Genomic DNA, 55,524 nt, shown 5'->3' with positions numbered 1-55,524 from the left:
CGACCAGCTCGGCCAGCGTCAGCCCGAACCCGGCGGCGGCCGCGAGGACCACCACCAGCACCGGGATCGACAGCGGCTTCATGAGGGCTCGGCCCCGTCCGCCGGGATCGGCGCGGCGTAGCCGGGGACCGCCGGACCCGGCCGGATGCCCGGTCGGTCGGGCGCGCGCTCGGCGAGCGGGCCGATGGGGCCGTGGCCGGGCAGGACGTCCTCGGGGCGGGCGCTCGCCCACGGCACCAGCACGAAGGCGCGCTCGGCCGCCCGCGGATGCGGCAGGATCAGCTCCTCGTCGTCCTGCACCAGGTCCCCGTAGGTGATCACGTCGACGTCCAGGGTGCGCGGGCCCCAGCGGACCGTCCGCTCGCGCTGCGCGTCCGCCTCGAGCTCCTGCGCGAGCTCGAGAAGCTGCCAGGGGGTGCATCGCGTCCGCACGCCGACGGCGGAGTTGAGGAACGGATCCTGATCGACGCCGCCCACGGGATCGGTCTCGATGACCGGGCCGGTCCAGAGGATCTCGACGTCCTCGGCCTGCTCGAGCAGATCCAGGGCGCGGCGCAGCCGGGCGGCCCGGTCCCCGAGGTTGGTGCCCACGGCGAGGACGGCGTCCACCGGGGCGGCGTCGCGGACGATGTGCAGGCGGACGTCGGCGAAAGGATGCGGGATCGGGGCGGAGGGCTTGTGCAGCGTCAGCTCGATCCGGCGCACCAGCACCTGCTCGGCGAGGATCCGTGCGGCGAGGGTCTCGGCGACGGTCTCGAGGAGATCCACCGGGGCGGACTCGATCTGCGCGACGATGCTCGCGGCGACCTCCGCATAGTTGACCGTCCGGCCCAGCGCGTCGGCCCGCGCCGCGGCGCGGGTGTCCACGTGCAGGCGGGCGTCGACGAGGAACTCCTGGCCGGTCCGCTTCTCGTGCTCGAGCACGCCGTGGTGGCCCCAGGCGCGCACGCCGACCAGCTCGATGACGTCCCGGCTCATCGGGCGGCCCTCCGCAGCCGATCGCCCACGGCGACGGCGGCCACCGAGGTGGGGACCTCGTGCACGCGCACGGCCCAGGCGCCCTCGCGGGCGCTCACCGCGCTCACCGCGGCGGTCGCCGCGTCGCGGTCCACGCCGAGGGCCGCGATGAAGCGCTTGCGGGAGGCTCCGATGAGGATCGGCAGCCCGGCGGCGCGCAGGCTCGTCCAGTCCGCGAGGACCTCCCAGTTCTGGTCCCCGGTCTTGGAGAACCCCAGGCCCGGGTCGGCCACGAGGTAGTCGTCGTCGACGCCGGAGGCGCGCAGGGCCTCCAGGCGGGTCGCGAGCTCGGCGGCGCTGTCCCGGGCGACGTCCGCGTAGTCGGTGAGGCGGTTCATGACGTCGCTGTGCCCGCGCCAATGCATGGCGATGAACACGGGCGGGGTGCCGCGACGGGTGCGCAGGCGCGCCGCGCCCGTGCCCATGTCCACATCGGCCAGGCCCGCGGACACGTCGTTGATGATCAGCGCACCGGACTCGACGGCGGCCGCCGCGACGGAGGCGCGCATCGTGTCGACGCTGATCACGTGGCCCTCCGCGGCGAGGGCTCGGATCACGGGGATCACCCGCCGCATCTCCTCGTCCTCGTCCACGCGGGGCGCGCCCGGACGGGTCGACTCGCCGCCGATGTCGATGATGGCCGCGCCCTGGCGCGCCAGGAGGCGCCCGTGCGCGATCGCATCGGCCGTCGCGAAGTGCTCGCCGCCGTCGGAGAAGGAGTCCGGGGTGACGTTCAGGACGCCCATCACGAGGGTCGCGTCGACATCGAGCGCCCCGGGCAGCCCGGCCGGTCGCCGCCGCATCGCCCTCAGCCCCTCACGATGAGCGACATGGCCTCGGCGCGGGTGGCGCTCTCGCGCAGCATGCCGCGCACCGCGGAGGTCACCGTCCGGGCGCCCTGCGCGCGCACCCCGCGCATCGACATGCACATGTGCTCGGCGTCGACGACCACGATCGCCCCGGCGGCGTCGAGCTCGCCCATCAGGGCGTCGGCGATCTGGCTCGTGATGCGCTCCTGGACCTGCGGCCGGCGGGCGTACACATGCACCAGCCGGGCCAGCTTCGACAGCCCCGTCACTCCCCCGGCGCCGGGGATGTAGCCGACGTGGACCACGCCCATGAACGGCAGCAGATGGTGCTCGCACATCGAGTGGAAGGAGATGTCCCGCACCAGCACCAGCTCCTGGTGCTCGATGTCGAAGGTCGTCGAGAGCGGCTGGGACGGGTCCTGGTCCAGGCCGGCGAAGACCTCCTCGTACATCCGCGCCACCCGCGCGGGCGTCTCCTTCAGCCCGTCGCGGTCGGGGTCCTCGCCGACGGCCGCGAGGATCTCGCGCACCGCGGCCCGGATCCGCTCATGGTCCACGCTCATCGCTGCCGCCCCCTCAGCCCTGCTCGCCGGGACCGGGCTCGCGCGGGGCGCCCGGGATGGAGGGGCCCTCGCCGCCGGGGTGCGGCAGCTCGGGCGGGCCGGGCTGGACGTACTCGCCGGCGTCCGAGGACTCCGATCCCGTCGCCGCCGGGTCCCCGCCCACCAGGGGGTCGTGGAAGACGGGGCGGCCCTGGCTGGACTGCCAGACCTCGCGCAGCGGGCGCTTGCGCACGTCCCGGAAGATCTCCGCGAGCTCGTGCTCGTTGAGGGTCTCCTTCTCCAGCAGCTCGAGGACCAGGCGGTCCAGCACCTCGCGGTTCTCGCTGATGACGCTCCACGCCTCGTCCAGGGCGCGGCTGATGAGGCGGCGGACCTCCTCGTCGATCAGCTGAGCGGTCTCGTCGGAGAACTGCGGGCCCTGGCCGGACTGCATGCCGACGAAGACCTCGTCCTGGCCCTCGCCGTAGGAGACCTGGCCCAGACGCTCGCTCATGCCCAGCTGCATCACCATCGTGCGGGCGATCTTGGTGGCGTTCTGCAGGTCGGAGCCGGGGCCGGTGGTGACGTCGTGGAAGATGCCCTCCTCCACGGCGTAGCCGCCCATGGCGTACGCCAGGCGGTCCAGCAGCTCGTTGCGGGACTGGTAGTTGCGATCCTGGGTCGGCACCACCATCGTGTAGCCGCCCGCGCGGCCGCGCGGCAGGATCGTCACCTTGGTGACCGGGGCGGAGTTGTTCAGGGCCGCGGCCACCAGGGCGTGGCCGCCCTCGTGGTACGCGGTCATCTGCCGTTCGCGGTCGCTCATCACCTTGGAGTAGCGCTGCGGCCCCATGGACACGCGGTCGATCGCCTCGTCCAGCGCCCGGTTGTCGATGATCTGGTTCCCGGAGCGCGCCGTCAGCAGCGCCGCCTCGTTGAGCACGTTGGCCAGGTCCGCGCCGGACATGCCGATGGTGCGGCGGGCGACGACCTCGAGGTCGACGTCCGGGGCCAGGGGCTTGCCCTGCGAGTGGACGGTGAGGATGTGCAGGCGGCCCTTGAGGTCCGGGGCCTCCACCGCGATCTGGCGGTCGAAGCGGCCCGGGCGCAGCAGCGCCGGGTCCAGGATGTCCACACGGTTCGTCGCGGCGATGAGGATGACGTTCTGGTTCTCGTCGAACCCGTCCATCTCCACCAGCATCTGGTTCAGGGTCTGCTCGCGCTCGTCGTGGCCGCCGCCCATGCCGGCGCCGCGGTGCCGGCCCACGGCGTCGATCTCGTCGATGAAGATGATCGCCGGGGAGTTCTCCTTGGCGGTGTTGAACAGGTCGCGCACGCGGCTGGCGCCGACGCCCACGAACATCTCCACGAAGTCGGAGCCGGAGATCGAGTAGAACGGCACGTTCGCCTCGCCGGCCACGGCGCGGGCCAGCAGGGTCTTGCCGGTTCCCGGGGGGCCGTACAGGAGCACGCCCTTGGGGATCTTGGCGCCCACCGCGTGGTACTTCTGCGGGTCCACGAGGAACTGCTTGATCTCGTCGAGCTCCTCGACGGCCTCCTCCGCGCCGGCGACGTCGGCGAAGGTGACCTTGGGGGACTCCTTGTTGAACAGCTTCGCCTTGGACTTGCCGAACTGCATGGCCCGCCCGCCGCCCTGGGCGTTCATGATGAGGAACCAGAACAGGCCGAAGAAGAGCAGCAGCGGCAGGAAGGAGACCAGCAGGGTCGTCCACCAGGAGCTGGTCGCGATCTCGTCGGTGTACCCCTTGGCGGGGTCGGCCTCCTCGACGGCCTGCACGACGGCCTCGCCGCGCGCGGTGACGTAGGAGAAGCGGACCTGCTTCCCCTTGTCGGTGTCGCCGTCGACGAAGGGCTCGGTGAGCACCAGGTCGACGCGCTGCTGGTTGCCGTCGATGATCTTGGCCTGCTCGACCTTGCCCTCGGACAGCAGGGTCAGCCCCTGCTCCGTGTCGATCTGCTGGTAGCCGTCGCGGCCCAGCAGGGAGAACAGGACCATGCCCAGCACCAGGGCCAGGATGATCCACAGCGCGATCCCGGGCAGGGTGCGCTTCTTCTTGGGAGTGCTCGATGCCATGTCAGTCCTCGTAGACGGAGCGCTTGAGGACTCCGACGTAGGGCAGGTTCCGGTAGGTCTCTGCGTAGTCGAGCCCGTATCCGATGACGAACTCGTTGGGGATGTCGAATCCGACGTAGCGCACGTCGATCTCCACGCGCGCCGCATCGGGCTTGCGCAGCATGGTGCACACCTCGACGCTGCGCGGGCCGCGCGAGCGGAGGTTGGACAGCAGCCACTTCAGGGTCAGGCCCGAGTCGATGATGTCCTCGACGATCAGCACGTGGCGATCGGTGATGTCGGTGCCGAGGTCCTTGAGGATCCGCACCACGCCGGAGGACCTGGTGCCCGATCCGTAGGAGGACACCGCCATCCAGTCCATCTCGACGGGCAGGTCGATCGCGCGGGCGAGGTCCGACATGACCATCACCGCCCCCTTGAGCACGCCCACCAGGATCGGCGGCTCCTGCGCGTAGTCCTCGGTGATCTGCCGCCCGATCTGTGCGAGCCGGTCCCGGATCGCCGTCTCGTCCAGCAGCACGCGTTCGACGTCCTCGTGCATGCGCGCACGCCCGTCGCTCTCGTGCAGTTGCGTCTTCGACACGCAGTGCTCCTTGGTGGGGGGTGTTCGGACTCGTCGCGCGGCGAGGGTCGGCGCGGCTCAGGGGTCGAGGCGGCGCCAGACGAGCAGCCCGTCGCGGCGAGCGACCTCGATCCTACCCGGAAGGGGTACGCCTGCCTGACCGTGCCATGAGACGACGAGCGCCTCCGCCGCCAGCACGTGGCGGCGCAGCAGGGACTTGTCCGAGGGCGTGCCGGCCTCCTGCTCCGCGCGGCGCGATGCGTCGCGCAGGATCCGGGTGCGCAGCGCGGCGGGCACGGAGGCCAGCGCGTAGGCGTCCAGCAGCAGCAGGTCCCCGTCCTCGCGCAGCTCGCCGCCGTCGCGGCGCAGCTCCTCCAGCCGCGCCGCCGCCTCGGCGTCGAGGTGCTCGACGTCGGGGCCGATGAGCGCCGCCGCCCGGGCGAGGTTCTCGTCGATCTGCTCGCCCAGCACCTCGCGCAGCAGCGGCAGCACGCGATGGCGGACGGCCGAGCGCAGCAGGGCCGGGTCCTCGTTCATCGGATCCTCCCACCACTCGACGTCGTGGACCCGGCAGATCTCCTCCGTGTCCGCCCGGCGCAGGGCGGTGGACTCGTCCCGCTCGGCGCCCAGGAAGGGGCGCAGGATCGCTCCGCGCACGGGCGGGATGCCGGCCATGGCGCGGGGTCCCCCGCCGCGGGCCAGCCCCATCAGCACCTGCTCGGCCTGGTCGTCGAGGGTGTGCCCGAGCAGCAGGGCGAGGGCGCCGGTCTCGTCCAGCCGCTGCGTGAAGGCGGCGTGCCGCGCGCGCCGGGCCGCGTTCTCCACTCCGCCGGCGCCCGCCGTCCCCACCTCCACCCGGCGGATGGTGGTGTGCGCGGCGCCGAGACGGCGGGACGCCTCCGCGGCGCGCTCGGCGACGCCCGCGGAATCCGCCTGCAGGCCGTGGTCGATGATCAGCGCCTCGGTCTCCAGTCCCATCCGCGCGGCGACCCAGGCGGTGGTGGCCAGCAGCGCGAGGGAGTCCGCGCCGCCGCTCACGCCGACCAGCACGCGGGGGCTGAGGTGCCCGGCGCCGGTGTCGTCGGCGAGCTGCTCGAGGCGGGCGGTGAGGTGGGCGCGCACGGCGGTGCGGGCGCGGGCGACGACGCGGGGCGGACCGGCCATCAGCGGCTCGTGACGATCTCGGCGGCGACGGTGTCCACCGCCTCGCGGGCCTCGATCGCGTCGGCACGGTCGAAGCCGTGCACGACGATCATGTAGCTCACGGTGCGGCCGTCGGGCCGGGTCGCGACCCCGGCGAGGGTGGCGGTGCCGCTGAGGTAGCCGGTCTTGCCGCGCACGATCCCGCGGGCGGCGGAGGCGTCGTCCTCGCCGAAGCGCTCGGCGAGGGTTCCGGAGAGCCCGCTCACGGGCACGTCGTACAGGAGGGGCTCGAGGGTGGGGGCGCCGCCGGAGGCGACCTCCCCGAGGACCGCCGCGAACAGCCGCGGGGGGACGCGGTTGTCCACGGAGAGCCCGCTGCCGTCGTGGAGGTCCAGGGACTCGAGATCGGAGGCGGGCAGGCCCAGCTCCGCGGCGAGGTCGCGGACCTCCGCCTCGACCGCCCCGGAGGCGCCGGAGGCGGTGGTCTCCTCGCCCCGGGCATCGGCCACCAGGTACGACAGCAGCTCCGCGCCGGTGTTGTCGGAGATGGTCAGCACGTACTGGACGATCTCGCGCAGCGGCGCCGAGCGGATCTCGACCTCCGGCCCGGTCTCCGGCGCGGCGCCCCGGGCGACCTCCCCGGTCACCTCGACGCCGCGATCGCGCAGCAGCTGCGCGAAGCGCGCGGCGGCATCGGCCGCCGGGTCGGTCGACTTCGCGCCGTACTGCTCGCCGTCCAGCTTCCCCTCGTCCAGGGCGAGGGCGGCGACCGGGGCGACCCAGCCGCCCGCAGGGCCGTTCCCGCCCCAGGCGGGATTCATGCCGTCGACGATGAACGAGTCGTCCAGGACGACGCGCACCGGGCCGCCGCCCTCCTGCGCGATCATCGCGGCGGACTCGTCGGCGAGCGCGGCGAGCCGCTCCTCGGTGAGGAACATGTCGCCCTCGCCGATGAGGGTGAGCGTCCCCTCCCCCAGGCGCGCCCGGGTGGCCAGCGTGTCGTCGCCCGAGCGCACCCGCAGCAGCGCCGCGGCGGTGAGCAGCTTCTGGGTGGAGGCGGGGACGCGGGCGGTGTCCGCATCCCGTGCAGCGAGGGTGGTGCCGGTCTCGGCGTCGACCACGGCATAGGCGAGGTTCCCCTGGACCACGGGCAGCTCCGCGTGGGCGTCCATGCGGGCCGCGAGCTCGGGGCCGGCCGCCGCGTCCACCCCGGGGGCCGCCGAGGGCACCATCTGCACGGGGTCCTCGCGGGAGAGGTCCTCGGCCTGCGCGGGCGGCCCCGCCTGGGGGCCCTGCTCCTCCTGTTCCAGCGTGAGGATGCCCGGGAAGGCGTCGGTGACGTCCCCGATCGTGTAGAAGCCGATCGGGACCGCGGCGCACATGATGACGGCCAGCGGTCGCCAGACGTTCAGCTGTCTCATGGTGTTCACGATAGAGTGTGCCGGTCAGCGCTACCGCCCCGCACAGGGCATGAGGCAACGGAGCAGCAGTGGAATTCGACGTCACCATCGAGATCCCCCGGGGTAACCGCAACAAGTATGAGGTGGATCATCACAACGGTCGCATCCGCCTGGACCGGATGCTCTTCACCGCCACCCGATACCCCGACGACTACGGCTTCATCGAGGGGACCCTGGGAGAGGACGGCGACCCGCTCGACGTCCTCGTCCTGCTCGAGGAGCCCACGTTCCCCGGCTGCCTGATCCGCTGCCGGGCGCTGGGCATGTTCCGCATGCGCGACGAGTCGGGCGGCGACGACAAGATCATCGCGGTCCCGGTCGGGGACCAGCGCCAGGTCCGTCGCCAGGAGCTCACCGACGTCTCGGAGTTCCATCGACTGGAGATCCAGCACTTCTTCGAGGTCTACAAGGACCTCGAGCCGGGCAAGAGCGTCGAGGGCGCGCACTGGGAGGGCCGCAGCGACGCGGAGGCGGAGATCCGCCGCTCCTACGAGCGCGCTGTGGGCACCGAGCACGCCAACGAGTTCACGCAGGCCGTCTGAGGCCTGCCGCAGGCAGGGGGACGACCAGCCACGACAGGAGCGCCGCGTCCGGGGAGCGATCCCCGGCCGCGGCGCTCTTCGCCGTCGTGGCCCGTGCGGCGACGCAGCCCGTGCGGCAGCGCGGCCCGTGCGGCGGCGCAGCCCGTGCGGCGGCGCAGCCCGTGCGGCGGCGCGGCCCGTGCGGTCCGCGGCCGGCGGCCGCGTCAGCCCTCCCGCGAGCTGGACGACGTCCCGGCGGAGATCTCTCCGGGCCCGGCGGTCTCCCCCGCGATGGTCGGCGCGTCCGCGAAGATCTCCCGCACGGCGTCGGTGACGGAGCGGGCGATCATGCGGTTCCCGACGCCGCCGATGGCCGCCCCGATGCCGAACGGCAGCAGGCGCCCGAACCAGACCCGACCGGCGCGGGCGACGACCTTGCGCTTGACCCAGCGGGAGATCTGCGCGTTGATCATCCGCGGCACGACCCCCGTGCCGCCGCCGGCGAGCACGGTGTTCCACTGCATGCCCTGCTTGCCCAGGGTCTTGGCGATGATGTCGGTGCCCTTGTCCCCGCCGAGGACGCCGAGCATGACCATGCGGCGCGTGTGCTGGTCCTTCATGTCGATGCCGCGGATCTCGGCGACCGAGAGGGTGAGGAAGGCGCAGGCCTCCGCGAAGGACGCGCCCTCGCCGACGGTCAGGCCGATCGCCGCCGCGGTGCCGATCCCCGGCAGGGCCGCGGCGCCGCCGATCCCGGCCCCCGTGGCGGTCATCAGGAGGGTGAACTTCCGGCACACGTCGTCGATCAGCTCGTCGTCGCTCGCCTGGGGCTTCTTGGCCCGCAGGCGGCGCACGTAGGACGCGGCGGCAGGCGTCTGCATCCGCAGCGCGGTGTCGATCATGCCGACCCAGCGCTCGTCGAGCTGGTGCTGGGGGTCCTCGGACTGGACATCGGACGAGGGGGTCGTGGGGTTCACGGGCGCTCCGATCGATCGGGGGTGACCATTCCTGGACGGGTGGTTCGGGGACACCGTACCGGCAGCGACTGCGCGTGCGGTGCAGGTCGCCTCAGCGATCCGCGCGCACCACGACCTCCCCGGGGCCGAGGCGGGCCACATCCCCGGACAGCCCGAGGCGGCGCACCGCATCGGGCATGTCGGCGTAGCGCTCGACATAGCGCGATTGCACGAAGGACCGCGGCACCGCGAGGTCGTGGCACAGCGTGCCGGCCAGGTGGTCGGTCTCGTGCTGGAGGATGCGGGCGGGCCATCCGCGGTGGACCTCGCGGACCTCGGCGATGTCCCCGCGCCCGTCCACCTCGAGGCCGCGGAAGACGATGCTGCGCGGGCGCGGCACGATCGAGCGCCAGTCGTCGACCGAGAGGCACCCCTCCCAGGCGAACACCGTCTCGGTCCCCTCGTCCTCGAGCACCTCGTAGGAGGGGTCGAGGAAGGCCCGCAGCGGCACCCCGGTCCGCTCGAGCACGTCGTCCTGTGCATCGGGCTCCTCGCCGTCCTCGAAGGAGCGGTCCTCGAGGACGAACAGCCGCAGCGGCACTCCGATCTGCGGGGCCGCCAGGCCCACGCCCGGTGCGGCGCGCATCGTCACGGTCATCGCCTCGATGAGCTCGAGCAGCAGGGCCGTGGGCAGCACGCCGTACGCGTCCCGCGCGCGGGCCCGCAGCGCGGGATGGCCGGCCTGGACGATCCGCAGCGGCGTCCCCGTGCGGGAGCGGCGGTCGAGGGTCTTGGTCACGAGCTGGGTCAGGTCCATCCTGTGAGTATCACAGGAACCACCCCCTGTGATGGGCTACACTCGCTCTCGCCGGTGCAATGACGCACAAGACTCCAGCGGACGACGGTGTTCCGCACCGGTGATGACAAGACACTTCACTACGGACCGTCCGGCACGTACCTGCCGGTGAAGGGAATGGGTCACCCCCATGGCAACTGTTACGTATGACAACGCCTCGCGCGTCTACGCCGGCCAGGAGCGCCCGGCCGTCGACAGCCTCAACATCGAGATCGAGGACGGCGAGTTCCTCGTCCTCGTGGGCCCCTCGGGCTCGGGCAAGTCGACCGCGCTGCGCATGCTCGCCGGCCTCGAGGAGATCGACGGCGGCCGCATCCTCATCGGTGACCGCGACGTCACCGATGTCCCGCCGAAGGACCGCGACATCGCGATGGTGTTCCAGAACTACGCGCTGTACCCGCACATGTCGGTGGCCGACAACATGGGCTTCGCCCTGAAGATCGCCGGCACCCCGAAGGCCGAGATCCGCAAGCGCGTCGAGGAGGCCGCCAAGATCCTCGACCTCGAGCAGTACCTCGACCGCAAGCCGAAGGCCCTCTCCGGCGGTCAGCGTCAGCGTGTGGCCATGGGCCGCGCGATCGTGCGTTCGCCCCAGGTCTTCCTCATGGACGAGCCGCTGTCGAACCTCGACGCGAAGCTGCGCGTGTCCACCCGTACGCAGATCGCCTCCCTGCAGCGTCGCCTGGGCGTCACCACGGTGTACGTGACCCACGACCAGACCGAGGCCATGACGATGGGCGACCGCGTGGCCGTCCTCGCCAACGGCGTGCTGCAGCAGATCGACACCCCCCGCCGCATGTACGACCACCCCGACAACGTCTTCGTGGCCGGCTTCATCGGCTCGCCCGCGATGAACCTGATCGAGCAGAAGCTCACCGATCAGGGCGTCCAGTTCGGCGGCGCCGTCGTCCCGGTCGACCGTGCGACCCTGCACGAGACCAACCAGGGCTCCGTCACCGTGGGCGTGCGCCCCGAGGACCTGGAGATCGCCCCCGACGGCACCGGCCTCGCGGTCGAGGTCGACGTGGTCGAGGAGCTCGGCGCGGACGCCTACGTCTACGGCCGCCTCGCCGGTCACACCGAGCTCGACAAGCCGGTCATCGCGCGCGTCGACGGCCGCAAGCCCCCGATGAAGGGCGAGACGGTCTACTTCCGTCCCACCGAGGGCCACCTGCACCTGTTCGACGTCACGTCCGGTCAGCGCCTCGGCGACTGACCAGCACGAACCCCTCAGCGGGCGTCCGGCATCACGCCGGGCGCCCGCTGTTGCATGGGTCGGCCTCCGTGCGGGAGGGGGATGGACAGGGCACAATAGAGCCCATGGCACCTCTGGAGATCAAAGCGTCCCGAGCAGACCCGGCACTGCTGGATCTGCCCTGGGACGTCCCCCTCGAGGACTGGCCCGATGAGCTGCTCGCCTCGCTCCCCCGCGGCATCTCCCGGCACGTGGTGCGCTTCGCGCGCGTGTCCGGTCGGGTGCTCGCGCTCAAGGAGATCTCCCATCACCTCGCCGAGCGCGAGTACGGCATGCTGCGCGTGCTCGGCAAGCTCGGGATCCCCGCCGTCGAGCCCTTCGGCGTCGTCAGCGGCCGGGAGACCCGGGCCGGCGAGCCGCTGGACGCCGTGCTCATCACGCGGCACCTGCAGTTCTCGCTGCCCTACCGCGCCGTCTTCAGCCAGATCTCCAAGCAGGACACGGCCAAGCGTCTGATCGACGCCCTCGCCGTGCTGCTGGTGCGCCTCCACCTCGAGGGCTTCTACTGGGGCGACGTGTCGCTGTCGAACACCCTGTTCCGCCGCGATGCGGGCGCCTTCGCCGCGTACCTGGTCGATGTCGAGACCGGCACGCTGCACGAGCAGCTGTCCACGGGCCAGCGCGCCTACGACCTGGACCTCGCGCGCACGAACATCATCGGCGAGCTGATGGACCTCCAGGCCGGCGAGCTGCTCGGCGAGGAGTCCGATCCCATCGAGATCGGCGACCAGCTGGTGGGCCGGTACCAGGAGCTGTGGGCCTCGCTCACCGAGCGCGAGAGCTTCGGCGCGGACGAGCGCTGGCGCGTCTCGGCGCGCATCGAGCGCCTGAACGAGCTCGGCTTCGACGTGGGCGAGCTCGAGATCACCACCGATCTCGACGGCACCACGGTGACCATCCACCCCAAGGTGGTCGACGCCGGCCACCATGCCCGCCGCCTGATGCGCCTGACGGGCATCGACGCCGGGGAGAACCAGGCGCGCCGCCTGCTCAACGACCTCGACCACTACGTCGCGATGACGGAGCAGCAGGCCGAGGAGGAGGAGTTCGTCGCCCACGAGTGGCTGCAGGTGCAGTACGAGCCGGTGATCCGCTCGATCCCGCGCTCGATGCGGCAGAAGCTCGAGGCCCCGGAGTTCTTCCACGAGGTGCTGGAGCACCGCTGGTACCTCTCGGAGAAGCAGGGACGGGACGTCACCCTCGTGGAGGCCGCGGAGGACTACGTCGCCCACCAGCTGCCGCTGCGGCCGAACGAGAAGTCCCTCGTCACCACGGAGACCTCGGCCCTGCCGATCTTCGAGAACTGACCCCCGCCCGAGGTCATTCTCCGGTGCTTGAACAGCCGTTCAAGCGTCGGAGAATGACCTCTCGCGCGGGGCCGGGCGCGCCGGACGCCTAGCCCAGCGCCGGAAGCCCTGCCGGGCCGGCCGGGGCCTCGCCGGGCGCGCTGAACACCTCGCCCAGCGCCGGACACAGCGCCGCGCGTGCTCCCCGCCCCTGGTGGAGGGGAGCACGCGCGGCGGTGCGGTCAGCGGCGGCCTGCGGCGGCGCGGGCGCCGGCGACCTCGTACAGGGCGATCGCGGCGGCCACGGACGCGTTCAGCGACTCGGTGGTCGAGGCCGTCGGGATGGAGACGACCTGGTCGCACAGCTCGCGGGCGAGGCGGGAGAGGCCCTTGCCCTCGGCCCCGACCACGAGGACGACCGGCTCGGCGGCCAGCGTCATGTCGCGGGTGGAGACGTCGCCGTCGGCATCGAGGCCCAGGGCGAACAGCCCCTCCTGCTTGAGCTCGGAGATCGCCCGGTTGAGGTTGGTGACCTGGGCGACGCGCACCCGGCCGGCGGCGCCGGCGGCGACCTTCCACACGCTCGCGGTCATCGACACGCTGCGACGCTCGGGCAGGATCACGCCGTGCGCCCCGAAGGCGCCGGCGCTGCGCAGGATCGCCCCGAGGTTGCGCGGATCGGTGATGCCGTCCAGGGCGATCAGCAGCGGCGCGGCGAAGGCGTCGCGGGCGATGCCCAGCAGCTCGTCGAGGTCCGCGTACTCGTAGGGCGGGATGGTCAGCGACACGCCCTGGTGCACGGCATGGTCCGTGATCCGGTCCAGGTCGGTGCGGGTGACCTCCTGCACGGGCAGGTTCCGCGCGGCGGCCAGGCGCAGGATCTCCCGGACGCGGTCGTCCACGTCCAGGCGCACCATCACCGACAGGGACGTCGCGGGGACGTCCTCGCGCAGCGCCTCGAGGACCGAGTTGCGCCCGGCGACCTGGTCGGCGCCCGGGACCTTCGGGCCCTTGGTCTTGCCGCCGGGGCGCTTCGCGCCCGCGTACGACTTGTGCCCGGGCCGGTCCGTCGCCTTCGGGGTCGGGCCCTTGCCCTCGAGCGCGCGGCGGCGCACCCCTCCCGAGCCGGTGGTCGCGCCCTTCTTCGTGCGGCGGATCGCGCCGCGGCGACCTCCGTTTCCTGCCATCATGACCTCCCGGTCGTCATCGTCTCGAGCGTCCAGCGGACGCCGTCGGGCCCGTCCTCGACGCGGATCCCCGCGCCGGAGAGGGCATCGCGGATCCTGTCGGCCGCCGCCCAGTCCTTCGCGGCGCGCGCCTCGGCGCGGGCTGCCAGCTGCGCCCGCACGAGGGCGTCCAGCGCCTCGTGCTCGGCGGCATCGGCCCCGGAGCCGGCGGTCCACTGCGGATCCAGCGGATCCAGGCCCAGCACGTCCAGCATGCCGCGCAGCGCGGCCAGGCTCTCGCCGATCGCGGAGGCCTCGGCCCCGTCGGCGAGCAGGGTGTTCAGCGCGCTCTGGGCGCCGTGGACGGCGGCGAGCGCCTCCGGCACCGACAGGTCGTCGTCCATCGCCTCGACGAACGCCGCGGGCAGCACGGCCGATGCCGGATCCGCGAGGGGGACGCCGGCGGCCTCCAGCCGCTCCTGGGCACGGCGCACCGTGGAGACGAACCGCTCCCAGACGACGCCTGCCTCGGCGAGCGAGCGGGAGTTGTACTCCACCAGCGCCCGGTAGTGGGCGCCGACCAGCGCCAGGCGCACCACAGGGGCGGGATGGGAGTCCAGCGCCTCCCCCACGGTGATGAAGTTGTCCAGGCTCTTGCCCATCTTCAGCCCGTCCACGGTGAGCACGCCCGAGTGCATCCAGCGCTGGGCGAAGCCGTAGCCGGCGCCGTGGGACTGGGCCTGCTCGTTCTCATGGTGCGGGAAGCGCAGGTCCAGGCCCCCCGCGTGGATGTCGAAGCTCTCGCCGAGGTACTTGTGGGCCATCGCCGAGCACTCGAGGTGCCAGCCCGGCCGGCCGCGGCCGAAGGGGGTGTCCCAGGCGGCGGTCTCCGGCTCGCCGGGCTTGGCGGCCTTCCAGAGGGCGAAGTCGCGCGGATCCCGCTTGCCGGGCTCCATCTCCTCGCCGGCGTCCTGCATGTCCTCGAGGGACTGGCGCGTCAGGGCGCCGTAGTCCGGCAGGGAGCGCACGGAGAAGTACACCGATCCGGCGCGGTCGGCATAGGCGTGGCCGCGCTCGATGAGGCGCTGCATGAAGGCGATCATCTCGGGCACGTGCCCGGTGGCGCGCGGCTCGTAGCTGGGGCGCACGCAGCCGACCTGGTCCAGGCGGTCGTGGAACTCGCGCTCGAAGCGCAGCGACCACGCCCACCAGGGGGTGTCGTGCTCGGCGGACTTCGCGAGGATCTTGTCCTCGATGTCCGTCACGTTGCGCACATAGGTGACGTCGTAGCCGCTGCGGCGCAGCCAGCGCACGAGCACGTCGAAGGCGAGGAAGGTGCGCAGGTGCCCGATGTGCGGGGCCCCCTGCGTGGTGGGACCGCACACGTACAGCGAGACCGCCCCGTCCACCAGGGGGCGGAACGGAGCGGTCGTCCGTGTTGCGGTGTCGTGCAGTCGAAGAGTCACCGCTCCAGGATACGCGGGCGGGTGCGGCCGCTGCGCCACCGCGGCGCGGGCCGGCCCGGCATCGCGGCGATCAGGAGACGCGGGCGTCGACCTTCTTGCCGTACAGCTCCTCGTAGGTGTCGTCGTAGGAGACGGCGTTGCGGTGACGCACGCCCTTGACCGCGTCGACCGCGCCCTTGGCCGTGCTGATGGTCGTCTCCGGCGCCTTGATCTTCTTGATGTACACGAAGTAGCCGACCACCGAGGCGAGAGCGCCGATGAGCACCAGCGCGCCCATCACGATGAGGAACGCGCCCCAGGCGGGCAGGCCCAGGGCGACCAGGCCCCAGGCGGCGGCGAACAGCAGCATCACCCAGGCGCTGAGGAGGAAGAAGGCGGTGACGAGGAAGAGGGCGGCGCCGACGGCCGCCTTCACCGCGATCGCCGTGAGCTCCTTCTTGGCGATGTCGATCTCGTGGTGGACGACGCCCAGGAGCTCGTCCTTGATGGACGCGACGAGTTCGCCGATGGACCGCTGGGTGGGCGGTGTGCTCGGGTCGTTCGTGGAGTTGATCATGTTCGGAGCCTATCTCAGCGGGATGCTGGGTCGTGCGGGGAAGGGCGCGCGGGCGGGTCAGTCCACCGAGATGCGCTTGCGCTTGGTCGAGGCGGGCCGGGGCCCGGCCGCGGTGGAGCGGCGCGCCACGAGGGACGGGGCCACGGCCACGTCGCGGGTCTCGGGCTCGTGCCCGGAGACCCGCTCGACGAGGAACTGGGCCGCCAGGGCGCCCAGCCGGTCCGAGTTGGGGTCGACGCTGGTCAGGCCGGCGATCCCGGAGGCCGCCAGCGAGGTGTTCCCGTAACCGGCCACGGAGAGCTGGCTGGGGACGTCGTAGCCGGCCTCGCGGGCTGCGGCGAGGACGCCCACGGCGGTGACGTCGTTCGCGCAGGTGACGGCGGTCGGCACCTGGCTGCCGCGCAGCAGCATCGACCCGGCGGTCTGGCCGACCTGCTCGGTGAAGTCGCCGGGCTCGACGCGGGCGTGCTCGCCCAGGCCGTGGCGCTCCATCGCGGAGCGGAAGGCGTCCGCACGCTCACGGGCCACGGTCGCCCCGACCCCGCCGACATGGGCGATGTCCTGGTGGCCGAGGGAGACGAGATGATCCACGAGCAGGCCCTGGCCCACCACGTCGTCGATGCGGACGGTGTCGAAGCGGCCCACGAAGTCCTGGGAGCAGCCGATCCCCACGAAGGGGCGGTCGCCGGTGGCCTCGAGCACGGAGTCCATGTCGTTGAGGTCGGAGACCATGAGGAAGCCGTCCACGCCCAGCTGCACGAGGGACTGCACGGCCTCGGTGTCCGCGGCGACGGGGTACTCGGGGATGCGTCGGCGGGTCGGCACCACGATCGCGGAGCGTCCGGTCGCGGCCAGCTCGATGCGGATGGCCCGCACGAGGTCCGAGATCCAGGTGTTGCGCATGGTGTTCACGAGCACGGCGACCACACCGCGGTGGTCGTCGGCGGCGGAGAGCTCCTCCAGCGGGAAGCCCAGGCGCTCCGCCTCGTCGTGCACCCGCGCCCGCAGCTGCGGGCGGATGTCGTCCATGCCGCGCAGGGCCCGCAGGGCCACGGCGCTGGAGATGCCGAGGGAGTCGGCGACGTCCCGCAGGGTCCCGCGCCCGGCGGAGGGCGCCGCGGGGGCGCCGGTGCCGCTGTCGTCCTGGGCGGAGGGGGGAACGTCGGTGTCCTCGGCATGCGTGCTCGGCGCGTTCTCGCTCATGCCCCCATTGAACCGCACCGACCGACCCCCGCGCTCCCGGTCGCCCGGCACCGGACGCCGCCGGGCGGGGGTTAACCCCCGCCGGCCGCGGCGGCGGGCCGTCTGCCCGCGGCGCCCGCGGCCGCATAGCGTTGCGGCATGACCTCGTACGAGACCTCCCTCGCCGCGGGCGAGCCGATGCCGCCGCCCGATCCCTCGCCCCCGCGCCGGCCCCATCCGGTGGCGGCCGGTGCGTCCGTGATCGTCTGGGCCGCTCTGGCCTGGACCTGGGGCATCGCCAGCGTGACGCTGCTGACCACCGGCATCGCCTCGGTCCCGGCCCTGGGGGTGGGGATGCTGGTGCTGATCCCCTGGCTGCTGCTGATGCGGCTGGCCGCGGCCGTGGAGCGCCGCCGCGCGGACGCCGTGCACGGGCTGCGCGTCACCGTGCCGCCGCGGCGCCGCTCCGAGCGCACCGGGCTGCTGGGCGCCCTGCACGGCCTGTGGCTGGACGTCTCCTCGCTGCCGTACTGGGCCGCGACGCTGCATCATCACATCGCCATGCTGTGCGCCATGATGTTCGGGACGCTGTCCCTGGCCGCGCTGTGGGCGAGCTGGACCGCCGCGGACATCCTGGTGCGCGCCGGGGACGCGACGCTGGGCCGGCTGCACCTCACGCCGAGCCTGCTGGGCATCCTGTGCGGCGCCGGCCTGCTGGTGGCCTTCGGCGCGATCGCCCTGGGCACGGTGCTGGACCGCATGCTCGCGCGGGCCTTCCTCTCCCATAGCGAGCAGGAGCTCAAGGAGCAGGTCACGGAGCTGACGCAGCGGCGCCAGGGCGCGGTGGACGCGGCGGAGCAGGAGCGTCTGCGCATCGAGCGCGACCTGCATGACGGCGTCCAGCCGCGCCTGGTGGCGCTGGCCATGACCCTCGGCATCGCGAAGTCGAAGATCGCCTCGGACCCGGAGACGGCGACCGCGCTCGTGGACGAGGCGCACCGCGAGGCGAAGGGCGTCATCACCGACCTGCGCCAGCTGGCCCGGGGCATCCATCCCGCCGTCCTCACCGACCGCGGGCTCGACGCGGCGCTCTCCGCGCTGGCGGCCCGCTCCCCGATCCCGGTGGACCTGCACACGGATCTGCCGATGCGCCTGGGCCGGGAGACCGAGGGCGTGGCGTACTTCGTGGTCTCCGAGGCGCTGACCAACATCGCCAAGCACTCGGGCGCCTCGCGGGCCACCGTGCGGGTGCGCCAGCAGGGGTCGTCCCTGGATGTGACGATCAGCGACGACGGGCGCGGCGGCGCCGGAGTGCACCGCGGGGGCCTGGCGTCGGGGCAGCGCACCGGCCTCGCCGGCCTGACCGACCGGGTCCGTGCCGCCGGGGGCACCCTGGAGCTGCACAGCCCGCCCGGCGGCGGGACCCGTCTGCAGGCGCTGCTGCCGGTGTCCGCGCAGATCGCCGCCGCCCCTGGGGCCGCTGCGCCCGATGCCTCCGCCGCCGGCGCCCCCGCCCCCGAGGCCACCGGGGCCGGGGCACCCGCCCCCGACGCGCCTTCCCCGGGAGCACCTGCTCCCTCCGCGCCGTCGCCCGCAGCGTCCGATCGCTCCCCCGCGACGACCGCTCCCGCCGATTCGATGGAGGATGCCCGATGAGGATCGTGATCGCCGAGGACGCGGTGCTGCTGCGCGCCGGCCTGGAGCGGCTGCTCACCGATGCCGGACACGAGGTCGTGGCGGCCGTCGACGACGCCACGGGGCTGCTGTCGGCGGTGACCGAGCACACCCCGGATCTCGCCGTCATCGACGTGCGCATGCCCCCGACCTTCACCGACGAGGGCGTGCGCGCCGCCGTGCTGATCCGCGAGCAGGACCCGCAGGTGGCCCTGCTCGTGCTCTCGCAGTACGTCGAGGAGCGCTACGCCTCCGAGCTCATCGCCGGCAGCCCGCGCGGGCTGGGATACGTGCTCAAGGATCGTGTGGCCGATGTCGACGAGTTCCTGCGCGTGGTCGACACCGTGGGCGGCGGCGGCACCTGGCTGGACCCCGAGGTCATCCAGCAGATCCTGGTGCGCACCCGCCGCCGCGCCGTGATCGACGCGCTGACCCCGCGCGAACGGGAGGTCCTGGAGGCGATGGCCCAGGGACGCTCCAACGCGGCGATCGCCGCCGAGCTGTTCCTCTCCGCCGGCAGCGTCGAGAAGCACATCTCCTCGCTGTTCCTCAAGCTGGGCCTCAGTCCCGTCGACGGCGAGAACCGTCGCGTCATGGCCGTGCTGCGCTACCTCGAATCGGAGGACCGATGACCACCACGATCCCGCCCCACGTCCTGACCCCCACCCGCCGCTCCGCGCGGGCCTGGCGCGCGACGATGATCGTGCTGGCAACCCTGGTGGTGCTGGTGCTGACCGGGCTGATGGCCGCCCAGACCACCTGGTCCTGGTGGGTCATGCGCGGGTACTCGCAGACCTCCGCCCAGGTCGCCCTGCCGGGCGCCTCCGCGGTGAGCATCCGCAGCGGCGTCGGGGACATCGAGGTGATCGTCGGGGACGTGACCGAGCCGACCCTGGCGCTCGTGGACGAGGGCTCGCTGCTGCTGCCCGGCGACGGGGCGACCGCCCTGGCCCGGATCACCGTCGAGGGCCCGGCCTCCTCCCCTGCCGTCACCGTCGAACAGCCCGCCACCAGCGGACCGGTCCCGTGGGAGGACGAGCACAAGAAGATCCTGCTGGTCGTCCCGCGCAGCGGGCTGTCCACGACCGAGCTCTCCACCGACGTCGGGAGCGTGTCGGTCACCGGGCCGGTCGGCGTGGTCGAGGCGAGCACCGGCACCGGCGACGTGCAGGTGCTCGGGGTCCCGGCCGATGCCCGCGTGACCGCCTCGACCGGGGTAGGCGACATCGACGTCCAGGTCGATGCCGCCGGCCCCTCCTCGGACCTGGATCTCAGCACCGAGGTCGGGGACATCTCGGTGCTCGTCCCGCCCGACGGCGGCTGGGTCGTCGACGCCGACTCCGACACCGGGGACATCTATCTGGAGCCCGGGCTGGAGACCGGCGGTCTCGGCGCCGGGATCCGCGCACGCACCAGCGTCGGGGACATCTCGCTCACGTCCTGACCCGGAGCGCCGGGAACCGGGCCGGGCAGCAGGAACCGGGCCGGGCGGCAGGATCCGGGCCACCGCATCCGAGCGGCAGGATCCGGGCCGCAGCATCCGAGCGGCAGGAACCGGTCCGGGCAGCGGGAACCGGTCCTCGGCGCGCAGAGACCCGCCCCGGTCGATCCGGAGGGATCGACCGGGGCGGGTCTCTGCTGGGGGCCGTGCCCGGGGGCTCAGCGCTTGCCGGTCAGGCCCTGCTGGATCAGGTCCATCACCGAGGAATCGGCGAGGGTCTGCGTGTCGCCGATCGTCCGGTTCTCGGCGACGTCGCGCAGCAGGCGCCGCATGATCTTGCCCGAGCGCGTCTTGGGCAGCTCCGTGACCAGGAGGACCTTCTTGGGCTTCGCGATCGGCCCGATCTCCTTGCCCACGTGCTGTCGCAGCGCCTCGGAGGCGGCGTCCTCGCCGCCGCCGGCGGCGACCTCCGCCTCGGTCCCGCCGCGCAGGATCACGAAGGCGACGGGCGCCTGGCCCGTGGTCTCGTCGTTCGCGCCGACGACCGCGGCCTCGGCCACCCACGGGTGGGAGACCAGCGCGGACTCGATCTCCGTGGTCGACAGGCGGTGACCGGAGACGTTCATGACGTCGTCCACGCGGCCCAGCAGCCAGATGTCGCCGTCCTCGTCCTTGCGGGCGCCGTCGCCGGCGAAGTACTTCCCGGGGAAGCGCGACCAGTAGGTCTCCTGGAACCGCTCCGGATCGCCCCAGATCCCGCGCAGCATCGAGGGCCACGGCTCCGAGAGCACCAGGTAGCCGCCCTGGCCATCGCCCACGGGCTCCCCCGCGTCGTTGACGACGTCGGCGACCACGCCGGGCAGGGGGACCTGCGCGGAACCGGGCTTGGCGTTGGTGACGCCGGGCAGCGGGGAGACCATGATGGCGCCGGTCTCCGTCTGCCACCAGGTGTCCACGATCGGGCAGCGGTCCCCGCCGATCACGCGGCGGTACCACATCCACGCCTCGGGGTTGATGGACTCGCCGACGCTGCCCAGCAGACGCAGCGAGGACAGGTCGAACTTCCCGGGGATCTCCTCGCCCCACTTCATGGCGGTGCGGATCGCGGTGGGCGAGGAGTAGAACAGGGACACGCCGTACTTCTGGACGATCTCCCACCAGCGGCCCTGGTGCGGGGTATCCGGGGTGCCCTCGTAGATGACCTGGGTGGTGCGGTTGGCCATCGGCCCGTAGACCACGTAGGAGTGGCCGGTCACCCAGCCGACATCGGCCGTGCACCAGTACACGTCGGTGCTGGGCTTGAGGTCGAAGACGACCCGGTGGGTGTAGGAGGCCTGGGTGAGGTAGCCGCCGGTGGAATGCACGATCCCCTTGGGCTTCCCGGTGGTGCCGGAGGTGTAGAGGATGAACAGCGGGTGCTCCGCGTCGACCCAGACCGGCTCGTGCTCGGTCGAGGCGCCCTCGCGCAGCTCGTGCCACCACTGGTCGCGGCCCTCGGTCCAGGCGACCTCGCCTCCCGTGCGGCGGACCACGAGGACTCCGGACACCGAGGGCGCGCCGCCGGCGAGGGCCTCGTCCACGGCGGGCTTGAGCGGCATGGCCTTGCCGCGACGGAACTGGCCGTCGGCCGTGATCACGACCTTGGCCTCGGCGTCCTCGATGCGCGAGCGCAGGGCGTCGGCGCTGAATCCGCCGAAGACGACCGAGTGCGGCGCGCCGATGCGGGCGCAGGCGAGCATCGCGAAGACGGCCTCGGGGATCATCGGCAGATAGATGGCGACGCGGTCCCCGGTGGTGACACCCATGTCCGTGAGGACGTTCGCCATCCGGCTGATCTCGTCCTTCACCTCGGCGAAGGTGAAACGGGCGTCGGTGCCGTCCTCGTACTCGGCGAGCAGGGCGACCTGCGCTCCGTGGCCGGCGTCCACGTGGCGGTCCACGCAGTTGTGGGCGGCGTTTAGGGTGCCGTCGGCGAACCACTTCGCGAACGGGGTGTTGGACCAGTCCAGCACCTCGGTGAACTGCTTCTTCCAGCTCAGCAGCTGCGCGCGGGCGCGCCAGAACTCCAGACGGTCCCGCTCGGCCTCGAGGTAGAGGGACGGTCGCGCCACGGCGTCCTTCACGAACTCGGAGCTCGGGGGGAAGCTGCGGGACTCGTGGGAGAGGCTGTCGATTCCGACGGGGGCGTCTTCGGGCATCATCGCTCCTGGGGTGCTGGGCTCCCGGCCCATGGAGGTGTGGTCCCGGACACGGTATCGCAACGGGAGGGGGCTCAGCCCTGCACCGCCGCATGGATCTCGACATGCGACCCGTCCGGATCGGTCAGGTGCACGGCTCGCGCGCCGTGGGGATCGCGGACCTGCGCGTCGTACCCGGCCGACCGCAGGCGGGCGGCGAGCTGCGTGAGGTCCTCCGAGGTCTGGAAGCCCAGACGCACCTGGAGGCTCGGGCCGAACGTGCCGTCGCCGGGCCGGGTGCGCCGCGAGTCCGGCCCGGGGGCGTGCAGGCCGATGATCCCGGAGCGGCCCGGGCCCCGCAGGGCCTGCCACCCGTCGTCCGCCGGGCCCTGGGGGACGAAGCCGAGACGGGCGAAGAAGGCGGCGTCACGGGCGAAGTCCTCGCTGGTCAGGACGGCGACGACGCTCAGCCGCGGATCGGCGCCGGCGGGATCGTGCTCCTGGTAGCCGTACGGGTCCTCCTGGTCCTCGTTCAGGCCGATGGCCTCTCCGGCCGGACCCGTGATGACACCCTGCTTCCCGTAGGACTCGTCCCAGACGGCGACCTCGAGGCCTTCCGCCTCGAGCTGCTTCGCGGCCGCGAGCGCGTCGGGGACGACGAGGCAGAGGTCCGTGTCCCCGTGCGCGGCTCCGGTCGCGGTCGATGCGGCGCCGTGCACCAGGACACGGCCGGCGCCTGCATGGAGGTCCCCGAAACTGTCGTCCCCCGCGGTCAGCGACGGGGCGAGGCCCAGGGTGCGCAGGAAGGCGATCACCGCGGCGGGCCGGGACGAGAAGCGCAGCGGGAGGACGGCGAGGGACGGGTCGGGCGTGCGGGACATGGCAGAGCTCCTTGCGACGGGCTGTCAGGGCGGCAGGACGAGGCGGGTCAGCGGGGAGGCTGCGGCGTCTCGAGGTACTGGGTCAGGGCCTTCTCCACGAGCGCGGAGAGGCTGGTGGACTCGTCGATCGCGCGGTGCTTGACCGCGACGACGAGCTGCTTGGGCAGGTAGATGTTGAACTGCACCTTCTCGGATGGCATGCCAGCATGCTAGCAATCTAGGTCCGGTCGCACAACGCCCAACCCGGACAGCCCGAGCTCCTCCCATGACACCGCAGGCCTGCGTCCGCTAGGTTCGCTGGACAGGCCCCGCTTCCCGTCCCTGGAGTACCCGTGATCGCTCGACGCCTCCTCGCCTTCGGCGCCCTCGCCTCCCTCGCCGTCGGCGCGTCCGCCTGCAGCTCCGGCGGATCGGACGAGGAGCCGACCGCCGCCCCCACCACCGCGCAGCAGGCGTCCCCGACACCGACGCCGAAGGTCCTGGCGCCCGAGGGCATGACGCCCCGGCAGACTCCCCCGCCGGTGGATCCCCCCGACCCCGCGGACTTCCCCGGCATGCAGGAGCAGACCGAGGAGGGAGCGCAGCAGGCCTTCGCCTACTTCTGGGCCGTGGCGATCACGGCGAACCAGAGCGGCGACACCAGCGCCCTGGAGGAGCTCGGCGCGGAGTCCTGCGACGCCTGCACGCAGTACATCGGCCAGGTCGCCGAGCGCGTCGAGAAGGGCCAGCTCTGGCCCCCGGCCACCGTGACGACCGACGCGCTGGAGAAGTACGAGGACACCGACATCGACAACGTCGTGCTGTACCGCTTCACCGTCACCTTCGAGGAGCAGGAGGGGAAGAAGACTCCCGACCCTGCCAGCTACGTGAGCGTCGGCGGACTCGAGTGGAGCGATGGAGGGTGGAAGGTGCTGGACTTCGCCCTGCAGAGCCAGGACGCATAGCCCGGGCCCGCCAGGCACCACCCCGCACCCGTTATCCACAACGAGCACGATCCGATGGCGCACGCTCGGCCCCTGGGCTAGGTTCTCCGGAAAGCCCCAGAGACCCCTCCCTCCTCAGGAGTCCCCGTGACCTCTCGCCGCCTCCTCACGCTCGGCGCCATCGCGGTGCTCACCGGCGCCGCCTGCAGCCCGCCGGCCGAGTCCCCCACCACCGCCCCGCCCACGAGCGCCGAGAGCACATCACCCTCCGCCGCGGAGACGACTCCCGAGGAGGCCACGACCCCGGCCGTCCCCGCACCGGATCCCGCGGACTTCCCGGGGAAGGACGAGCACACGGAGGAGGGGGCCAAGCAGGCGGTTCGTTACTACTGGGCAGTGCTCTTCTGGGGTTTTCAAACAGGTGAACACGAAAGCTTCTCAGAACTATACTCCGAGAACTGTGCAAACTGTGCTGGAAATCGGGAAGTAATCAAGGATATCGCCAAGAACGAAAACCCCTGGGGTCCAACGGAGCTTCAGGATACAGAACTCAGCGCACGAAGCAATACTGACGGATATGAGTATATCGTTGACTATTACTTCATCGTGGGCGAGCATGAAGTGAGAGCTCCCGGCTCCTCGAAAGCCAAGATTGAGCCTGCCCAGACCTACTTGAGCGCTGTCGCAGTAGTGTGGTCCGACGACAAGTGGATTGTTGACTCCATTCATCTCGAACTACCCGAGGCTTCCTAGCCATGACTCCAGACTTCACTTCGTTAAGCGACATGGGTACTTCGGCACCTCGCTACCGCCGAATCGGTATCACACTTGCCTTGACCATTCTCACCCTTTTGCAGATCACCTTCTCGGGCGAAGTATTCGCAGACGGCGAGCAGTCCGAGCCCCCGCCTGAACCGACACCCGGCGTGTACACCGAAGATGCCGTCCAAGCCTTTGGATTGGACTCGAGTCTGTTGATCCCAGGCTCCAACACGGGGACCACGGAAGAGAATGGGTCGAGAAGCGGATCAACTACCGACCACATCTCACGCTTCTTCGAATCGTGGGAGACCGTCGGCGATGACTTCTCCTGCGACCAGTCCGGAGACTCGGGAGATTACGGCGGGTGCATCGGGATCGCGACCGTCTGCCCCGTCGCCGACGCCGTCGTCTCGTTCACGAACAGTGAGGGTGACTACAGCACCCTTCCGACTCTCCAGGAGGGCACCCGCACCGACCGCGTGAACCAGACCTCCCAGGACCTCGGAGTGAGGTGCTACTCCGCACTGGTCGGGGATCCCGCCGCGGGTGGAGCGGCCGTCGTCATCACGGTCACCCGCGAGGACTTCGCCAAGCTTCCGGTCATCGCTCCCGAGGCGCATGCGGGGCCCGTCGACGGCTGGGTTCCGGTGAACATGGACGTCGTCCTGTACACCGATGCGGAAGATCAGACGCTGGAGACCTCGGTCCTCGGCATCCCCGTCCAGATCCGCGCCATCCCCGTCAGCTACACCTGGGACCTCGGCGACGGAAACACCATCACCACGAGTGAATCCGGCCGCCCGTACCCCGCCAAGGACGTCACGGGCACCTACCGCTACGAAGGCTGGTACGACGTCACCCTCACCACCACCTATGCCGGGCAGTTCTCCGTCGCCGGCGGGCCGTGGCAGGACATCGAGGGAACCATCGATGTGGCCTCCGAGCCGGTCGCCCTCTTCTCGAAGTCCCTCGAGTCCCGTCTGGTCGACGGGGACGTCCCCGTCGACGAGGACGCCGATCCCTGGATCCCCGCCCGGTCCCCGGACACGGAGGGCCCTCAGGACCCCGAGGCTCGGGATCGCTCCCTATGAGGCGTCGCGGCGCCGCACCGGCCGAGGGGCTCACCGTCGTCACCGGCGCGAGCGGAGGGATCGGTGCCGCGCTCGTCGATTCCCTGGCGCGGCCGGGCGCCCGACTGGTCCTCACGGCGCGGCGGGCCGACGCCCTCGACCGCGTCGCCGAGCAGGCGCGCGCCCGGGGTGCTCAGGTCTCCGTCCGCGTCTGCGACCTGCGGGACGAGGATGCTGTCGCGCGTCTCGCCGCGCTGATCCTCGAGCACGACGGCGTCCCCGACACGGTGATCTGCTGCGCCGGCCGCTCGCTGCACCGACCGCTCGCCCGATCCTTCGCCCGACCCGATGACCTGGGCCGGCTCAGCGCCGTGAACCTGGTCGGCACGGCCGGTCTGATCCTCGCCCTGCTGGAGCCGATGTGCGCCGCAGGACGGGGCACCGTCGTCGCCGTCACCAGCGCCGCCGCCCGGATCCCCGCGCCGGGCTGGGCGGCGTACACCGCGAGCAAGGCGGGGCTGGACAGCTGGCTGCGATCGATCCGTCCCGATGCGGCGCGCTGCGGCGTCCGGATCGCCATCGCCGAGGTTCCTCTGGTGGCGACGACGATGTCCGCCCCGCTGTACGGTGCGGCGCCGCGCGGCGCCCTGTCGCCACAGCAGGGCAGCGCCTTCGTGCTGCGCGCGCTGCGACCGCACCGGACGCTGGTCTCACCGCTCTGGGCGCGCATCACAGCACCGATCGCGCAGGCGGCGCCCGCCGCCGGCGCTCGCGCCGCGGGGCGCATCGGGCGACTCGCCGTCCGCTTCGCACGCCGCGACCGATGACCGCCCTCACCCTCGCGACGGTGCTGCGTCTGCGGGCTCGCCTGTCCCCCGGCAGCCCCGTGCTCGTCGACGTCCACGGGCAGCTCACCGCGGCGGATCTGCTGGAGCTGGCCCGCCGCACCCGGCCCTCCAGGCACCACCGCGGTGTCCGCGCCCAGGACGCGGGCACGCCGGCGCCCGCAGACGTCCACCTGCGCCCCGGTCCGCTGCGCGAGATCCTGGCCGAGGTCGCCGCACCGGGTGTGCGGCGCATCGCCGTGCGCTCCTCGGGCACCACGGCGGCGCCTCGGGCGCTGACCCGAGGGCCGCTCAGCCTCACGCAGCTGGCTCTCGGGCTGGATCTCGCGCACCGTCTGGGCATGCGCCCCGGACGCACCATCGCCTGCGCGGCTCCGGGAGAGCATGGCCACGGGCTGTCCGCCGCGGCAGGAGCCCTCGCCCTGGGGATGGTGCTGGTGGACGTCTCCCGGCTCAACATGCCGGCCGCCCATGCCCTGCTGCGCAGCACCGCCCCGGACCTGATCACGGGCGTGCCCGTCCACCTCCTGGATCTCGCCCGGACCGGTCCGCTGCCCATCCCCCGCGCCCTCAGCGGCTCCGACGTCCTGACCGCCTCGATGCGCCAGGAGCTGCTGGCCGCAGGCATCGGCCGGGTGCACGATGTCTACGGCACCACCGAGACGGGATCGCTGTGCGTGGACGGCGTGCCGCTGCACGGAGTGCGGATCCGGGAGCGCGACGGGCTGCTCGCGGTGCGCTCGCCCTTCACGCAGGGGCGCACGGTCATCACCGATCGCGGACGGATCGGCTCGGACGGCACCGTGGCGGTGACCGGCCGGGCGGACGGCCGCGTCTCCTCCGGCGGTCTGCTGCACGATCCAGGGGCCGTGCGGGCCTTCGTCGCCGGTCTCCCCGGCATCGCGGCGGTGCGGCTCGAGGTGGTGCCGGATGCCCGGTTCGGCGCCCGCACCCGGGGCCGCATCCGGATCGATCCCGCCCATCCCGCCGCGGGTGGCGGGGACGCGGCGGCGGCGGAGGTCATCCGGCGCGTGCGGGAGGAGGTGCGCGAACGGTTCGGGGCCGCCGCCGTGCCGCGGGAGATCCTGCTCGAGCCAGGACCTCGGACGGACACCGATCAGGATTCCGCTCGCCGCACCTGAACCGCCCTCGGCCCAGAGCGAGGCCCCGGGCTCGCGGCAGGTCTCGACCCCGGGGCAGGCCTCGACCCCGGGCCAGTCCTCGGGTCCTCGCCTGGCCCCGGGCCGGGCTTCGGTTCCCAGCCAGGCCCGGGCCGGGCTTCGGGTCCGATCCGTGAGAGAACGCCGTCAGCACTCCGGCAGGGACACCGGCACCGCCGTGACGGCGAGCCCTCCCATGGCCGTCTCCTTGTAGCGCTCGGACATGTCGCGGCCCGTCTGCCGCATCGTCTCGATGACGGTGTCCAGGGACACGAAGTGCTCCCCGGTGCCGCGCAGGGCGAAGCGGGCCGCGGTGATCGCCTTGACCGCCGCCATGGCGTTGCGCTCGATGCAGGGGATCTGGACGAGACCGGCGATCGGGTCGCAGGTCAGGCCCAGGTTGTGCTCCATCGCGATCTCGGCGGCGTTCTCGACCTGGGCGGGCTTGGCGCCCATCACCTCGGCGAGGCCGGCGGCGGCCATCGAGCATGCCGACCCCACCTCGCCCTGGCAGCCGACCTCGGCCCCCGAGATCGAGGCATGCTCCTTGTACAGCGAGCCGATCGCCGCCGCGGCCAGCAGGAAGCGCACCGCGACCTCGTCGGGGTCGACATCGGCCAGGTAGTGGGTGGCGAAGTGGAGGACGGCCGGGATGATCCCCGCCGCGCCGTTGGTCGGGGCGGTGACCACTCGGCCACCGGCGGCGTTCTCCTCGTTCACGGCGAGGGCGGCGAGGGAGACCCATTCGAAGGCGTTCATCGCCAGGCGCTGCGGGTCCTCGGCGCTGAGGGACTCGTACCAGGGCGCGGCGCGGCGAGGCACCTCCAGCCCGCCGGGCAGCACGCCGTGGGTGCGCACGCCGCGGTCGATGCAGTCGCTCATCGCCCGCCAGATCCTCAGCGCCCCGGCGCGGATCTCCTCGTCGGTGCGCCACTGCCGCTCGCGCTCGAGCATGGCCTCGGAGATCGAGATGCCGCGCTCCTCGCATACCTGCAGCAGCTCCGCCCCGGTGGTGAAGACGCGGCGGCCCTCCTCCTCGGCGACGACGGAGGCGATGGGCTGATCCATGTCCTCGGCGTCGACGACGAAGCCGCCGCCGATGGAGAACAGCTGCCGGCGCACGAGCTCGGTGCCGTCCGCGTCCAGCGCCACGAAGGTCATGCCGTTGGAATGCTGCGGCAGGAAGGTCAGCGGATGCAGGACGATGTCCTCCCCGCGCAGCGCCACCTCGCGCCGCCCGTCCAGGCGGAGCCCGCCGCGCTCGGCGATGTCCGCCACCCGTGCCCGGCCCGCGACCGGGTCGACGGTCTCCGGGTCCGCGCCCTCGAGGCCCATGATGATGGCGTCCAGGGTGCCGTGTCCGTGCCCCGTCGCCGCCAGGGAGCCGTACAGGTGCACCTGCACATCGGCGACCCGGTCCCCGATCGCGGGGTCGTCCAGCACCTCCTGCGCGAAGCGGCTCGCCGCGCGCATCGGTCCCACGGTGTGGGAGCTGGACGGTCCGATGCCGATCTTGAACAGATCGAACAGGCTGACGCTCACCGCCCGCCTCCTCGACGCGGGGGCTTGCCGCCGCCGGGACGCTGTCCCCTGCCCCCGGCGGGGCCCCGGCCCGAGCCTCCGGCGCCGCGGCCCCCGGCACCGCGCCCGCCGGTGCCACGGCCCTCGGACCCGCGACCGCCGAACTCGCGGCCGTCGGCCGCGCCGGCCCGGCCGCCGGGGCGACGGCCGCGCCCCCGGGAGCCGGCACCGCGCCCGGCGGCGCCGCCGGCGCGTCCTGCGGAGGCTGCGCCGCGGGCGGCCGCCCCGGTGCCGCGGCCGCCGGACCGGCCCCCGGCTCCGCCGCGTCCTCCGCCGGCGGGACGGCGCCCGCCGCGGGCCCCCGCGGGTGCCGCGCCCTGCTGCTCCTCGTCCCAGGAGGCGCGCAGCTCCTCGTTGGCGCGCCGGTCCTCGGCGAGCTTGCGGTTGGCGCCGCCCTTGCGCCCGAAGTCGAGCTTGCGGGGAGCGCCCTTGTGCTTGATACGCGAGGGATCCTCGGCGGGCTCCCCGGAGGGGGTGCGGCCGCCGAGGTCGATGAGGGCCTGGGCGGAGGCGTCGCGGACCTCGGACTCGACGGGCTCGACCTCGGCGCCGCTGATCACCTCGCGGACGGGGCCCAGCTGGTGCGGCAGGGCGAGGGTGACGACGGTGCCCTCGGCGCCGGCGCGGGCGGTGCGCCCGGAGCGGTGCACGTACTCCTTCACGTCCGTCGCCGGGTCGACGTGGACGACCATGGTGACGTCGTCGATGTGCAGTCCGCGGGCGGCGACGTCGGTCGCCACCAGCACGGGGAACGCGCCCTCGCGGAAGCCGGCCAGGACGTTGGTGCGCAGGCCCTGCTGCTTGTTGCCGTGCAGCGCCGCGGCCGGGATCCCGACCTCGATGAGCTCCTGGGCGACGCGCTCGGCCCCCAGCTGGGTGCGGGTGAACATCAGGGTGCGGCCGCGGCGGGCCCCGAGCTGCGCGGTGATCTGGCGCTTCTGCTTGGGGTTGATCGCCAGCAGACGATGGCGCATGGTCTTGACGGCCGCGGCGACGGGCGTGGTCTCGTGGGCGACCGGATCGACCAGGAAGCGGTCGATGATCTGCTCGACCTGGCCGTCCAGGGTCGCGGAGAACAGCATCTTCTGCGTGCCCATCTCCGTGTGCTCGAGGATCTGGGTGACCTCGTCGAGGAAGCCGAGGTCGGCCATGTGGTCGGCCTCGTCGATCACCGTGGTCTCCACGCGGTCCAGGAACAGCGCCTCGCGGGCGGCGAGGTCGATCAGCCGGCCCGGGGTCGCCACCACGATCTCGACGCCCCGCGCGAGGGCCTCGGCCTGCTTGTCGATGTTCATGCCGCCGGCGACCAGCTGCGCACGGATCCGCATGGCGCGGGCGAAGGGGTGGAAGGTGTCCACGACCTGCACCGCGAGCTCGCGGGTGGGGACGAGGACGACGCCCAGGGGGCGCCGCTTGTGGACCTTGCGCCCCCGGAAGCGGGCGGTCATCGCGAGCGTGAAGGCGAGCGTCTTGCCGCTGCCGGTCTCGGCGCGGCCGAGCACGTCCCGGCCCGCGAGGGCGTCGGGCAGGATCGCCTCCTGGATCTCGAAGGCGCGCTCGAGCCCCTGATCGGCGAGAACCTCCAGGAGCTCCTCGGGCAGGGCCATCTGGTCGAACCGATCGCTGCGGTGGGGAGATCGGCGACGGGCCTTGGGCATGGTGATCCTCCTGACGGTTCTGACACGTCCATCATCGCGCATGGAAGACTGGGCGCACGATGATGCGCACACTCATGACCTCGAAGATCCACCGTGCGACGGTCACTCAGGCCGATCTGCACTACGTCGGCTCGATCACCATCGACGCCGATCTGCTCGATGCTGCCGGAATCCTGGAGAACGAGCAGGTCACGATCGCCGACATCGACAACGGCGCCCGCCTGGTGACGTATGCCATCGCCGGCGAGCGCGGCAGCGGTGTGATCGGCATCAACGGTGCCGCAGCTCACCTCGTCGCCCCCGGCCACCTCGTGATCATCATGGCCTACGGCCTGTACGAGGACGCCGAGGCCCGCGCGCACCGCCCCCGGGTCGTGCACGTGGACCGCGGGAACCGGATCCTCGCCCTCGGCGAGGACGCCGCCGAGCCCGTGCCGGGCGACGCCTCCCAGATCTCCGGCCGCGAGAGCGCCGGCGTCCGATGATCCCCGCGCGCGCCCCCCGCCGGTCGCATCGGCACCGAGGGGGCCGCGCCGCATGACGGGCGTTCTGTCCGGTTTCCTGATCGTCTGGAGCCTGATCGCGATCGGCTGGGCCGTGGGCCGCACCGGCGTCCTCGGCGACCAGGCGCGGTTCGTGCTGAACCGGGTGACCTTCTTCCTCGCCTCCCCGTCGCTGGTGCTCACGGCGCTGCTCACGAGCGATCTGCGCGAGGTGCTGTCGACCCCGATGCTCGTCGCGGGCCTGTCCGGTCTCCTCACCGGGGCGCTGCTGCTGGTGGGGCTGCGCCTGCTCACCCGGCGCCGCGGCGCGGACCTGGTGGTCGCCGCGATCTCCGGCTCCGTCGTCAACGGCGCCAACATGGGCTTCCCGATCGCCGCCTACGTGCTGGGCGACATCTCCCATGCCCTGCCGGTGATCCTCTTCCAGCAGGCCGTGTACACGCCGCTGTACCTGTTCGTGCTGCACCGGGTGACCTCGGAGTCGAGCCCCGGCCTGGGCGGGGTGCTGCGCAGCCTCGGCGCGAACCCCGTGATCATCGCCTCGGCGCTCGGCATGGTGCTGGTCGCCTCCGGCGTGCAGCTGCCCGAGGTCGTCCTCGAGCCCTTCGAGGCCCTCGCGGACATGGCGATCCCGGGCATGCTGCTCGCCTACGGGATCTCGCTGATCGGTTCGGCGCCGTATGCCAAGGACGCCGGGTACCGCGGGCTGATCGCCGTGTCATCGGGCGCGAAGCTGCTGGTGATGCCGATCATCGCGCTCGGTCTCGGCGCCCTGCTGGGCCTGCGCGGCCATGACCTCTACGCGGTCGTGGTGATGGCGGCGCTGCCCACCGCCCAGAACGTGTTCGTGGCGGCCTCCCGCTACGAGGCCGCGGAGGAGCTCGCCCGGGACACGGTCCTGACCACCACCGTGGGCACCGTGGCGGTCCTCCTGCTGCTCTCCGCCGTGCTCGGGGTGTGAGCCGGGTTGGTCGCCGGCGTCCGGCGGCGTAGGATCGGAGCGTGGCTCGTCGACTTCTGCTTCCGTAGCCGCGTCGTACCAGGCCTGCTCGCCGTCGCTCCCGCGCGGAGCGTCCGGCCGGCGGCAACGACGCGGCTCCCCTCGTGCGCACGAGGGTTTTTTCATGTCGGGCCCCCGTCGGCCCGAGCAGCGCGGACGCAGCCCGCGAGGACGACGACATCCCCACCCACACGCAGGAGCGAGGAGCACCCATGACCGAGGCGCCGTACCGCTACACGGCACAGATGGCCGACGAGATCGAGCATCGCTGGCAGGACCGCTGGGAGGAGCAGGGCACCTTCCATGCGGCCAACCCCGTCGGGCCGCTCGCCCAGGACGGCGCCGAGCTGCCCGCCGAGAAGGCCTTCATCATGGACATGTTCCCCTACCCCTCCGGGTCGGGGCTGCACGTGGGCCACCCGCTGGGGTACATCGCGACCGACGTCGTCGCCCGCCATCAGCGGATGCTGGGCCGCAACGTGCTGTACACGATGGGCTACGACGCCTTCGGCCTGCCGGCCGAGCAGTACGCGATCCAGACGGGGACGCATCCGCGCGTGACGACCGAGGCGAACATCGCCACCATGCGCCGCCAGCTGGCGCGCATGGGCCTGTCCCATGACCGCCGCCGCGAGCTGGCCACCACGGACGACGAGTTCGTGCGCTGGACCCAGTGGATCTTCCTGCAGCTGTTCGACTCCTGGTACGACCCGGACGCCGAGAACGTCGACGGCATCGTCGGCCGCGCCCGCCCGATCGCGGAGCTGAAGGGCGCCATCCAGGACCGCGAGGTCGACCCGTGGGAGCTGGCCGAGCGCCAGGGCATCGAGCTGCCCGAGTACTGGCGCGGACGCAAGCCCTCGGCCGAGCACTGGGACTCCCCCAAGCGGATCCCCTTCGACTTCCTGGTCCAGTACGAGCCCGAGCACATGCAGGAGCTGGTGGACTGCTTCCGCCTGGCCTACATCTCCGAGACGCCCGTGAACTGGTGCCCGGGGCTGGGCACGGTGCTGGCCAACGAGGAGGTCACCCCCGACGGCCGCTCCGAGCGCGGGAACTTCCCCGTCTTCCGGCGGCGCCTGCGGCAGTGGAACATGCGGATCACCGCCTACGCCGATCGTCTGGTCGACGACCTGGACCGGGTGGACTGGCCCGAGTCGGTGCGCGCCATGCAGCGCAACTGGATCGGCCGCTCGCGCGGCGCCGAGATCACCTTCGAGGTCGAGGAGGCCTCCGACGCGCCCCCGCGGAGCTTCGACGTGTTCACCACCCGCCCCGACACGCTGTTCGGCGCGACGTTCACGGTGCTCTCCCCCGAGCACGAGCTGCTGGCCGATCCCTCCACCCTGCCTGCGGCGTGGCCGGAGGGCACGCGGGAGGCCTGGACCGGCGGCGCCGCGAGCCCGCGCGAGGCCGTGGCCGCCTACCAGGCGCGCGCGGCCGCGGCATCGGCCGAGGACCGCACCGCCGAGGACCGCGAGAAGACCGGCGTGTTCACCGGCCTGTTCGCCGTGAACCCGATGGACGAGCGCCGCGTGCCGGTGTTCACCGCGGACTACGTGCTGACCGGCTACGGCACGGGCGCCATCATGGCCGTCCCCGCGGAGGACCAGCGCGACCACGACTTCGCGACCCGGTTCGAGCTGCCGATCATCCGCACCGTGCAGGTGCCGGAGGACTTCGTCGAGGGGCAGGCCTACACGGGCCCGGGCGAGAAGATCAACTCCGCCCACGGGGATCTGGATCTGAACGGCCTGGACGTGGACACCGCCAAGGCGCGGGCCATCGACTTCGCGCTGGAGAAGGGCTTCGGCAGCGCCCGGACCACGTACCGCCTGCGTGACTGGCTGTTCTCGCGCCAGCGCTACTGGGGCGAGCCGTTCCCGATCGTGTACGCCGAGGACGATCCCGACCGCGCGATCGCCCTGCCGCTGGACCAGCTGCCGGTCCCGCTGCCCGAGCTGGAGGACTTCTCCCCGCGCACCTTCGACCCGGAGGACGCGGACACCGAGCCGCAGACCCCGCTCTCGCGCAACGAGGACTGGGTGCACGTCACCCTGGACCTGGGCGACGGCCCCAAGCGCTACCGCCGCGAGACGAACACGATGCCCAACTGGGCGGGCTCCTCCTGGTACGCGCTGCGCTACATCGACCCGACGGACGAGTCCGCCCTGGTCGAGCCGGCCAACGAGGAGTACTGGATGGGGCCGCGCTCCGAGGGCGGCACCGGCGGTGTGGACCTGTACGTGGGCGGCGTCGAGCACGCGGTGCTGCACCTGCTGTACGCCCGCTTCTGGCACAAGGTCCTGTTCGACCGCGGCATCGTCTCCAGCCAGGAGCCGTTCCACAAGCTGTTCAACCAGGGCTACATCCAGGCCTTCGCCTACACCGACGAGCGCGGCTTCTACGTGCCCGCGGCGGAGGTCGTCGAGGGGCCCGACGGGACCTTCACCCACGCCGGGAAGCCGGTGACCCAGGAGTACGGGAAGATGGGCAAGTCGCTGAAGAACAGCGTCTCGCCCGACGAGATGTACGCCGAGTACGGTGCGGACACCCTGCGCGTGTACGAGATGTCGATGGGCCCGCTGGACCTGTCCCGCCCCTGGGAGACCCGCGCGGTCGTCGGCTCCCAGCGCTTCCTGCAGCGCCTGTGGCGCCTGGTGGTGGACGAGGAGACCGGAGAGGTCGTCGTGACCGACGACCCGGCCGATGTCCCCACCCGGCAGGCCGTGCATCGCACCATCGACGGCGTGCGCCGCGACATGGACCAGATGCAGTTCAACACGGTGATCGCGAAGCTCATCGAGCTGGTGAACCACCTGACCAAGTCCGGGGTCTCGCCCCGGGAGGCGGTCGAGCCGCTGGTGCTGATGGTCTCGCCCTTCGCCCCGCACCTGGCCGAGGAGCTGTGGCAGCGCCTGGGCCATGGGGACTCCCTGGCCCGGGCCGCCTACCCGGTCGCCGATCCTGCCCTGGTGAAGGCCGATGAGGTCACCTGCGTGGTGCAGATCAAGGGCAAGGTGCGCCACCGCCTGGAGGTCGACGCGGAGATCGGCGAGGCGGAGCTGGAGCAGCTGGTCCTGGCCGAGCCGCGCGTGCAGGAGCTGCTGGAGGGCCGGAGCGTGCGCAAGGTGATCGTGCGCGCGCCGAAGCTGGTGAACATCGTCGTGTGATCCTCGAGGGGGCGGACCGCTGGTCCTCCCCGGACGACGGTTATCCACATTCCCGGAGCCGGGGATGATGTCGTGCCGCGACGCGCCTAGCGTCGCGGCATGACCTCTTTCCTGGGCTGCATCCCCGAGCAGATGCGCGAGCTGAACGACCTGATCCTCGAGCGGACGGAGCAGATCCGCGACCTCCTCGAGGGCCTGGGGGTCCTTTCCGGCGCGGTCGGCTGGACCGGGCCCGATGCCGAGGCCTTCCGTGACCGGACCGGGGCGGTGATCGCCCGGGGCGGGGCGACCGCCGCGATGCTGCTGCGCCGCGGGCAGGAGCTGGCCGCCCAGGCCGAGGCGCAGGACGCCGCCAGTGCCCCGGACCGCGGCGCCGTCCCGGGGGCCGAGGGTCCGGGCCCTCGCGGGTCCGCCCTGCCCGAGATCCTCATGGGCCCGACCTCTCCCGGCGGCCCCGCCGGCGGTCCCCCGCCGGCCTCCGGCACCGGGACCTGGCAGGAGACGCTGCGCGATCGCGGCGGCATCGGGCAGCCGCTCGCCGCCACGCCCCAGGAGCTCGAGCGCCTGCGCGAGGCCGGGACGGCGGCCCTCGAGGATCTGCGCACCCCGCGTCCCGGGGTCCCCGCCGAGGAGGGCGGGCTCCGCTACGACGAGGACATCCTCGCCGGCGCCGAAGGGTTCCGGACCCTCGCCCTGCGCAAGGTGCCGGGGCTCGGCCTGCTGCAGGGGGCGAACATCGGTCACGGGAAGATCGAGACCGCCCTCGAGGACGCCGAGTCCTGGCTGATCGCCCACGGGCACGAGGAATGGGTGCCCGCCCTGGACCTGGCGAGCATGCCGGTCACCGTGGGCGGGGCGCTGGTCGGGGACGAGTCGGTGCTGGGGCAGTCGCTGCGCGGGATCGACCAGACCCTCGCCAACCGGGTGCAGACCACCGGCGCCGTGGGCTCGGAGCTGCTGGAGGGCGACCTCGGCGGCGCGGCCCGCGAGCTGGAGTACGGGATGCTGCGCGACATCGAGAACGCCTCCCTGCTCCTGGTGCCGGACCCCACGCGGGCGGTCCTCGGTGCGGGTGAGGAGCTGCTGCACGACATGGCGGACGCCAGCGAGCCGATCGCCCCGGCCCCGGTCTCCGAGCAGATCCACGCGATGGCCGACGGGGTCGGCGGCTTCAAGGACCAGATGGAGGAGGCGCGCGGGCTGCTCACGGACCCGCAGGAGCTGCTGCGCCGCCGCCGCGAGCACCTTCCCCTGCCCTGGGACCCCGCCCCCGCCCAGGGGTGAGGACGGGGCCCCTCTGAGCCCGCGGACCGGCGCGGTCGCCCTCCGCCGGTCCGCGGAGGCTCAGGCGGCGGGCTCGGCGTCGGCCTCGGCCGCCACCGACAGCGCCAGTCCGGGCCCCTCGCCGGACCCGCCCTCGGCCCGATCCACCAGGACCTCCTGGCCGTCCGCGACCTCGCCGCGCAGGAGCATGCGCGCCAGGGCGTCGCCGATCTCCTTCTGCACGAGGCGCTTCAGCGGACGCGCGCCGTAGGCCGGGTCCCAGCCCTCCGCCGCGAGCCAGTCGATCGCCGCATCGGTGACCTCGAGGCCGATCCGGCGGTCGGCCAGACGGTCCGCGACCGAGCGCACCTGCAGGCGCACGATCCGGGCGAGCTCCTCCCGGTCCAGGCGGTCGAACATCACGACGTCGTCGAGGCGGTTGAGGAACTCGGGCTTGAAGGACGCCCGCACCACGTCCATCACGGCCCGCTCCCGGGCGGCCTCGTCCAGGCCCTCGTCCAGAAGGAACTGCGAGCCCAGGTTCGAGGTGAGGATGAGGATCGTGCTGCGGAAGTCGACGGTGCGCCCCTGGCCGTCGGTCAGGCGGCCGTCGTCCAGCACCTGCAGCAGGATGTCGAAGACGTCCGGGTGGGCCTTCTCGATCTCGTCGAGCAGGACCACCGAGTAGGGACGGCGCCGCACGGCCTCGGTGAGCTGACCGCCCTCGTCGTAGCCGACGTACCCGGGCGGGGCCCCGACCAGGCGCGAGACGGTGTGCTTCTCGCCGTACTCGGACATGTCGATGCGGACCATCGCGCGCTCGTCGTCGAAGAGGAACTCGGCCAGCGACTTCGCGAGCTCCGTCTTGCCCACGCCCGTCGGCCCCAGGAACAGGAAGGAGCCGGTGGGCCGGTTCGGATCGGAGATCCCGGCGCGGGCACGGCGCACCGCGTCGGCGACCTCCGTGACCGCGCGCCGCTGGCCGATCAGCCGCCGCCCGATGAGGTCCTCCATCTCCAGGAGCTTCTGGGTCTCGGACTGCAGCAGCCGGCCGGCGGGGATCCCGGTCCAGGAGCCGACGACCTCCGCGATGTCGTCCGGGCCGACGCGCTCGGACACGAGCGGCCGCTCGTCCTCGAGGACGCCGCCGGCCTCGCGCTCCTCGGCGTCCTGCAGCTCCTGCTTCAGCTGCGGGATGTCGCCGTAGAGGATCTTCGAGGCGGCGGTGAGGTCGCCCTCGCGCTGGGCGCGATCGGCCTGCATGCGCAGCTGCTCGAGCTGCGCCTTCAGGTCGCCGACGAGGTTCAGCCCGGCCTTCTCCCGCTCCCAGCGGGCCGCGAGGGCCGTCATCCGCTCGGTGCGGTCGGCGAGCTGGGCGCGCACGGACTCCAGCTGCGCCCGGCTGCCGGGGTCGTCGGATCCCTGCAGGGCCAGCTCCTCCATCTTGAGCCGGTCGACCTGACGGCGCAGGATGTCCAGCTCCACCGGCGAGGAGTCCAGCTCCATGCGCTGGCGCGAGGCGGCCTCGTCGACCAGGTCGATGGCCTTGTCCGGCAGCTGGCGTCCGGTGATGTAGCGGTCGGACAGGGTCGCCGCGGCCACCAGCGCGGAGTCGGTGATCGAGACCTTGTGGTGGGCCTCGTACTTGTCCTTCAGGCCGCGCAGGATGGTGATGGTGTCCTCGACGCTGGGCTCGCCGACGAAGACCTGCTGGAAGCGGCGCTCGAGCGCCGGGTCCTTCTCGATGTTCTCGCGGTACTCGTCGAGCGTGGTGGCGCCGACCATGCGCAGCTCGCCGCGGGCGAGCATGGGCTTGAGCATGTTGCCGGCGTCCAGGGCGCCCTCGGAGCCGCCGCCCGCCCCGACGACGGTGTGCAGCTCGTCGATGAAGGTGATGATCTGCCCGTTGCTGGTGCGGATCTCGTCGAGCACGGCCTTCATCCGCTCCTCGAACTCGCCGCGGTACTTCGAGCCCGCGACCATCGAGGAGAGGTCCAGGGAGATCAGGCGCTTGCCGCGCAGGGACTCGGGAACGTCCCCCTCGACGATGCGCTGGGCGAGGCCCTCGACCACGGCGGTCTTGCCGACGCCGGGCTCGCCGATGAGCACCGGGTTGTTCTTGGTGCGGCGCGAGAGCACCTGCACCACCCGGCGGATCTCGCTGTCACGGCCGATGACGGGGTCCAGCCGGCCCTCCCGGGCCTGCTCGGTCAGGTCGATGCCGAACTTCTCGAGGCTCTGGAAGGTTCCCTCGGGGTTCTGGGTGTCCATGTGCGCTCCTTTCTCGGTGAGCGATTCCGCGGCGGAACGAAGGGCCTCCGGCGTCGCTCCCGCGGAGGCGAGCAGTCGCGCGGCGTCATCCGAGCCGAGCGCGATGCCGATCAGCAGCTGCTCGGTGGACAGGTAGGTGCGTCCCTGGGCGTCGGCCTCCCGGCGGGCGGCCTCCAGGGCGTCGTAGCCGGAGCCGACGAAGGTCGGATGCTCCGGGGCTCCGCTGCCGCTGACCGAGGGCAGAGCCCGCACGGCGGCGTCGGCCGAGGCGGCCGTGGCGGCGGGGTCGACGCCGACCTCCGCGAGGAGGGCGCGGCCGATCCCGTCCTCCTGCGTGGTCAGCGCCCACAGCAGGTGCATGGCGAGGATCTGCGGATTGCCGAGCTCGACCGCCCGCTGGGCGGCGGCGCTCACGGCATCCTGCGAGCGGGTGGTGAATCGGAAATCCACGGTCGTCCTTCCGGTGTGCGATCAGCAGTACACGAGGTGCAACGACACCCGGGTTGAGTCTATTCCGCTCAACTCTGGGGAGGGGGCGGACGGCGCGCGCCGCCCGAGCGCCGGACCGACGGCGTCCCGCCCCGCTACTATCGCAGGGTGCGAGGCGGCATCCGTGCCGTGCGCCCCCGTTCGTCCCCGTCGCGAGGTCCTCCATGACGCATCCCCCGCAGCAGCCTCCCCCGTCCGCCCCGCAGCATCGACCCCGGCCCGGAGCCGCGCAGCACCCCTCCGGGGCCCCGCAGTTCCAGTCCAGCCCGCAGTACGTCGACTACGGCCTGCCCCGGCTCTACGACACCTCGGTCCGCCCGGCCGGCCCGCTGACCGCGGCGCGCTTCGCCCCCGCCCCCGTGCAGGCGCCGCCGCAGGCCCAGCCGCAGTCGGCCTGGGCCACCCAGACGCGCCGGGTGCAGCAGCTCCAGGGCAAGGGCGACCAGTACGTCCCCGTCTCGCGCGTGCTGGCGTGGATCCTGGTGGCGCTGCTGGGCATGGCCCTGCTGGTGGTGCTGGCGTTCTTCTTCTTCCTCTACGCGATCTCGACGACCTCGAGCCCGCTGTGGTGGCTGGGGTACGTCATCATCGCCGGCTTCTCCCTGGTGGTGATCGCCGGGGTCATCTTCCTCGCCGACCGCTGGGATCCGCAGCCCATCCCCCTGCTGCTCAGCGCGGTGCTGTGGGGCGCGGCGATCGCCGTGGCGATCAGCTTCGTGGTCAACACCCTGGTGGGCGAGATCGCCTATGCGGTCAGCGGCTCCGAGGTCGTCTCGAGCTTCGTCGGCGCCGTGATCAGCGCCCCTCTGACGGAGGAGACCTCCAAGGGGCTCGGCCTGGTCGTGCTGTTCCTCATCGCCCGGCGCTACTTCAACGGCCCGCTGGACGGCCTGCTGTACGGCGCGCTCATCGGCGGCGGCTTCGCCTTCACCGAGAACATCCTCTACTACGGCCGGGCGCTGGACGGCGGCGGCATCGGCGGTCTGGCGGTGCTCGGCGTGATCCGCGGCGTGATCGGGATCTTCGGCCACGCGATCTACACGTCCCTCACCGGCGTGATCATGGGCCTCGTGGCGCGCAAGTGGGGCACCCTGCCCGGCGCGCTCGTCTTCCTCGTCGCCACCTGGCCGGGCATCGCCCTGCATGCCCTGTGGAACGGCAGCTCCTTCCTCTTCCCCAGCCTGTGGGGGCTGATCCTCATGCTGATCATCGAGATGTGCCTGTCCGCCGTGTGGCTGGGGCTGATCGGGCTGCTGGTCTGGGACGAGTCCCGCCTGACCCGGGTGCGCCTGGGCGACTACGCCAACCGCGGCTGGCTCACCCATGAGGAGGTCACGATGCTGGCCACCTGGAAGGGCCGGCGCGAGGGCAAGCAGTGGGCGCGGCAGATCGGCGCCCTGCCGACGATGAAGAGGTTCATCCGCGAGTCCGCGGACCTCGCCTCGGTGCGCCAGCGGCTCATGGCCGACGGCGCCAACCCCAAGGTGGTCCGGCACGAGCAGCAGCTGCTCACGCGCCTGACCGCCAACCGCCAGGCGCTGGTCTCGGCGTCCGGCGGCGCCTGAGCCGCCCGGTCCGGCCCGCCCGGGGGTCTCCGTCCGGCCGCCCGGGGGCCTCCGTCCGGCCGACTAGGGCCTCCGGGCGGCCGCCGGCGGCCTCAGTCCGTCTCTCCCCCGGAGCGGTCGAGCTCGTCGCGGCCGCGCAGCCGATCCATCTCGCGCCGCTCCTTCTTCGTGGGGCGGCCGCTGCCTCGGTCCCGGCGGGGCGGGGCCGCGAGCAGCTGCGGGGGCGGCGGCGGGGTGAGGTCCTCGTAGTTCGCCCGGGCCACGGGCGCCCCGACGCGCTTGCGCAGGATCCCGCGGATGACGAGGATCCGCTCCCGGCCCGGGAAGCGCACCCGCAGCTCCTCCCCCACCACGACCTGCTGGGCGGCCTTGGCCGGCTCCCCGCCCCGGCGCACGTGCCCGCCGCGGCACGCCGCGGTCGCCGCCGAGCGGGTCGGGAAGATGCGGGCGCTCCACAGCCACACGTCCAGCCGCACCGACCCCTGGACCTGCAGGGGCACGGCGGGCGCGGGATCGGACCCGGGCGACGGAGGCGGGGCGGGGGCCGAGCTCATGCGGCGACCTCCCGCACCAGCGGCCACGGGTCCTCGGCCTCGAGCAGCTCGGCCAGGGCGAGCACGAGCACGTCGTCCCCGGCCCGGACCGCGCCGATGTGCGCGCCGAAGGGCAGCTGGGTCCCGTCGATCTCCTCCCGGTGCACGGGCACGGAGATCGCGGCACGGCCGGTCATGTTCCAGGTGCTGGTCCAGGGGGTGAAGGCGCACTGGGCGTCGAAGTCCGCGGCCGGATCGGCCAGCTGCAGATCGGCGGGGAAGGCGGGCGGGCCGCTGAGGGACGGGGTCAGCACCGCATCCACCGAGGCGAAGGCCTGCCCGACCGTGCGGGCGAGGGCCTGCATCCCCGCGAGCGCCGAGGAGACGGCGACGCCGTCGTATGCGCGGCCCTGCGCGCGCAGCCACCGGGTGAGCGGCATCAGCTGCTGCTCGGCCTCGGGCGGCAGCGGGATGGAGGCGGCGCCGACGGTCCACAGCGGCATGAAGGTGCGCCACTGCTCGGGGGTGAAGGGGGCCGAGAGCTCGACCAGCTCGTGCCCGGCTCCGCGCAGCGCCTCGCTCGCGCGCTCGACGGCGCGCAGCGCGGCGGGGTGGACGGGGGTGTCGATGTTCAGCGGCTGCGTGAGCACGCCGATGCGCAGCCCGCCGCTGCCGTGGGCGGCGCGCGCCCCGCGGCGGCCCTGCGCCTGCTCGCGGCCCTGGAGCGCCGCGAGGAAGCCGCCCGGCGGCAGCGGCGCCGGGTAGGCGTCGCCCGGCCGGGAGCCGGCGATCGCGTCGAGGCCGGCGGCGACGTCGCGGACCGTGCGGGCGATCATCCCGTCGCTCACCAGACCCGGCCCCTCGGCGCCGTAGGGGCCCGGGGAGACGACCCCGCGGGAGGGCTTCATCCCGACCACGCCGCAGCACGCCGCGGGGATGCGGACCGAACCGCCGCCGTCGGAGCCGTGCGCGAGGGGCACGATGCCGGCGGCGACTGCGGCGGCCGCCCCGCCGCTGGAGCCGCCGGCGGTGCGGCGCAGGTCCCACGGCGTGCGGGCCGGCGCCGCGTGGGCGGGCTCGGTGTAGCAGGGCATGCCGAACTCGGGGGTGGAGGTCTTGCCGATGGTGACGGTCCCGGCGTCCTCGAGCAGGGCCGGGACGCCGTCGGTGACCTCGGCGATGGTCCCGCGCAGCACGGCGCTGCCGGCCTCGAACGGCTCCCCGGCGATGCGGCTGAGGTCCTTCACGGGCACGGGTACGCCCAGCAGCGGCGACCGGCGCGCGAGCTCCGCGGCGGCGGCCGGATCGGTGCGGGCGGCCTCCAGGCGGGTCTGCGCGCGCTCGGCCTGCGCGCGGGAGCGCTCGGCGAGCAGATGCGCGAAGGCCCCGGTCGGCGCGGCCTCCTCGCGCGCCGCCCGCAGCACGGCCTCGGTGTGCTCGCGAGCGTCGGCCTCGCCGCGGCGCAGCGCTGCGGCGAGGTCGAGGGCGCTCAGGTGCCGGGTCTCGGTCATCGTCTCCCCTGCTCGGTGGTCAGCCGCCCTGCGGCGGCGGCCCGGTGGTCAGTGCCGGCGCGAGGCCAGCTGCTCGCGCACGTGCTGGACGACGCCGTCGGCGGCGGCCTCGATCTGCGCGAAGCAGGTCTCGAAGTCGCGCTCGTCGCCGTACCAGGGATCGCGGATCCCGGCGTCGGCGCCGACCTCGGGGTCGAAGGTGCGCATCAGGTGCAGCCGCCCCGCGATCGTCGCTCCTGCCTCGTCCCGGATCGGCTGCAGGTGGTCGTGGTCCATGGCGAGGATGAGGTCCGCGTCCTGCAGGGCGCGCCGGGTCATGCGGCGGGCGCGATGCTCGTGGGACGCGATCCCGTGGGCGTCCAGCAGGGCCCGGGCGCGCGGGTCGATCGGCTCGCCCTCCTCCCAGCCGGTGGTCCCGCAGGAGGCGACGCGCACCTGGGCGGCGAGGCCCTCCGCGGCGAAGCGCTCGCGCAGCAGGAGCTCCGCCAGGGGCGAGCGGCAGATGTTGCCCGTGCACACCGTCAGGACGAGGTAGCTCACGGTGCCGGGTCCTGGGGAGCGAGCAGATCGGCGTAGTCCTCATGACGTGCGATCCATCCGGCGGCGAACCAGCAGGTCGCGACGACCTTCCCGCCGTGGGCGCGGACGTCGTCCAGGGCGAAGCGGACCAGGCGCGAGCCGAGCCCCTCGCCGCCGTGGTCCGGGTCCACGATCGTCGAGCGCAGGTCGCGGACGAAGCCGCCGCCGGGGATCGGCTCGTCCGCATAGGCGAGCACGGCGAGGACCGACGCGCCGCGCAGCAGCTCGTAGCGATCACGGTCGGGATCGTGGACCAGGCGGTCGTCGCCCGCGGCCGAGCCGCCATCGGTGGTGCCGGACGTCGTCTCCATGGTCCATCACGGTACACTGCCGCTCATGCCCGCGCCCCTGATCTGGCACATCACCGAACTGGCCGCCTGGGAGGACGCGGTTCCCCGAGGTGTCTACGAGCGGTCCACCCGCGGCCGAGACCTCGGCGAGACGGGCTTCATCCATGCCACCCTGCCCGAGCAGATCTCCGTGGTCGCCAAGCGCGTCTACCCCGACCGGCCGGACGGTCTGGTGATCCTCGAGATCGACGTGCACCGCGTCGAGGAGGCCGGGGTGATGGTGAGCTTCGAGGAGGACACCATCGGCACCAGCGGCCAGGCGTATCCCCATATCCACGGCCCCCTGCCCATCGGCGCCGTGATGCGGCTGCGCCGCACGAAGTGGCTCGGCCGCGAGTTCGTCGTCGTCGCCTAGCGCCGTGGTCGCGCGAGGCGGTGCGGACGTACCATCGAGCATGGCCCGATACCTCGACATCCATCCCGTCGACCCGCAGCCGCGCCTGATCGAGCAGGCCGTGCGGATCCTCCGCGACGGCGGCCTGATCGCGTACCCCACGGACTCCTGCTACGCGCTGGGCTGCACCCTGGACAACGCCGACGGCCTCGAGCGGATCCGGCGGATCCGCCAGGTCGGTCAGAACCACGACTTCACCCTCGTCTGCGCGGACTTCGCCCAGCTGGGCCAGTTCGTGATCATCTCCAACCCGGTGTTCCGCCTGGTCAAGAACTCCACCCCGGGCCCGTACACCTTCATCCTCCCGGCGACCAAGGAGGTCCCCCGGAGGATGTCGCACCCGAAGAAGAAGACGGTCGGGGTGCGCATCCCCGAGCATCGGGTGGCCCATGCCCTGGTCGAGGCGCTCGGCGAGCCGATCGTCTCCTCGACCCTGCTGCTGCCCGGGCACGAGGAGCCGCCCAGCGAGGGCTGGCAGGTGCAGGACCTGCTGGACCACCAGCTCGAGGCGATCATCGACTCGGGCGAGGTCGGCATCGACCCCACCAGCGTCGTGGACGTCTCCTCCGGCACGGTCGAGGTCCGCCGCGAGGGCGCCGGGGACGTCGCGCACCTGCTGTGAGCGCCCCGCCGTCCGCGCCCCGGGTGCTCGTCGTCGACGACGACGCCGTGCTGCGCTCGGTGCTGCGGGACTACTTCGAGGCCGATGGCTTCGAGGCCACGCCCGTCGGGGACGGGCCCGCGGCCCTCGAGGGCGTCCGGACCCTCGACCCGGACCTGGTGATCCTGGACCTCTCCCTGCCGGGGATGGACGGCCTCGAGGTGTTCCGGCGCCTGCGGGCCGCCGGCTGCGGCACCCCTGTGATCATGCTGACCGCCCGGGCGGAGCAGCCCGAACGGATCCTCGGCCTGGAGATCGGGGCCGATGACTACGTCGCCAAGCCCTGCTCCCCGCGCGAGGTCGTGCTGCGGGCCCGCTCGGTGCTGCGCCGCAGCGCCGCCGCGGCCGCGGCCTCCTCCGGCGCCGCCGAGGCCCCGGCGGTGCTGCGCGACGGGGACCTCGAGCTGGATCCGCGCGCAGGCACCGCGACCCGCGCCGGGGCGCCGCTGCCGCTGCCCCCGCGCGAGTTCGCTCTGCTGGAGAGGTTCCTGAGCCGGCCCGGGGAGCTGCTCGAGCGCGATGAGATCCTGCGCAGCGTGTGGCACTGGGAGTACGGGGACCCCTCCACGGTGACGGTGCACGTGCGCCGGCTGCGGGAGAAGGTCGAGGAGGACCCGGCCCGCCCGCGGCGGCTGGTGACTGTCTGGGGGCGCGGCTACCGATGGGATCCGGCGCGGTGAGCGCCGCCCTGCTCACCGCGCTCGCGGCGGCGGTGCTCACGGGGGCGGCCGGTTCTGTCCTCGCCGTGGTGCTCGCCCGGCGCCGCCTCGCCTGGGCGGTCGTGGCGGCGCCGCTGGCCGCGGTCGCCGCGGTGGCCGCCGGCGTCCTCGCCGGCACCCGGCTGATGCTGTTCGGCCCCGAGCCCTCGCGCCAGCTCACCTCGATCGTCGTGGTCTCGGCGGCGGTCGCCGTGGCCGTCGGCGTGATGGTCTCCTGGCAGGTGGCCCGCGCCGAGCGCGCCCGGGAGGCCGAGCGCATGCGCCAGGAGCTGGTCAGCCACCTCTCCCATGACCTGCGCACCCCGCTGGCCGGGATCCGGGCCATGTCCCAGGCGCTCGAGGACGGCGTCGGATCGGAGCGGGAGGCGTACCCGCGCCGCATGCTCGCGCAGATCGACCAGGCGATCACCCTGGCCGACGACCTGCTGTCGCTGTCCACCTACCCGCTGCCCCGGCGCCCCCGGGAGGAGGTGCGCCTGCACGATCTCGTCTCGGACGCGGTCGCGGGGCTGCGCGCCGAGGCCGACGCCGAGGGCGTGGAGATCCGCGGAGAGGTGCCCGCGCACCTGCAGGTCCCGGCCGATGCCCGCGAGCTGCTCCGCGCCGTGACGAATCTGCTGGTGAACGCGGTGCGCCACACGCCGGCCGGCGGCGAGGTGCTGGTGTCGGCGCGGGAGGAGTCCCGGGGCCGCGTGGTGCGGGTCCTCGTGCAGGACTCCTGCGGCGGCATCGACGAGGAGACGCGGCGGCGCATGTTCGATCCGCTGTGGCGGGGCGATGCGGCACGCAGCCCGCAGCGGCCCGGCGCCGGTCTGGGGCTGGCGATCGTGCGCTCGGTCGCGAGCGCGCACGGCGGCTCGGTCGCCGCCCGCAGCGCTCAGGACGGCTGCGAGGTGTCCTTCACCCTCGCACGTCCACGCTGATGCGGTGGTACCCCTGCGACCCGTTCGGGGCGGGCGGGGCGACCTCTGCGCTCTGCAGCTCGCCGGAGGCATCGGCCGCCCGGGCCGCCAGCACGTGCTCTCCCGGGGCCAGCTCGAGGCGCACCACCCACTGGCGCCAGTAGTCGGCATTGACGTCCTCGGACAGCTCGGCGTCGATCCAGGGGCCGTCATCGACCTGCACCTGGACGGCGCCGACGCCCCGGTGCACGGCCCACGCCACGCCCGCCACCGCGACCCTGCCGTCGGCCCCGGGCTCGGCGCGGCCGTTGCCGCGCGGGGTGTCGATGCGCGCCGAGGTCTTCACCGGCCCCTTCGCGGACCAGCCGCGGGTGGTCCAGTAGGCGACCTGCTCGGCGTAGGTCCCCACGCTGAGCGTCGTGAGCCATTTGGTGGCCCCCACGTAGCCGTACAGCCCCGGCGTGAACAGCCGGGCGGGGGCGCCGTGCTCCGGGCTGAGCGGCTCGCCGTTGATGGCCACCGCGATGAGGGCCTCGCGGTCGTCCGTCAGCGCCTCCAGCGGGGTGCCGGCGGTGAACCCGTCGACGGAGGTGGACAGCACCTGGTCGGCGCCGCGGAGCGGGACCGCGCGCGCGAGCAGGTCCCGCACGCGCACCCCCTGGAACCGCACGGAGCCGATGAGGTCGCCGCCCACCGGGTTGGACACGCACAGCATGGTCGCATCGTGCTCGACCATCGGCATCGCCATCAGCTCGGGCAGGGTGATCTCATAGGGGTTCTCGACCATGCCCTCGATCCGCAGGCGCCAGGTCTCGGGGTCGTACCCGGGCACCACCAGCGCGGTGTCGATGCGGTAGAGCTCATCGGCCGGGGTGCGCAGCGGGCTGATGCCCTCGACGTCCAGGCCCTCCGGCAGCTCCGGGGCCTGCACCTCCGGCTCCGGGACGGCCACCAGCTCCGGGGTGACCTGCGGTGCGGGGCGCAGGGCACGGCCCAGCAGCGGCGCGAGCGCGCCGAGCGCCCCGAGGCCCGCGCCGGTGGCCAGCAGACGCCGGCGCGAGGCGCCGCCGATGGCCGCAGGATCCGCCTGCTCCTCCTGGGCCCGCAGCAGCTGGGCGCGCAGCAGGCGGAGGGCGCCGATGCCGCCGGCGGCCAGGACCAGCCCCGCCACCAGCGATGACGGCGCGACGGCGACACGCAGCAGCGCGGCGAGGATCGCGATGGCGCCGACCGCTGCGATCCAGATCGTGGCCCAGCGGGCCGTGCGGGCCAGGCCGGAGCCGATCACGGCGGTGATGGCGAGGGTCCCCGCGAGCACGCAGCCGATGAGGAAGGGCTTGTCCGCCGTCCCCAGCAGCCCGATCACCAGGTCCTTGACCGGCGGCGGGGTGAGGTCGATGGTCACCGCCCCCACCAGGGACACCGGGGAGGTGCGGGGCTGGACGAGGGCGGCGGCGAGCTCGGCGAGACCCAGGCCCAGGCCCGCCGCGACCGCCGTCGTCAGCGCTCCGGCCACCCGTGCGCCCCCGGCCTGCGAGCTCGTGCTCATGCTCTGGTCACTCCCCGCCGTCCGTGCCGGTCATGTCCTCGTCCTCGGTCATGGAGCCCTCGGTCATGGAGTCCTCCGTGCCGGAGTCCCCGGACATGCCCTCCTCGGAGCCCATGTCCTCCTCCATCATCTCTCCTCCGCCGTCGGAGGTCATCGGCTCCTCCATCATGTCCCCGCCGCCGTCGGAGGACATCGGCTGCTCGGTCATCTGCTCCTCGGTCATCTCCTCGGAGGGGTCCTGCTCCCCGGCGCCGCCGGTGGAGCCGCAGGCGGCGAGGCCGAGGGCGGCGGCGGCGCCGAGGAGCGCGGCGCCGGTGCGCAGGAGGGTCGTGGGACGGGTGCGGATGCGGGATGCGGTGTTCATGCCCCCATGCTCCCCATCGGACGCGGAACGAGCGCTGACGGGGTCCTTACGGAACCCTTACGACCGCGCCGCCTCCCCGGGCCGATGCGGGGCGCCGGGGGTGCGGCGCGGGGCCAGGGCCCCGGAGAAGACGAGGATGCCGACCGCATAGATCGGCACCAGCCACAGGGCGTAGCGCAGGGTGAGGGCATCGGCCAGAGCACCCACCAGCGGCGGGGTGAGGAAGAAGCCCAGCCGGGCCAGCCACCCGACCACGGTGATGCCGACCCCGGGCGGCAGTCCCGGCATGTCGTCGGCCCCGCGGTAGGCGGCGGGGAACAGCGTCGCCACGCCCCAGCCGGCGGCGGCGAAGCCGATGATCGCGGTCACCGGGTGCGGCAGGATCAGCGCGAGGCTCATCCCGACCGCGGCGATCAGGGCGCCGAGCCGGGCGGTGGTGCGGTCGCCGAGCCGGTCGACGATCGCATCGCCGAGGAAGCGGCCCACGGTCTGGGTGCCCTGCAGCGCGACGAACGCGAGGCCGGCGACGAAGGGCACCGCATCGAAGGTCGACTGCATGAACAGGGCGCCCCAGGTCCCGCCGGCATCCTCGGTGGAGCCGGCGAAGATGAGCACCATGCCCAGGGCGAGGACGAGCCCCAGGGGGCGCAGGGCGATCCCGCGGATGCTGCGCCCGGTGGACGGGGCGAGGACCGCGGGGACCTCCCCGGCGGCCGCGGGGGCCGGGCCGGCGCCGTGGACCTCGCCGCGGGCCGCGTGCTCGCGCTCGGGCGCCTCCCGCTCGGTGCCGTCGGGACCGGTCAGCATCCCGCGGTACGCCCATGCCGCGGCGGCTCCGAAGACCACCAGGCCCAGCAGGCCCTGCAGCCACAGCGGCAGGGCGAGCTGCGCGGCGAGGCCGCCCAGCAGACCGCCGCCCACCGCGCCGAGCGACCACCAGCCGTGGTAGCTGTTGATGATCGAGCGCCGGTACCGCCGCTCGACCCGCATGCCGTGGGCGTTCATGCAGATGTCGGTGAGGGCGTCGGCCGCGCTGGCCAGCAGCAGCGCCCCGGCCAGCCACAGCCAGGAGCCCGAGATGTAGATCAGCAGATGGGTGGTGCTGGCGACGACCTGGAAGACCACCGCGACCCGCGCCGAGCCGAACCGCGCCATGAGCCGCGCCGCGAGCAGGCCGGCGATCAGGCCGCCGACGGGACCGATGCCGACCGCGAGGCCGAAGGCCGTGTTGCTCAGGCCGATGGACTGCACGATCTCCGGGTACCGCGGCAGGATCGCGCTGAAGGACGCGCCGTTGAGCAGGAACAGCAGCGAGACGGCCCAGCGGGCGCGGCGGGCATCGAGGGCGACGGGGAGCGCGGAGGCGCGCGGGCTCGGGGACACCACGGAATCCTTTCACCGCGGGCCTCCCGCCGCCAGCGCGTCCGGCCCGTACTCTGGGCGCATGTCGACACACATCGGTGCAGCGCCCGACCAGATCGCTCCCTATGTCCTCATGCCCGGAGACCCCTATCGCGCCCGCTGGATCGCCGAGACCTTCCTCGAGGATCCCGTCCAGATCACCGACATCCGCGGGATGCTCGGATTCACCGGCACCTATCACGGCGTGCGGATCACCGCGCAGGGCTCGGGCATGGGCCAGCCCTCGATGGGGATCTACGCCCACGAGCTGTTCCAGGACTACGACGTGCAGGCGATCATCCGCGTCGGGACGTGCGGGGCGATCTCCGACCGCGTCTCGGTGCGCGACGTGATCCTGGGGACCTCCGCCTCGACCGACTCCGCCATGAACCGGTCCCGCTTCGGGGACGTGACCTACGCCCCGGCCGCCGACTTCGAGCTCGCCCGCATCGCCGCGGAGGTCGCCGACCAGGGGATGCTGCCCGTGGTGGCGGGGGGCCTGTTCTCCTCCGACCACTTCTACAACCCCGATGCGAGCATCACCGGGACGCTCGCGCAGTACGGCGTGCTGGGCGTGGAGATGGAGGCGGCGGCGCTGTACACGCTGGCCGCGCAGTTCTCCCGCCGGGCGCTGGCGGTGTGCACCGTCTCGGACCACCTCCTCACCGGGGAGGAGACCTCCGCCCAGGAGCGCCAGGAGACCTTCGAGGACATGATCGTGCTCGCCCTCGACACGATCGAGCGGCTCGAGAACCGCTCCCGCTGACGCGGCGGCGCCCGCCGGGGCAGGGCCGGCCGGGCCGGCAGAGCCGGCGGGGGCGCCGGCCCGGGCACGACGAGGGCCCCGGATCCGCGGATCCGGGGCCCTCGTGCGGGAGCGGCGGGGCCGCTCAGACCATGTACTTGGGGATCGCCGTGAAGGTGATGAACAGCGAGACCAGGCACATCGCCAGGCCCACCAGGAACAGGTACCAGCCCACGGTGTAGAGGCTCATCACGTACAGGCCCGCGACGAACAGCACGAACAGGATCGTGGTGAGCGCGACGGAGCTGACGAGGCTGTTGCCCTCGCTGGTCACGTGCGACTCCCGCGTGCTCGCGGTGGCGGTGTGCTGCTCAGTGGTCATGCTTCCTCCCGGGACGGCGCAGATGGTGCCTATCGTACGCCAGCGCGGACGGTGCCCGCGGCCGACGCGGCCCGCGCCGTGGCCACGAAGTGATCGAACAGTCCCGCCCCGGCCTCGCCCAGCTCCGGGTGCCACTGCACCGCGAGGACGGGGCTGCCCGCCACGGCCTCGAGAGCCAGCACCACGCCGGAGCCGGCGTGGGAGCCCACCGCGCGCAGCGCCGGCGGCACCTCGCGGACGGCCTGGTGGTGGTAGGCGGTGACGCGGGCCCGGGTGCCCAGCGCGAGCGCCAGATCGCTGGCAGCGCTCAGCTCGACGTCGACCTCGGTGGGCTCCAGGCCGGTGGTCGGGTAGGCCTCGACGTCCTCGGGGAGGTGCTGGTGCAGGGTGCCGCCCTCCGCGGCGGCGATGATCTGCAGGCCGCGGCAGATGCCGAGCACCGGCACGCCGGCGCGGCGGGCGAGGGCGTACAGCCCCGCCTCGAAGGCGTCGCGCTCCGGATCGGGCGTCAGGTCCGTCTCCCGGGGATCGGCCCCGTACAGCGACGGGTCCAGGTCGCGGCCCCCGGAGAGGACGAGGCCGTCGAGCTCGGCGAGCTCCTCCTCGGTCCACAGGTCCTGCGGGGAGAGGATCACGACGCGGGCACCGGCCTCGCGCAGGGCCCGCACGTAGTGCTCGGTGAGGGTGACGGCGTCGTGGCCCGCCCAGGCGCCGGACATCATGCGGGTGGTTCCTGCGGTGATGCCGATGAGCGGGCGGCGGGTGCTGAGCCGGGCCATGACGTTCCTTTCCGCGAGGAGCCTGCGCCCCCGGGCGGGGACGCGCCGCAGGTGCGACGAGGTCCATTGCACGCGCCCGGGGCGCGCGGGGTCGACCTGTGTGGCCGAATATGACGCGGTCCGGCCGCCTCTCTGGTAGGAACGTGCCCATGAGCGCACATTCCTCCGATGCCCTCGTCATCCAGCTCGACCCGACCTACGGGCCCGGGCAGCTCGTCCCGGCGCTCGAGCGCGCCGGGCTGCAGATGCACCTCGTCCAGCCGCACCGCGGCGATCAGGTGCCCACCGACCTGCGACGGATGGAAGGCCTGGTGGTCCTCGGCGGGGCGCTGCACGCGCACGACGACTCGCGGGTCCCGCACCTGCGGGCGGTGCGCGCGCTGCTGCGCACGGCCCGCGGGCGGAACCTGCCCACCCTCGGCATCGGCCTCGGCGCCCAGCTGCTGGCGCTCGCCCTCGAGGGGAGGATCGGGCCGGCCCGGGCGCGGGACGCCGGGAAGCTGCTGCGCCTGACCGAGCTGACGCTCACCGACGCCGGCCGGGCGGACCCGCTGCTGTCGGCGCTGGCCGAGCACCCCGTGGGGATGGACATCGCCGGGGACGGCGTCCGATCCCTGCCGCCGGCCTCGACTCTGCTGGCCACCGACGCCCGCGGCGGCGTGCAGGCGTTCCGCACCGAGGAGGTCCTGTGGGGCCTGCAGTTCCATCCGGAGGCCGATGAGGCGCTGGTGCGCGCGGCCGTCGGCTCCACCGCCTGCCTGCCCGCGGCCGACGACCCGGTGCGCGCCGCCTGGACGGCGCTGCTGGACGCCTTCGCCGATCAGGTCCGCACGGGCTGACGGATCGCCTGCTCGTAGCAGCCGCGCAGCTGCTCGGCGAGGACGGGCCAGGTGCGCCGGCGCACCGCCTCGAGGGCGGCGCTGGCGAAGGCCGCCCGCTTGGCGTCGTCGAACAGCAGGTCCGCGGCGTGGTCGCGGAGCTCGTCGAGCATCCCCGGGGTGTACAGCCAGCCGGTGCGGCTCGGGGCGATGAGGTCGACGGGTCCCCCGCGGCGCGGCGCGATCGCCGGCAGCCCCGAGGCCATGGCCTCCTGGATGGTCTGGCAGAACGTCTCGAGCTCGCCGGGGTGGATGAAGAGGTCGGCGCTGGCGAGATGACGGGCGAGGTCCCGGCCCGAGCGGAAGCCGACGAAGCGGGCCCGCGGCATGGCGCGCTGCAGGGACTCCCGGTCCGGGCCGTCCCCCACGACGACCAGCCGCACCCCGGGCATGTCATGGATGATCCGCAGATCCCCCACCTGCTTCTCCGGCGCCAGGCGGCCGACGTACACCACGATCCTCTCCCCCGGCTGCGCCAGGGAGCGGCGCAGCTCCTCGCTGCGCAGCGACGGGGAGAACAGGGAGGTGTCCACCCCGCGGCGCCACAGGCCCACCCGCTCGATCCCGTGCTCGATGAGCTGGTCCCGGGTGAACGTCGACGGCGCCAGGGTCAGCGAGGCCCGGTTGTGGACGTCGCGCAGCAGCTGCCAGCTGGCCGCCTCGAGGAAGGGCAGGCCGTACTTCGCGGTGTAGCCGGGGATGTCGGTCTGGTAGACGGCGACGGTCGGCACGCCCAGCTGCTGCGCGGCGATCATGGCGCGGCCGCCGAGGATCGTCGGGGAGGCGAGGTGGATGACGTCGGGCTGGAAGTCCTGGATGCGCCGGCGCAGGGATCCTGCGCTGGTGGTCGCGATGCGCACGTCGCCGTAGCCGAACATCGGCACGGAGGTGATGCGCCGGACCCGGATCTTGCGTCCGCAGGCGGTGCGCAGGAACTTCTCGGCGCGCGGCTGCTGGGGGGCGATGATCGCCAGGTCGTCGCCGCGGGCGGCGAACTCGTCCACGACCTTCAGCACCGAGTTGGTCACGCCGTTCATATGGGGCAGGAACGATTCGGACACGAACATGATCCTCACGCCCCCGATCCTGCTCCTGCCCGATGAGATCGGTGCGCTGGAGCCGTGACGTGTCCGTGACGCCTCGGTGAACTCTTCGGGGCGCCGATCGCGACCGCTGCGACGCGGCTCCCTCCTCGGGGAGCCGCGTCGCGCTCCCGCGCGCCGATCCCGTCGGGGCGTCAGCGGCGGGCGGCGATCTCGGCGCCGGCGACGAGGGACTCCAGCTTCGCCCATGCGATGTCCGGGTGGACGCGGCCGCCCAGCCCGCAGTCGGTCGAGGCGATCACCCGCTCGGCGCCGACGCGCCGGGTGTACCGGCGGATCCGCTGCGCGACGAGCTCGGGGTGCTCGACGACGTTGGTCGAATGGGTGACGACGCCGGGGACGATCACCTTGTCCTCGGGCAGCGTCACGTCGTCCCACACCACGTACTCGTGCTCGTGGCGGGCGTTGGCGCCCTCGAAGGAGTAGTAGGTGACGTCGATGTCCAGCATGAGCTCGACCAGGTGGCGGAACTCGATGTCCGTGGTGTGCGGTCCGTGCCAGGAGCCCCAGCACAGGTGGAAGCGCAGCAGCTCCTTCGGCAGGCCCTCGAGCGCATGATTGAGGGCCTCGACGCGCTTGGCGGTGAAGCGCAGGTAGTCCTCGACGCTCGGCTCGGGGACGATCTGGTCGAAGTTCTCCGCGATGGAGGGATCGTCGACCTGGACCACGAGCCCGGCATCGGTGATGGCCCGGTACTCCTCGCGCAGAGCCGTCGCCCACGCCTCGAGGAAGGCGTCCTCCGAGCCGTAGTGGCGATCCTGGATGCGGGCGCCCGAACCGGGGGACAGCGCGGTGAGGAAGCCCTGCTCGTAGCCGTGATCGCGGAGGGCGCGGGAGAAGTTCTCCACGTCCGAGGCGATCAGCGCGCCGCCGGTGTAGCTCAGCTTCCCGGAGGCGACCGGGAACTGCAGCGCCCCTTCCTTCGGGGTCGCCGTGTTCACTTCCGGGTCGTGCGCGTAGACGTCGGGGAACCGCTGGCGGTCGCGCCGCTCCCCGAAGGCGCTGAGGGTCAGGCCCTCGGCATTGCGGGCGGTGGGCGGCTGGGAGACGAAGGTGTCCTCCGCGACGAGCTCGAGGCCCGCGGTGCGGTGGAAGATGTAGCTCCACCAGGCGCCGTAGTTGTACGTCGTGGTCATGGCCTTGCCGTACTCGCCGTCGCCCGGGACGGAGATGCCGATCTCCTTCTGGCGGGCGACGACGGAGTCGACGGCGGCGGCGAGCGCGGTGTCGAACTCGGCGGAGGGGACCGGTGTGAGGCCGTCCTCGGCGAAGGAGCGGGCGGCGTTGGCGGCCAGAAGCTCCGGGGTGCGAGGGAGGGAGCCGGCGGTCGTGGTGCGGATCTCGGTCATGACCTCGAGGTTACGGC

General features: G+C 73.0%; 53 protein-coding genes (1 of these 53 only partly in view). 22 read left to right on the top strand and 31 right to left on the bottom strand.

Going from position 1 to position 55,524, the window contains the following annotated elements:
* The 8 genes from ABD234_RS06960 to ABD234_RS06925 form a co-directional block, all read right to left on the bottom strand.
* Window positions 1-82, bottom strand: the beginning of a protein-coding gene (locus tag ABD234_RS06960) for a DUF3180 domain-containing protein (protein ID WP_038373251.1). 422 nt of this gene lie to the left of the window's left edge; 82 of the gene's 504 nt are visible here — the first part of the coding sequence; it begins with the start codon at window positions 80-82; its stop codon lies beyond the left edge, outside the window.
* Window positions 79-978, bottom strand: a complete 900-nt coding sequence (gene folK / locus ABD234_RS06955; protein ID WP_051486946.1) for a 2-amino-4-hydroxy-6-hydroxymethyldihydropteridine diphosphokinase — start codon at window positions 976-978, stop codon at window positions 79-81. Before folK ends, ABD234_RS06960 begins: the two co-directional genes overlap by 4 nt.
* Window positions 975-1,820, bottom strand: coding sequence for a dihydropteroate synthase (folP, locus tag ABD234_RS06950; protein WP_038373252.1), 846 nt, complete (start codon window positions 1,818-1,820; stop codon window positions 975-977). Before folP ends, folK begins: the two co-directional genes overlap by 4 nt.
* Window positions 1,821-1,825: 5 nt before the next feature.
* Window positions 1,826-2,389: a GTP cyclohydrolase I FolE gene (folE, locus tag ABD234_RS06945; RefSeq protein ID WP_038373253.1), complete on the bottom strand. Its 564-nt coding sequence runs from the start codon at window positions 2,387-2,389 to the stop codon at window positions 1,826-1,828.
* 13 nt (window positions 2,390-2,402) lie between these two features.
* Window positions 2,403-4,463 carry an ATP-dependent zinc metalloprotease FtsH gene (ftsH, locus tag ABD234_RS06940; protein ID WP_051486947.1) on the bottom strand — a complete coding sequence of 687 codons (2,061 nt, stop codon included), beginning with the start codon at window positions 4,461-4,463 and terminating at the stop codon, window positions 2,403-2,405.
* A 1-nt stretch (window position 4,464) separates the two neighbouring features.
* Entirely contained in the window at window positions 4,465-5,004 is a 540-nt protein-coding gene (gene hpt, locus ABD234_RS06935) for a hypoxanthine phosphoribosyltransferase (RefSeq protein WP_038373333.1), read from the bottom strand.
* Window positions 5,005-5,103: 99 nt separating this feature from the next.
* Window positions 5,104-6,189, bottom strand: coding sequence for a tRNA lysidine(34) synthetase TilS (gene tilS / locus ABD234_RS06930; protein WP_344354738.1), 1,086 nt, complete (start codon window positions 6,187-6,189; stop codon window positions 5,104-5,106).
* Complete coding sequence (locus tag ABD234_RS06925; protein WP_344354736.1) at window positions 6,189-7,589, bottom strand: D-alanyl-D-alanine carboxypeptidase/D-alanyl-D-alanine-endopeptidase; 1,401 nt, start codon at window positions 7,587-7,589, stop codon at window positions 6,189-6,191. Before ABD234_RS06925 ends, tilS begins: the two co-directional genes overlap by 1 nt.
* Window positions 7,590-7,657: 68 nt before the next feature.
* Here ABD234_RS06925 and ABD234_RS06920 point away from each other — a divergent pair, with 68 nt between their 5' ends.
* The gene (locus tag ABD234_RS06920; RefSeq protein WP_038373258.1) at window positions 7,658-8,170 is read left to right on the top strand and encodes an inorganic diphosphatase; all 513 of its coding nucleotides are present in this window, start codon (window positions 7,658-7,660) and stop codon (window positions 8,168-8,170) included.
* A 203-nt stretch (window positions 8,171-8,373) separates the two neighbouring features.
* Here the strand turns inward: ABD234_RS06920 and ABD234_RS06915 are convergent, their stop codons facing one another.
* Window positions 8,374-9,126, bottom strand: a complete 753-nt coding sequence (locus ABD234_RS06915; RefSeq protein ID WP_344354734.1) for a hypothetical protein — start codon at window positions 9,124-9,126, stop codon at window positions 8,374-8,376.
* Between the two features lie 91 nt (window positions 9,127-9,217).
* Window positions 9,218-9,922, bottom strand: a complete 705-nt coding sequence (locus ABD234_RS06910; protein WP_038373259.1) for a peptide deformylase — start codon at window positions 9,920-9,922, stop codon at window positions 9,218-9,220.
* Window positions 9,923-10,091: 169 nt separating this feature from the next.
* Between ABD234_RS06910 and ABD234_RS06905 the strand changes: the two genes are divergently transcribed.
* Window positions 10,092-11,177, top strand: coding sequence for an ABC transporter ATP-binding protein (locus ABD234_RS06905; protein ID WP_038373260.1), 1,086 nt, complete (start codon window positions 10,092-10,094; stop codon window positions 11,175-11,177).
* A gap of 104 nt (window positions 11,178-11,281) precedes the next feature.
* A complete protein-coding gene (locus ABD234_RS06900; protein ID WP_038373261.1) occupies window positions 11,282-12,523 on the top strand; it encodes a DUF4032 domain-containing protein in 1,242 nt (413 codons plus the stop codon).
* Window positions 12,524-12,744: 221 nt separating this feature from the next.
* Here the strand turns inward: ABD234_RS06900 and rlmB are convergent, their stop codons facing one another.
* The 4 genes from rlmB to ABD234_RS06880 all read right to left on the bottom strand — a co-directional run bounded on the left by rlmB (window position 12,745) and on the right by ABD234_RS06880 (window position 16,893).
* Window positions 12,745-13,689, bottom strand: coding sequence for a 23S rRNA (guanosine(2251)-2'-O)-methyltransferase RlmB (gene rlmB / locus ABD234_RS06895; protein WP_344354733.1), 945 nt, complete (start codon window positions 13,687-13,689; stop codon window positions 12,745-12,747).
* Window positions 13,689-15,134: a cysteine--tRNA ligase gene (cysS, locus tag ABD234_RS06890; RefSeq protein WP_344354732.1), complete on the bottom strand. Its 1,446-nt coding sequence runs from the start codon at window positions 15,132-15,134 to the stop codon at window positions 13,689-13,691. The genes rlmB and cysS overlap by 1 nt, the downstream gene beginning before the upstream one ends.
* A gap of 70 nt (window positions 15,135-15,204) precedes the next feature.
* Window positions 15,205-15,690, bottom strand: a complete 486-nt coding sequence (locus ABD234_RS06885) for a phage holin family protein (protein ID WP_038373265.1) — start codon at window positions 15,688-15,690, stop codon at window positions 15,205-15,207.
* 57 nt (window positions 15,691-15,747) lie between these two features.
* The gene (locus tag ABD234_RS06880) at window positions 15,748-16,893 is read right to left on the bottom strand and encodes a LacI family DNA-binding transcriptional regulator (protein WP_344354731.1); all 1,146 of its coding nucleotides are present in this window, start codon (window positions 16,891-16,893) and stop codon (window positions 15,748-15,750) included.
* Between the two features lie 138 nt (window positions 16,894-17,031).
* On the opposite strand from ABD234_RS06880, the gene ABD234_RS06875 reads away from it, so the two are divergent.
* From ABD234_RS06875 to ABD234_RS06865, 3 genes are read left to right on the top strand one after another with little or no spacing between them, the layout of a single operon-like run.
* The gene (locus tag ABD234_RS06875; protein WP_344354730.1) at window positions 17,032-18,528 is read left to right on the top strand and encodes a sensor histidine kinase; all 1,497 of its coding nucleotides are present in this window, start codon (window positions 17,032-17,034) and stop codon (window positions 18,526-18,528) included.
* Window positions 18,525-19,178 carry a response regulator transcription factor gene (locus ABD234_RS06870; RefSeq protein WP_038373267.1) on the top strand — a complete coding sequence of 218 codons (654 nt, stop codon included), beginning with the start codon at window positions 18,525-18,527 and terminating at the stop codon, window positions 19,176-19,178. The genes ABD234_RS06875 and ABD234_RS06870 overlap by 4 nt, the downstream gene beginning before the upstream one ends.
* A complete protein-coding gene (locus tag ABD234_RS06865; RefSeq protein WP_038373269.1) occupies window positions 19,175-19,990 on the top strand; it encodes a DUF4097 family beta strand repeat-containing protein in 816 nt (271 codons plus the stop codon). The genes ABD234_RS06870 and ABD234_RS06865 overlap by 4 nt, the downstream gene beginning before the upstream one ends.
* Window positions 19,991-20,205: 215 nt before the next feature.
* Here ABD234_RS06865 and acs read toward each other — a convergent pair whose 3' ends face one another.
* From acs to ABD234_RS06850, 3 genes are all read right to left on the bottom strand, one after another.
* A complete protein-coding gene (acs, locus tag ABD234_RS06860) occupies window positions 20,206-22,185 on the bottom strand; it encodes an acetate--CoA ligase (RefSeq protein WP_344354720.1) in 1,980 nt (659 codons plus the stop codon).
* A gap of 74 nt (window positions 22,186-22,259) precedes the next feature.
* Window positions 22,260-23,045 (bottom strand): hypothetical protein, encoded by a 786-nt coding sequence (locus ABD234_RS06855; RefSeq protein WP_344354718.1) that lies wholly within the window; start codon window positions 23,043-23,045, stop codon window positions 22,260-22,262.
* A gap of 47 nt (window positions 23,046-23,092) precedes the next feature.
* Window positions 23,093-23,245 carry a ribbon-helix-helix domain-containing protein gene (locus ABD234_RS06850; protein WP_344354716.1) on the bottom strand — a complete coding sequence of 51 codons (153 nt, stop codon included), beginning with the start codon at window positions 23,243-23,245 and terminating at the stop codon, window positions 23,093-23,095.
* 132 nt (window positions 23,246-23,377) lie between these two features.
* Here ABD234_RS06850 and ABD234_RS06845 point away from each other — a divergent pair, with 132 nt between their 5' ends.
* The 5 genes from ABD234_RS06845 (at window position 23,378) to ABD234_RS06825 (ending at window position 27,787) form a co-directional block, all read left to right on the top strand.
* Window positions 23,378-23,989 (top strand): DUF6318 family protein, encoded by a 612-nt coding sequence (locus ABD234_RS06845; RefSeq protein ID WP_344354715.1) that lies wholly within the window; start codon window positions 23,378-23,380, stop codon window positions 23,987-23,989.
* A gap of 126 nt (window positions 23,990-24,115) precedes the next feature.
* On the top strand, window positions 24,116-24,721 hold the full coding sequence (locus ABD234_RS06840) for a DUF6318 family protein (RefSeq protein ID WP_344354713.1): 606 nt from the start codon (window positions 24,116-24,118) through the stop codon (window positions 24,719-24,721).
* Window positions 24,722-24,801: 80 nt separating this feature from the next.
* Window positions 24,802-25,821 carry a PKD domain-containing protein gene (locus ABD234_RS06835; RefSeq protein WP_344354711.1) on the top strand — a complete coding sequence of 340 codons (1,020 nt, stop codon included), beginning with the start codon at window positions 24,802-24,804 and terminating at the stop codon, window positions 25,819-25,821.
* A complete protein-coding gene (locus ABD234_RS06830; protein ID WP_344354709.1) occupies window positions 25,818-26,627 on the top strand; it encodes an SDR family NAD(P)-dependent oxidoreductase in 810 nt (269 codons plus the stop codon). The genes ABD234_RS06835 and ABD234_RS06830 overlap by 4 nt, the downstream gene beginning before the upstream one ends.
* Window positions 26,624-27,787, top strand: a complete 1,164-nt coding sequence (locus tag ABD234_RS06825) for an AMP-binding protein (protein ID WP_344354707.1) — start codon at window positions 26,624-26,626, stop codon at window positions 27,785-27,787. The genes ABD234_RS06830 and ABD234_RS06825 overlap by 4 nt, the downstream gene beginning before the upstream one ends.
* Window positions 27,788-27,952: 165 nt before the next feature.
* Here ABD234_RS06825 and ABD234_RS06820 read toward each other — a convergent pair whose 3' ends face one another.
* On the bottom strand, window positions 27,953-29,347 hold the full coding sequence (locus tag ABD234_RS06820) for an L-serine ammonia-lyase (protein WP_344354705.1): 1,395 nt from the start codon (window positions 29,345-29,347) through the stop codon (window positions 27,953-27,955).
* Window positions 29,344-31,044 (bottom strand): DEAD/DEAH box helicase, encoded by a 1,701-nt coding sequence (locus tag ABD234_RS06815; RefSeq protein ID WP_344354704.1) that lies wholly within the window; start codon window positions 31,042-31,044, stop codon window positions 29,344-29,346. The genes ABD234_RS06820 and ABD234_RS06815 overlap by 4 nt, the downstream gene beginning before the upstream one ends.
* A gap of 59 nt (window positions 31,045-31,103) precedes the next feature.
* Between ABD234_RS06815 and panD the strand changes: the two genes are divergently transcribed.
* From panD to ABD234_RS06795, 4 genes are all read left to right on the top strand, one after another.
* Window positions 31,104-31,529 (top strand): aspartate 1-decarboxylase, encoded by a 426-nt coding sequence (gene panD, locus ABD234_RS06810; protein WP_038374104.1) that lies wholly within the window; start codon window positions 31,104-31,106, stop codon window positions 31,527-31,529.
* 52 nt (window positions 31,530-31,581) lie between these two features.
* The gene (locus ABD234_RS06805; RefSeq protein ID WP_344354701.1) at window positions 31,582-32,508 is read left to right on the top strand and encodes an AEC family transporter; all 927 of its coding nucleotides are present in this window, start codon (window positions 31,582-31,584) and stop codon (window positions 32,506-32,508) included.
* Window positions 32,509-32,759: 251 nt separating this feature from the next.
* A complete protein-coding gene (leuS, locus tag ABD234_RS06800; RefSeq protein ID WP_038374107.1) occupies window positions 32,760-35,720 on the top strand; it encodes a leucine--tRNA ligase in 2,961 nt (986 codons plus the stop codon).
* A 99-nt stretch (window positions 35,721-35,819) separates the two neighbouring features.
* Window positions 35,820-37,004 (top strand): hypothetical protein, encoded by a 1,185-nt coding sequence (locus tag ABD234_RS06795; protein ID WP_344354700.1) that lies wholly within the window; start codon window positions 35,820-35,822, stop codon window positions 37,002-37,004.
* A gap of 60 nt (window positions 37,005-37,064) precedes the next feature.
* Here the strand turns inward: ABD234_RS06795 and clpB are convergent, their stop codons facing one another.
* On the bottom strand, window positions 37,065-39,704 hold the full coding sequence (gene clpB / locus ABD234_RS06790; RefSeq protein WP_038374110.1) for an ATP-dependent chaperone ClpB: 2,640 nt from the start codon (window positions 39,702-39,704) through the stop codon (window positions 37,065-37,067).
* A 203-nt stretch (window positions 39,705-39,907) separates the two neighbouring features.
* Here clpB and ABD234_RS06785 point away from each other — a divergent pair, with 203 nt between their 5' ends.
* Window positions 39,908-41,308, top strand: a complete 1,401-nt coding sequence (locus ABD234_RS06785) for a PrsW family intramembrane metalloprotease (protein WP_038374112.1) — start codon at window positions 39,908-39,910, stop codon at window positions 41,306-41,308.
* Window positions 41,309-41,400: 92 nt separating this feature from the next.
* On the opposite strand, the gene ABD234_RS06780 is transcribed toward ABD234_RS06785, so the two are convergent.
* From ABD234_RS06780 to ABD234_RS06765, 4 genes are read right to left on the bottom strand one after another with little or no spacing between them, the layout of a single operon-like run.
* Entirely contained in the window at window positions 41,401-41,862 is a 462-nt protein-coding gene (locus ABD234_RS06780; protein ID WP_084148643.1) for an RNA-binding S4 domain-containing protein, read from the bottom strand.
* The gene (locus ABD234_RS06775) at window positions 41,859-43,352 is read right to left on the bottom strand and encodes an amidase (protein WP_344354695.1); all 1,494 of its coding nucleotides are present in this window, start codon (window positions 43,350-43,352) and stop codon (window positions 41,859-41,861) included. Before ABD234_RS06775 ends, ABD234_RS06780 begins: the two co-directional genes overlap by 4 nt.
* 48 nt (window positions 43,353-43,400) lie before the next feature.
* On the bottom strand, window positions 43,401-43,892 hold the full coding sequence (locus ABD234_RS06770; RefSeq protein WP_344354694.1) for a low molecular weight protein-tyrosine-phosphatase: 492 nt from the start codon (window positions 43,890-43,892) through the stop codon (window positions 43,401-43,403).
* Window positions 43,889-44,242: a GNAT family N-acetyltransferase gene (locus ABD234_RS06765; protein ID WP_344354693.1), complete on the bottom strand. Its 354-nt coding sequence runs from the start codon at window positions 44,240-44,242 to the stop codon at window positions 43,889-43,891. The genes ABD234_RS06770 and ABD234_RS06765 overlap by 4 nt, the downstream gene beginning before the upstream one ends.
* Window positions 44,243-44,267: 25 nt before the next feature.
* Here ABD234_RS06765 and ABD234_RS06760 point away from each other — a divergent pair, with 25 nt between their 5' ends.
* The 4 genes from ABD234_RS06760 to ABD234_RS06745 are packed head-to-tail and all read left to right on the top strand — an operon-like array spanning window position 44,268 to window position 46,978.
* Window positions 44,268-44,636: a DUF952 domain-containing protein gene (locus ABD234_RS06760; RefSeq protein ID WP_038374116.1), complete on the top strand. Its 369-nt coding sequence runs from the start codon at window positions 44,268-44,270 to the stop codon at window positions 44,634-44,636.
* Window positions 44,637-44,676: 40 nt separating this feature from the next.
* On the top strand, window positions 44,677-45,297 hold the full coding sequence (locus ABD234_RS06755; protein ID WP_038374117.1) for an L-threonylcarbamoyladenylate synthase: 621 nt from the start codon (window positions 44,677-44,679) through the stop codon (window positions 45,295-45,297).
* Window positions 45,294-46,016: a response regulator transcription factor gene (locus ABD234_RS06750; RefSeq protein WP_038374119.1), complete on the top strand. Its 723-nt coding sequence runs from the start codon at window positions 45,294-45,296 to the stop codon at window positions 46,014-46,016. The genes ABD234_RS06755 and ABD234_RS06750 overlap by 4 nt, the downstream gene beginning before the upstream one ends.
* Entirely contained in the window at window positions 46,013-46,978 is a 966-nt protein-coding gene (locus ABD234_RS06745; RefSeq protein ID WP_156954183.1) for a sensor histidine kinase, read from the top strand. The genes ABD234_RS06750 and ABD234_RS06745 overlap by 4 nt, the downstream gene beginning before the upstream one ends.
* Here ABD234_RS06745 and ABD234_RS06740 read toward each other — a convergent pair.
* The 3 genes from ABD234_RS06740 to ABD234_RS06730 are packed head-to-tail and all read right to left on the bottom strand — an operon-like array spanning window position 46,956 to window position 50,253.
* On the bottom strand, window positions 46,956-48,506 hold the full coding sequence (locus tag ABD234_RS06740) for a molybdopterin-dependent oxidoreductase (protein WP_344354688.1): 1,551 nt from the start codon (window positions 48,504-48,506) through the stop codon (window positions 46,956-46,958). The genes ABD234_RS06745 and ABD234_RS06740 overlap by 23 nt on opposite strands.
* A gap of 7 nt (window positions 48,507-48,513) precedes the next feature.
* The gene (locus ABD234_RS06735) at window positions 48,514-48,870 is read right to left on the bottom strand and encodes a hypothetical protein (protein ID WP_344354686.1); all 357 of its coding nucleotides are present in this window, start codon (window positions 48,868-48,870) and stop codon (window positions 48,514-48,516) included.
* A gap of 57 nt (window positions 48,871-48,927) precedes the next feature.
* On the bottom strand, window positions 48,928-50,253 hold the full coding sequence (locus tag ABD234_RS06730) for an MFS transporter (RefSeq protein WP_344354685.1): 1,326 nt from the start codon (window positions 50,251-50,253) through the stop codon (window positions 48,928-48,930).
* Between the two features lie 61 nt (window positions 50,254-50,314).
* Between ABD234_RS06730 and deoD the strand changes: the two genes are divergently transcribed.
* Complete coding sequence (gene deoD / locus ABD234_RS06725; protein ID WP_038374126.1) at window positions 50,315-51,037, top strand: purine-nucleoside phosphorylase; 723 nt, start codon at window positions 50,315-50,317, stop codon at window positions 51,035-51,037.
* A gap of 124 nt (window positions 51,038-51,161) precedes the next feature.
* Here deoD and ABD234_RS06720 read toward each other — a convergent pair whose 3' ends face one another.
* Together ABD234_RS06720 and ABD234_RS06715 are read right to left on the bottom strand one after the other, a co-directional pair.
* On the bottom strand, window positions 51,162-51,398 hold the full coding sequence (locus ABD234_RS06720) for a hypothetical protein (protein WP_038374127.1): 237 nt from the start codon (window positions 51,396-51,398) through the stop codon (window positions 51,162-51,164).
* Between the two features lie 29 nt (window positions 51,399-51,427).
* Complete coding sequence (locus tag ABD234_RS06715) at window positions 51,428-52,177, bottom strand: gamma-glutamyl-gamma-aminobutyrate hydrolase family protein (RefSeq protein WP_344354684.1); 750 nt, start codon at window positions 52,175-52,177, stop codon at window positions 51,428-51,430.
* Window positions 52,178-52,326: 149 nt separating this feature from the next.
* Between ABD234_RS06715 and ABD234_RS06710 the strand changes: the two genes are divergently transcribed.
* Entirely contained in the window at window positions 52,327-53,016 is a 690-nt protein-coding gene (locus ABD234_RS06710; RefSeq protein WP_051487106.1) for a type 1 glutamine amidotransferase, read from the top strand.
* On the opposite strand, the gene ABD234_RS06705 is transcribed toward ABD234_RS06710, so the two are convergent.
* Both ABD234_RS06705 and ABD234_RS06700 read right to left on the bottom strand, forming a co-directional pair.
* Window positions 52,998-54,122: a glycosyltransferase family 4 protein gene (locus ABD234_RS06705; protein ID WP_344354819.1), complete on the bottom strand. Its 1,125-nt coding sequence runs from the start codon at window positions 54,120-54,122 to the stop codon at window positions 52,998-53,000. The genes ABD234_RS06710 and ABD234_RS06705 overlap by 19 nt on opposite strands.
* A gap of 170 nt (window positions 54,123-54,292) precedes the next feature.
* Entirely contained in the window at window positions 54,293-55,507 is a 1,215-nt protein-coding gene (locus tag ABD234_RS06700) for a cobalamin-independent methionine synthase II family protein (RefSeq protein WP_344354682.1), read from the bottom strand.
* Between the last annotated feature and the right edge of the window lie 17 nt (window positions 55,508-55,524).

The organism is Brachybacterium phenoliresistens, assembly GCF_039530785.1.
Classification (GTDB): Bacteria; Actinomycetota; Actinomycetes; order Actinomycetales; family Dermabacteraceae; genus Brachybacterium; species Brachybacterium phenoliresistens.
This window is presented reverse-complemented; position numbering and strand designations above follow the sequence as displayed.

Bases quoted from the DNA above. Each gene is read 5' to 3' on its own strand.
- folP (WP_038373252.1), bottom strand. From the start codon at position 1,820: ATGCGGCGGCGACCGGCCGGGCTGCCCGGGGCGCTCGATGTCGACGCG.
- ABD234_RS06905 (WP_038373260.1), top strand. From the start codon at position 10,092: ATGGCAACTGTTACGTATGACAACGCCTCGCGCGTCTACGCCGGCCAG.
- ABD234_RS06825 (WP_344354707.1), top strand. From the start codon at position 26,624: ATGACCGCCCTCACCCTCGCGACGGTGCTGCGTCTGCGGGCTCGCCTG.
- ABD234_RS06815 (WP_344354704.1), bottom strand. From the start codon at position 31,044: ATGCCCAAGGCCCGTCGCCGATCTCCCCACCGCAGCGATCGGTTCGAC.
- ABD234_RS06855 (WP_344354718.1), bottom strand. From the start codon at position 23,045: ATGTCCCGCACGCCCGACCCGTCCCTCGCCGTCCTCCCGCTGCGCTTC.
- folE (WP_038373253.1), bottom strand. From the start codon at position 2,389: ATGAGCGTGGACCATGAGCGGATCCGGGCCGCGGTGCGCGAGATCCTC.
- ABD234_RS06715 (WP_344354684.1), bottom strand. From the start codon at position 52,177: ATGGCCCGGCTCAGCACCCGCCGCCCGCTCATCGGCATCACCGCAGGA.
- ABD234_RS06755 (WP_038374117.1), top strand. From the start codon at position 44,677: ATGGCCCGATACCTCGACATCCATCCCGTCGACCCGCAGCCGCGCCTG.
- ABD234_RS06740 (WP_344354688.1), bottom strand. From the start codon at position 48,506: ATGAGCACGAGCTCGCAGGCCGGGGGCGCACGGGTGGCCGGAGCGCTG.
- ABD234_RS06865 (WP_038373269.1), top strand. From the start codon at position 19,175: ATGACCACCACGATCCCGCCCCACGTCCTGACCCCCACCCGCCGCTCC.
- ABD234_RS06705 (WP_344354819.1), bottom strand. From the start codon at position 54,122: ATGTTCGTGTCCGAATCGTTCCTGCCCCATATGAACGGCGTGACCAAC.
- ABD234_RS06880 (WP_344354731.1), bottom strand. From the start codon at position 16,893: ATGAGCGAGAACGCGCCGAGCACGCATGCCGAGGACACCGACGTTCCC.
- ABD234_RS06720 (WP_038374127.1), bottom strand. From the start codon at position 51,398: ATGACCACTGAGCAGCACACCGCCACCGCGAGCACGCGGGAGTCGCAC.
- ABD234_RS06785 (WP_038374112.1), top strand. From the start codon at position 39,908: ATGACGCATCCCCCGCAGCAGCCTCCCCCGTCCGCCCCGCAGCATCGA.
- ABD234_RS06910 (WP_038373259.1), bottom strand. From the start codon at position 9,922: ATGGACCTGACCCAGCTCGTGACCAAGACCCTCGACCGCCGCTCCCGC.
- ABD234_RS06925 (WP_344354736.1), bottom strand. From the start codon at position 7,589: ATGAGACAGCTGAACGTCTGGCGACCGCTGGCCGTCATCATGTGCGCC.
- ABD234_RS06735 (WP_344354686.1), bottom strand. From the start codon at position 48,870: ATGAACACCGCATCCCGCATCCGCACCCGTCCCACGACCCTCCTGCGC.
- panD (WP_038374104.1), top strand. From the start codon at position 31,104: ATGATGCGCACACTCATGACCTCGAAGATCCACCGTGCGACGGTCACT.
- ABD234_RS06700 (WP_344354682.1), bottom strand. From the start codon at position 55,507: ATGACCGAGATCCGCACCACGACCGCCGGCTCCCTCCCTCGCACCCCG.
- ABD234_RS06765 (WP_344354693.1), bottom strand. From the start codon at position 44,242: ATGGAGACGACGTCCGGCACCACCGATGGCGGCTCGGCCGCGGGCGAC.
- ABD234_RS06780 (WP_084148643.1), bottom strand. From the start codon at position 41,862: ATGAGCTCGGCCCCCGCCCCGCCTCCGTCGCCCGGGTCCGATCCCGCG.
- ABD234_RS06710 (WP_051487106.1), top strand. From the start codon at position 52,327: ATGAGCGCACATTCCTCCGATGCCCTCGTCATCCAGCTCGACCCGACC.
- deoD (WP_038374126.1), top strand. From the start codon at position 50,315: ATGTCGACACACATCGGTGCAGCGCCCGACCAGATCGCTCCCTATGTC.
- ABD234_RS06875 (WP_344354730.1), top strand. From the start codon at position 17,032: ATGACCTCGTACGAGACCTCCCTCGCCGCGGGCGAGCCGATGCCGCCG.
- ABD234_RS06795 (WP_344354700.1), top strand. From the start codon at position 35,820: ATGACCTCTTTCCTGGGCTGCATCCCCGAGCAGATGCGCGAGCTGAAC.
- ABD234_RS06760 (WP_038374116.1), top strand. From the start codon at position 44,268: ATGCCCGCGCCCCTGATCTGGCACATCACCGAACTGGCCGCCTGGGAG.
- rlmB (WP_344354733.1), bottom strand. From the start codon at position 13,689: ATGGCAGGAAACGGAGGTCGCCGCGGCGCGATCCGCCGCACGAAGAAG.
- ABD234_RS06830 (WP_344354709.1), top strand. From the start codon at position 25,818: ATGAGGCGTCGCGGCGCCGCACCGGCCGAGGGGCTCACCGTCGTCACC.
- ABD234_RS06850 (WP_344354716.1), bottom strand. From the start codon at position 23,245: ATGCCATCCGAGAAGGTGCAGTTCAACATCTACCTGCCCAAGCAGCTC.
- ABD234_RS06885 (WP_038373265.1), bottom strand. From the start codon at position 15,690: ATGATCAACTCCACGAACGACCCGAGCACACCGCCCACCCAGCGGTCC.
- tilS (WP_344354738.1), bottom strand. From the start codon at position 6,189: ATGGCCGGTCCGCCCCGCGTCGTCGCCCGCGCCCGCACCGCCGTGCGC.
- leuS (WP_038374107.1), top strand. From the start codon at position 32,760: ATGACCGAGGCGCCGTACCGCTACACGGCACAGATGGCCGACGAGATC.
- acs (WP_344354720.1), bottom strand. From the start codon at position 22,185: ATGCCCGAAGACGCCCCCGTCGGAATCGACAGCCTCTCCCACGAGTCC.
- folK (WP_051486946.1), bottom strand. From the start codon at position 978: ATGAGCCGGGACGTCATCGAGCTGGTCGGCGTGCGCGCCTGGGGCCAC.
- ABD234_RS06900 (WP_038373261.1), top strand. From the start codon at position 11,282: ATGGCACCTCTGGAGATCAAAGCGTCCCGAGCAGACCCGGCACTGCTG.
- ABD234_RS06805 (WP_344354701.1), top strand. From the start codon at position 31,582: ATGACGGGCGTTCTGTCCGGTTTCCTGATCGTCTGGAGCCTGATCGCG.
- hpt (WP_038373333.1), bottom strand. From the start codon at position 5,004: ATGCACGAGGACGTCGAACGCGTGCTGCTGGACGAGACGGCGATCCGG.
- ABD234_RS06775 (WP_344354695.1), bottom strand. From the start codon at position 43,352: ATGACCGAGACCCGGCACCTGAGCGCCCTCGACCTCGCCGCAGCGCTG.
- ABD234_RS06870 (WP_038373267.1), top strand. From the start codon at position 18,525: ATGAGGATCGTGATCGCCGAGGACGCGGTGCTGCTGCGCGCCGGCCTG.
- ftsH (WP_051486947.1), bottom strand. From the start codon at position 4,463: ATGGCATCGAGCACTCCCAAGAAGAAGCGCACCCTGCCCGGGATCGCG.